At 70.3% G+C, this 56944-nt stretch carries 52 protein-coding genes and 1 tRNA gene (2 of these 53 only partly in view); 26 read left to right on the top strand and 27 right to left on the bottom strand.

Going from position 1 to position 56944, the window contains the following annotated elements:
• The 4 genes from ACFHYQ_RS04475 to hrpA all read right to left on the bottom strand — a co-directional run.
• Positions 1–1261, bottom strand: the 5' portion of a protein-coding gene (locus ACFHYQ_RS04475) for a sensor histidine kinase (RefSeq protein ID WP_394299777.1). The gene continues 377 nt to the left of window position 1, outside the view; the window shows 1261 of its 1638 coding nt (coding positions 1–1261); it begins with the start codon at positions 1259–1261; its stop codon lies beyond the left edge, outside the window.
• Positions 1258–2547 (bottom strand): PP2C family protein-serine/threonine phosphatase, encoded by a 1290-nt coding sequence (locus ACFHYQ_RS04470; RefSeq protein ID WP_394299776.1) that lies wholly within the window; start codon positions 2545–2547, stop codon positions 1258–1260. The genes ACFHYQ_RS04475 and ACFHYQ_RS04470 overlap by 4 nt, the downstream gene beginning before the upstream one ends.
• 106 nt (positions 2548–2653) lie before the next feature.
• Positions 2654–3331: an HAD family hydrolase gene (locus tag ACFHYQ_RS04465; RefSeq protein ID WP_394299775.1), complete on the bottom strand. Its 678-nt coding sequence runs from the start codon at positions 3329–3331 to the stop codon at positions 2654–2656.
• A gap of 16 nt (positions 3332–3347) precedes the next feature.
• On the bottom strand, positions 3348–7319 hold the full coding sequence (gene hrpA, locus ACFHYQ_RS04460) for an ATP-dependent RNA helicase HrpA (protein WP_394299774.1): 3972 nt from the start codon (positions 7317–7319) through the stop codon (positions 3348–3350).
• Positions 7320–7467: 148 nt separating this feature from the next.
• On the opposite strand from hrpA, the gene ACFHYQ_RS04455 reads away from it, so the two are divergent.
• A complete protein-coding gene (locus ACFHYQ_RS04455) occupies positions 7468–7758 on the top strand; it encodes a hypothetical protein (protein WP_204017378.1) in 291 nt (96 codons plus the stop codon).
• A 308-nt stretch (positions 7759–8066) separates the two neighbouring features.
• Here ACFHYQ_RS04455 and ACFHYQ_RS04450 read toward each other — a convergent pair whose 3' ends face one another.
• Positions 8067–8969 (bottom strand): universal stress protein, encoded by a 903-nt coding sequence (locus tag ACFHYQ_RS04450; protein WP_394299773.1) that lies wholly within the window; start codon positions 8967–8969, stop codon positions 8067–8069.
• Positions 8970–9247: 278 nt separating this feature from the next.
• On the opposite strand from ACFHYQ_RS04450, the gene ACFHYQ_RS04445 reads away from it, so the two are divergent.
• Complete coding sequence (locus ACFHYQ_RS04445) at positions 9248–9517, top strand: DUF1876 domain-containing protein (RefSeq protein WP_204017376.1); 270 nt, start codon at positions 9248–9250, stop codon at positions 9515–9517.
• 79 nt (positions 9518–9596) lie between these two features.
• Here the strand turns inward: ACFHYQ_RS04445 and ligD are convergent, their stop codons facing one another.
• The 4 genes from ligD to ACFHYQ_RS04425 all read right to left on the bottom strand — a co-directional run bounded on the left by ligD (position 9597) and on the right by ACFHYQ_RS04425 (position 14439).
• A complete protein-coding gene (gene ligD, locus ACFHYQ_RS04440; RefSeq protein WP_394299772.1) occupies positions 9597–10568 on the bottom strand; it encodes a non-homologous end-joining DNA ligase in 972 nt (323 codons plus the stop codon).
• 33 nt (positions 10569–10601) lie between these two features.
• A complete protein-coding gene (locus tag ACFHYQ_RS04435) occupies positions 10602–13028 on the bottom strand; it encodes a S8 family serine peptidase (RefSeq protein WP_394299771.1) in 2427 nt (808 codons plus the stop codon).
• Positions 13029–13214: 186 nt separating this feature from the next.
• On the bottom strand, positions 13215–13625 hold the full coding sequence (locus tag ACFHYQ_RS04430) for a hypothetical protein (protein WP_394299770.1): 411 nt from the start codon (positions 13623–13625) through the stop codon (positions 13215–13217).
• Between the two features lie 22 nt (positions 13626–13647).
• The gene (locus tag ACFHYQ_RS04425; protein ID WP_394299769.1) at positions 13648–14439 is read right to left on the bottom strand and encodes a hypothetical protein; all 792 of its coding nucleotides are present in this window, start codon (positions 14437–14439) and stop codon (positions 13648–13650) included.
• A gap of 139 nt (positions 14440–14578) precedes the next feature.
• Between ACFHYQ_RS04425 and ACFHYQ_RS04420 the strand changes: the two genes are divergently transcribed.
• From ACFHYQ_RS04420 to ACFHYQ_RS04405, 4 genes are all read left to right on the top strand, one after another.
• Positions 14579–15220: an ArsR/SmtB family transcription factor gene (locus ACFHYQ_RS04420; protein WP_394299768.1), complete on the top strand. Its 642-nt coding sequence runs from the start codon at positions 14579–14581 to the stop codon at positions 15218–15220.
• A gap of 2 nt (positions 15221–15222) precedes the next feature.
• Positions 15223–15981, top strand: a complete 759-nt coding sequence (locus ACFHYQ_RS04415) for an SRPBCC family protein (protein ID WP_394299767.1) — start codon at positions 15223–15225, stop codon at positions 15979–15981.
• Positions 15982–16260: 279 nt separating this feature from the next.
• Entirely contained in the window at positions 16261–19917 is a 3657-nt protein-coding gene (locus ACFHYQ_RS04410) for an ATP-binding protein (protein ID WP_394299766.1), read from the top strand.
• Between the two features lie 118 nt (positions 19918–20035).
• Positions 20036–21148, top strand: coding sequence for a cation diffusion facilitator family transporter (locus ACFHYQ_RS04405; RefSeq protein ID WP_394299765.1), 1113 nt, complete (start codon positions 20036–20038; stop codon positions 21146–21148).
• Between the two features lie 16 nt (positions 21149–21164).
• On the opposite strand, the gene ACFHYQ_RS04400 is transcribed toward ACFHYQ_RS04405, so the two are convergent.
• Positions 21165–22037 (bottom strand): NAD-dependent protein deacetylase, encoded by an 873-nt coding sequence (locus ACFHYQ_RS04400; protein ID WP_394299796.1) that lies wholly within the window; start codon positions 22035–22037, stop codon positions 21165–21167.
• A 460-nt stretch (positions 22038–22497) separates the two neighbouring features.
• Between ACFHYQ_RS04400 and ACFHYQ_RS04395 the strand changes: the two genes are divergently transcribed.
• The 3 genes from ACFHYQ_RS04395 to ACFHYQ_RS04385 all read left to right on the top strand — a co-directional run bounded on the left by ACFHYQ_RS04395 (position 22498) and on the right by ACFHYQ_RS04385 (position 24592).
• The gene (locus ACFHYQ_RS04395) at positions 22498–22833 is read left to right on the top strand and encodes a hypothetical protein (RefSeq protein WP_204017368.1); all 336 of its coding nucleotides are present in this window, start codon (positions 22498–22500) and stop codon (positions 22831–22833) included.
• Positions 22834–23147: 314 nt separating this feature from the next.
• The gene (locus ACFHYQ_RS04390) at positions 23148–23480 is read left to right on the top strand and encodes a hypothetical protein (protein ID WP_394299764.1); all 333 of its coding nucleotides are present in this window, start codon (positions 23148–23150) and stop codon (positions 23478–23480) included.
• Between the two features lie 284 nt (positions 23481–23764).
• Positions 23765–24592 (top strand): PIG-L family deacetylase, encoded by an 828-nt coding sequence (locus ACFHYQ_RS04385; protein WP_394299763.1) that lies wholly within the window; start codon positions 23765–23767, stop codon positions 24590–24592.
• 55 nt (positions 24593–24647) lie between these two features.
• Here ACFHYQ_RS04385 and ACFHYQ_RS04380 read toward each other — a convergent pair whose 3' ends face one another.
• Both ACFHYQ_RS04380 and ACFHYQ_RS04375 read right to left on the bottom strand, forming a co-directional pair.
• On the bottom strand, positions 24648–24848 hold the full coding sequence (locus ACFHYQ_RS04380) for a hypothetical protein (RefSeq protein ID WP_394299762.1): 201 nt from the start codon (positions 24846–24848) through the stop codon (positions 24648–24650).
• Positions 24849–24890: 42 nt separating this feature from the next.
• Positions 24891–26144 (bottom strand): mannosyltransferase family protein, encoded by a 1254-nt coding sequence (locus tag ACFHYQ_RS04375; protein ID WP_394299761.1) that lies wholly within the window; start codon positions 26142–26144, stop codon positions 24891–24893.
• A gap of 382 nt (positions 26145–26526) precedes the next feature.
• Between ACFHYQ_RS04375 and ACFHYQ_RS04370 the strand changes: the two genes are divergently transcribed.
• Positions 26527–27105: a maltokinase N-terminal cap-like domain-containing protein gene (locus tag ACFHYQ_RS04370; RefSeq protein WP_394299760.1), complete on the top strand. Its 579-nt coding sequence runs from the start codon at positions 26527–26529 to the stop codon at positions 27103–27105.
• 312 nt (positions 27106–27417) lie between these two features.
• Here ACFHYQ_RS04370 and ACFHYQ_RS04365 read toward each other — a convergent pair whose 3' ends face one another.
• Both ACFHYQ_RS04365 and ACFHYQ_RS04360 read right to left on the bottom strand, forming a co-directional pair.
• Positions 27418–27684: a type II toxin-antitoxin system VapC family toxin gene (locus tag ACFHYQ_RS04365; protein ID WP_394299759.1), complete on the bottom strand. Its 267-nt coding sequence runs from the start codon at positions 27682–27684 to the stop codon at positions 27418–27420.
• 22 nt (positions 27685–27706) lie between these two features.
• Positions 27707–27913 (bottom strand): hypothetical protein, encoded by a 207-nt coding sequence (locus ACFHYQ_RS04360; protein ID WP_394299758.1) that lies wholly within the window; start codon positions 27911–27913, stop codon positions 27707–27709.
• A gap of 429 nt (positions 27914–28342) precedes the next feature.
• Between ACFHYQ_RS04360 and ACFHYQ_RS04355 the strand changes: the two genes are divergently transcribed.
• The gene (locus ACFHYQ_RS04355) at positions 28343–28786 is read left to right on the top strand and encodes a hypothetical protein (RefSeq protein ID WP_394299757.1); all 444 of its coding nucleotides are present in this window, start codon (positions 28343–28345) and stop codon (positions 28784–28786) included.
• A gap of 207 nt (positions 28787–28993) precedes the next feature.
• Here ACFHYQ_RS04355 and ACFHYQ_RS04350 read toward each other — a convergent pair.
• From ACFHYQ_RS04350 to ACFHYQ_RS04320, 7 genes are all read right to left on the bottom strand, one after another.
• A tRNA-Val gene (locus ACFHYQ_RS04350) sits at positions 28994–29068 on the bottom strand.
• A 15-nt stretch (positions 29069–29083) separates the two neighbouring features.
• On the bottom strand, positions 29084–30085 hold the full coding sequence (locus ACFHYQ_RS04345; RefSeq protein ID WP_394299756.1) for an ROK family protein: 1002 nt from the start codon (positions 30083–30085) through the stop codon (positions 29084–29086).
• Positions 30082–30435, bottom strand: coding sequence for a hypothetical protein (locus ACFHYQ_RS04340; RefSeq protein ID WP_394299755.1), 354 nt, complete (start codon positions 30433–30435; stop codon positions 30082–30084). Before ACFHYQ_RS04340 ends, ACFHYQ_RS04345 begins: the two co-directional genes overlap by 4 nt.
• A 72-nt stretch (positions 30436–30507) precedes the next feature.
• On the bottom strand, positions 30508–30990 hold the full coding sequence (locus ACFHYQ_RS04335) for a peroxiredoxin (protein ID WP_394299754.1): 483 nt from the start codon (positions 30988–30990) through the stop codon (positions 30508–30510).
• 123 nt (positions 30991–31113) lie between these two features.
• Positions 31114–31542, bottom strand: coding sequence for a DUF3052 domain-containing protein (locus ACFHYQ_RS04330; RefSeq protein ID WP_204017362.1), 429 nt, complete (start codon positions 31540–31542; stop codon positions 31114–31116).
• 138 nt (positions 31543–31680) lie between these two features.
• Positions 31681–32088 carry a secondary thiamine-phosphate synthase enzyme YjbQ gene (locus ACFHYQ_RS04325; protein WP_394299753.1) on the bottom strand — a complete coding sequence of 136 codons (408 nt, stop codon included), beginning with the start codon at positions 32086–32088 and terminating at the stop codon, positions 31681–31683.
• A gap of 9 nt (positions 32089–32097) precedes the next feature.
• Positions 32098–32292 carry a DUF1918 domain-containing protein gene (locus tag ACFHYQ_RS04320; RefSeq protein WP_204017360.1) on the bottom strand — a complete coding sequence of 65 codons (195 nt, stop codon included), beginning with the start codon at positions 32290–32292 and terminating at the stop codon, positions 32098–32100.
• 452 nt (positions 32293–32744) lie between these two features.
• Between ACFHYQ_RS04320 and aceE the strand changes: the two genes are divergently transcribed.
• Both aceE and ACFHYQ_RS04310 read left to right on the top strand, forming a co-directional pair.
• Positions 32745–35507, top strand: a complete 2763-nt coding sequence (gene aceE / locus ACFHYQ_RS04315) for a pyruvate dehydrogenase (acetyl-transferring), homodimeric type (RefSeq protein ID WP_394299752.1) — start codon at positions 32745–32747, stop codon at positions 35505–35507.
• 153 nt (positions 35508–35660) lie between these two features.
• Positions 35661–37487: a S1 family peptidase gene (locus ACFHYQ_RS04310; RefSeq protein WP_394299751.1), complete on the top strand. Its 1827-nt coding sequence runs from the start codon at positions 35661–35663 to the stop codon at positions 37485–37487.
• A 73-nt stretch (positions 37488–37560) separates the two neighbouring features.
• Here ACFHYQ_RS04310 and ACFHYQ_RS04305 read toward each other — a convergent pair whose 3' ends face one another.
• Positions 37561–38019 (bottom strand): helix-turn-helix transcriptional regulator, encoded by a 459-nt coding sequence (locus ACFHYQ_RS04305; protein WP_394299750.1) that lies wholly within the window; start codon positions 38017–38019, stop codon positions 37561–37563.
• Between the two features lie 268 nt (positions 38020–38287).
• On the opposite strand from ACFHYQ_RS04305, the gene ACFHYQ_RS04300 reads away from it, so the two are divergent.
• The 9 genes from ACFHYQ_RS04300 (at position 38288) to ACFHYQ_RS04260 (ending at position 46638) form a co-directional block, all read left to right on the top strand.
• The gene (locus tag ACFHYQ_RS04300; RefSeq protein WP_394299749.1) at positions 38288–38620 is read left to right on the top strand and encodes a hypothetical protein; all 333 of its coding nucleotides are present in this window, start codon (positions 38288–38290) and stop codon (positions 38618–38620) included.
• Positions 38621–38623: 3 nt separating this feature from the next.
• Entirely contained in the window at positions 38624–39787 is a 1164-nt protein-coding gene (locus tag ACFHYQ_RS04295) for a glutathionylspermidine synthase family protein (RefSeq protein ID WP_394299748.1), read from the top strand.
• Between the two features lie 8 nt (positions 39788–39795).
• On the top strand, positions 39796–40269 hold the full coding sequence (locus ACFHYQ_RS04290) for a DUF350 domain-containing protein (protein WP_394299747.1): 474 nt from the start codon (positions 39796–39798) through the stop codon (positions 40267–40269).
• A gap of 111 nt (positions 40270–40380) precedes the next feature.
• Positions 40381–41553 carry a PucR family transcriptional regulator gene (locus ACFHYQ_RS04285; protein WP_394299746.1) on the top strand — a complete coding sequence of 391 codons (1173 nt, stop codon included), beginning with the start codon at positions 40381–40383 and terminating at the stop codon, positions 41551–41553.
• 135 nt (positions 41554–41688) lie between these two features.
• Positions 41689–42585 (top strand): ACP S-malonyltransferase, encoded by an 897-nt coding sequence (locus tag ACFHYQ_RS04280; protein WP_394299745.1) that lies wholly within the window; start codon positions 41689–41691, stop codon positions 42583–42585.
• Complete coding sequence (locus ACFHYQ_RS04275; protein WP_394299744.1) at positions 42582–43538, top strand: beta-ketoacyl-ACP synthase III; 957 nt, start codon at positions 42582–42584, stop codon at positions 43536–43538. The genes ACFHYQ_RS04280 and ACFHYQ_RS04275 overlap by 4 nt, the downstream gene beginning before the upstream one ends.
• A gap of 132 nt (positions 43539–43670) precedes the next feature.
• Positions 43671–43910, top strand: a complete 240-nt coding sequence (locus ACFHYQ_RS04270; RefSeq protein WP_055481378.1) for an acyl carrier protein — start codon at positions 43671–43673, stop codon at positions 43908–43910.
• A 61-nt stretch (positions 43911–43971) separates the two neighbouring features.
• Entirely contained in the window at positions 43972–45204 is a 1233-nt protein-coding gene (gene fabF / locus ACFHYQ_RS04265) for a beta-ketoacyl-ACP synthase II (RefSeq protein WP_394299743.1), read from the top strand.
• A gap of 12 nt (positions 45205–45216) precedes the next feature.
• Positions 45217–46638, top strand: coding sequence for an acyl-CoA carboxylase subunit beta (locus ACFHYQ_RS04260; RefSeq protein WP_394299742.1), 1422 nt, complete (start codon positions 45217–45219; stop codon positions 46636–46638).
• A 109-nt stretch (positions 46639–46747) separates the two neighbouring features.
• Here the strand turns inward: ACFHYQ_RS04260 and ACFHYQ_RS04255 are convergent, their stop codons facing one another.
• On the bottom strand, positions 46748–47245 hold the full coding sequence (locus ACFHYQ_RS04255; protein WP_394299741.1) for a DUF3145 domain-containing protein: 498 nt from the start codon (positions 47243–47245) through the stop codon (positions 46748–46750).
• A gap of 195 nt (positions 47246–47440) precedes the next feature.
• Here ACFHYQ_RS04255 and ACFHYQ_RS04250 point away from each other — a divergent pair, with 195 nt between their 5' ends.
• Genes ACFHYQ_RS04250 through ACFHYQ_RS04235 form a run of 4 tightly spaced genes read left to right on the top strand, consistent with a single transcriptional unit; the run spans position 47441 to position 52158 of the window.
• Positions 47441–48478 (top strand): S8 family peptidase, encoded by a 1038-nt coding sequence (locus tag ACFHYQ_RS04250; protein WP_394299740.1) that lies wholly within the window; start codon positions 47441–47443, stop codon positions 48476–48478.
• 56 nt (positions 48479–48534) lie between these two features.
• Positions 48535–49119 (top strand): RNA polymerase sigma factor, encoded by a 585-nt coding sequence (locus tag ACFHYQ_RS04245; protein ID WP_394299739.1) that lies wholly within the window; start codon positions 48535–48537, stop codon positions 49117–49119.
• Positions 49103–49600 carry a hypothetical protein gene (locus ACFHYQ_RS04240; RefSeq protein ID WP_394299738.1) on the top strand — a complete coding sequence of 166 codons (498 nt, stop codon included), beginning with the start codon at positions 49103–49105 and terminating at the stop codon, positions 49598–49600. The genes ACFHYQ_RS04245 and ACFHYQ_RS04240 overlap by 17 nt, the downstream gene beginning before the upstream one ends.
• The gene (locus tag ACFHYQ_RS04235) at positions 49597–52158 is read left to right on the top strand and encodes a CHAT domain-containing protein (protein ID WP_394299737.1); all 2562 of its coding nucleotides are present in this window, start codon (positions 49597–49599) and stop codon (positions 52156–52158) included. Before ACFHYQ_RS04240 ends, ACFHYQ_RS04235 begins: the two co-directional genes overlap by 4 nt.
• 6 nt (positions 52159–52164) lie before the next feature.
• On the opposite strand, the gene ACFHYQ_RS04230 is transcribed toward ACFHYQ_RS04235, so the two are convergent.
• From ACFHYQ_RS04230 to ACFHYQ_RS04215, 4 genes are all read right to left on the bottom strand, one after another.
• Positions 52165–52998 (bottom strand): sulfurtransferase, encoded by an 834-nt coding sequence (locus tag ACFHYQ_RS04230; protein WP_394299736.1) that lies wholly within the window; start codon positions 52996–52998, stop codon positions 52165–52167.
• A 37-nt stretch (positions 52999–53035) separates the two neighbouring features.
• A complete protein-coding gene (locus ACFHYQ_RS04225) occupies positions 53036–54178 on the bottom strand; it encodes an alkaline phosphatase family protein (RefSeq protein WP_394299795.1) in 1143 nt (380 codons plus the stop codon).
• A 61-nt stretch (positions 54179–54239) separates the two neighbouring features.
• On the bottom strand, positions 54240–54830 hold the full coding sequence (locus tag ACFHYQ_RS04220; RefSeq protein WP_394299735.1) for a DUF5998 family protein: 591 nt from the start codon (positions 54828–54830) through the stop codon (positions 54240–54242).
• A 120-nt stretch (positions 54831–54950) separates the two neighbouring features.
• Positions 54951–56944 carry the 3' portion of a bifunctional acetate--CoA ligase family protein/GNAT family N-acetyltransferase gene (locus ACFHYQ_RS04215; RefSeq protein ID WP_394299734.1) on the bottom strand. 634 nt of this gene lie beyond the right edge of the window, so 1994 of the gene's 2628 nt are visible here — the last part of the coding sequence; the start codon falls outside the window, past its right edge; the stop codon is at positions 54951–54953.

Below are 56944 nucleotides of genomic sequence, written 5' to 3'. Positions count from 1 at the left end.
GGACCGGGTCTCCCGTCACCCGGGGCAGCTCATCGGGCCGATCGACGTATACGCCGGACTCCTCGACGGCCGCGGCGAGGTTGGTCAGGGCCTTGTCCACAGCCTGGTCGAGCGGCACGTCCGTCCGGGCGTCGTTGAGCCGTCCAACCCGGGAGAAGGTGAGCAGGTCGGTGATGAGGACCTGCATCCGCTTGGCGCCGTCGACGGCGAAGTCGATGTACTGGACGCCTCGGTCGTCGAGCTTGTCACGGTAGCGGCGCTCGAGCATCTGGCAGAAGGAGGCGACCTTGCGCAGCGGCTCCTGCAGGTCGTGGGAGGCGACGTAGGCGAACTGCTCCAGTTCGGCGTTGGACCGGCGCAGCTCGACGGCCTGAACATCCAGATCCACCGCCAGCCTGGCCAGCCGTTCCCGCTGAGCCTGTGAGGACTGCAGCGCGGCGACGATGCGCATTCGCATGTTTTCCACGTCATCGGCCACGGCCCGAAGATCGGCCGGTCCCCTGGGGGTGATGCGGTGGGTGAACTCGCCGTCGGCGACACGCCGGGACGCGGCGCGCAGACCCTGCAGGGGCCTGGCGACCAGCAAGTTGATCAGGACGGCCAGCACCGCGGCGGCGAGAAAGAAGAGCGCGACCAGCCCGGCCATCACAAAACCGCGCACATCTCGCATCTGTTCCAGCCGGCGTAGCCCCTCATCCCGGACCTCGTCCAGTTGGGCGGTCTGGGTCTCCAACAGGGCACGCAGATGATCGAAGGCTTCCTTGCCCTGATCCGGGCTCGTGTTGTCGCTCGCCTGGGGCCTGCCCACCACGACCTTCGCGATCAGCGGATCGGCGTAGGACTGCCGCCATCGGACCGCCGCCGACTCGATCTCGTCCAGAGTGGCCAGCAGCGCCGGTCGACTCTCCAGCAGCGCACGCAGACGGTCCGCCGACTGGGCCTCGACCTGCTTGCCCTCCGTGTACGGCATCAGGAAGGACGGCTGGGCCGCCATCGCATACCCCCGTGCTCCGCTCTCCTGGTTGAGCAGGGCGGTCTGCAGCCGATATGCCTCGATCCTGGCCGGTGTGATCGTCGAGGTCATGTACTCGGAGAAGTCCGTGGTCCCCTGCAGCAGCCGGGAGCCGACCACGGCGCCGACGATGACCAGCAGCACCATCAGACCCAGGACCAGGTGAAACCAGCCCCGCACGGTGATGCGGAGATACAGCTGGAGCCTGCCGAGCCCCGAGGTGGCGGACTGCCCTGTGGATGTGGTCATGGGATGCTCACGTCCCTGCTCCACTGCAGGTGTACCAGGGCCACATCGTCGGCCAATCCGCCATAATTCTCCGACATGGCCTCGGCCCGGCTGAGCAGGCTGTCGACGAACGCCGCCGGCGCCAGATCGGCCGACTGCCGGGCCAGGACCAGCAGGCCGTCCTCACCGAGCCGCTCGCGTGAGCCGATGCGTCCCTCGTACAAGCCGTCGGTGAACAGCACGATCTCCGCCTCTGGCACCAGGTCCATCCGGTGAGCCGGGAAGTCGTCGACCCCGGGCAGCATCCCCAGAGCCGGGCCCCCGGGAGGCACGAGCAGTTCCACTCCCGCCGGGGAGCGTACGAGCATGCCCGGATGACCGGCTCGCATGACCGTGGCACCCCGCCGGTCGGGGGAGAGCACCAGGCTCGTCATCGTGGCGTAGATCTGCCCGCTCGACCGTTCAGCGATCAGCAACTCCTGCAGTTTCCGAAGCTGCCGGGGCCCGAATGTTCCGTTGAGCACCAGCGTGCGCCAGGCGATGCGCAATCCCACTCCGAGCGCCGCCTCATCGGGACCGTGACCGGACACATCTCCGATCATGGCGTGCACACTGCCGTCGGCCAGTTGCACGACGTCGTAGAAGTCCCCGCCCAGCAGCGTCTGGGCTCGGCCCGGCCGGTAGCGCGCCACCACGTCCACGTCGCCGGCGCCCCGCAGCAGCGGTACCGGCAGCAGACCACGCTCGAGGCGGGCGTTCTCCCGCGCGTGAATCCGGCCCGCCTGCAAGGCAGCGGCATCCTGCTCGGCCTGCTTGCGCTGCATCGCGTAACGCACCGCACGGCCGAACAGATCCGGTTCGACTTTGCCCTTGACCAGATAGTCCTGTGCACCGGCGGCCACCGCGCTCAGTCCCACGGACTCCTCAGCCAGCCCGGTGAGCACGACGATCGCGATGTGTTCCCCGTGCTGCCGCAGGTCGCTCAGCGACTGGAGACCATGCGCGTCGGGCAGGTGCAGATCCAGCAGGATGCACCCGGGCTGCCGGTCGGCCAACCACTCCAGCGCCTGCTCCAGGCTGCTCACCCACTGCAGCCGCATCTCCAGCCCGCTGTCGGCCAGGAGCTCCTCCACCAGCAGCGCGTCACCTGCATCGTCCTCGACGAGCAGTAACGGCGGCTGCTCGTCCGCCTCGGCCCGCTCCGGCCCGTCCCCGACCGACCCGGACAGGCGGAGGTCCGGCGATGTCTGTGCAGGCCCGGCGGCAGGCTGCTGCTCAGTGCGCGAACGCCCCACCGCACGAGGCACTTGTCCCCCTCACTATCCACTTGTCTCATTGGTTACGGAGACATTACCGGCACGGCGCCGGCAATCGGCACCACGGGTGTGCAGGAGGTCACCCACGACTGTCAGGTCACCTCATCACACCGAGCCGGGGGACGAGGCGGGGCAGGTCGGTGAGGGCGTCGGCGACCAGATCGGCCTCGGCGGCCCCGGGGCTCGCGGCGTGCAGATATCCCCACGGGCCGCGGCGCAGCAGAGCCGTACGCATCCCGGCCCGCCTGGCCGGCCGCACGTCGTTGTCGAGCCGGTCGCCCACATAGAGGATCTCCCGCGGGGCCCGGCCGGCGACGGCCGCGACCTTGGCGAAGAAGCCCGGCTCCGGCTTCTCCACGCCCCAGGCCGCCGACGTGTGGATCGCGTCGACCGGCAGGTCCATCGCGGCGAGCGCGTCGTAGGCCTGCGGCGGCTGGTTGCCCGCGACGATCACCTGGTAGCCGGCCTCGCGCAGCGCCGCCAGCCCGGGCCGCACGTCGGGGTAGAGGTCGCCGGCGTCGAAGTTCTCCCGCAGGCCGCCCGGGTCGTCGCGCCGCCACGCCTCGATCTCGGCCTCCAGATCGAGCCCCGGCCGGATCACCTGGAAAGCCTCCTGGTGTCCCCGATCGAGCGCGGCCATGCCGCCGAGCACGCCCATGAAGGTCAGGCGCGGCACGCCGAGCCGGTCGGCCCAGCGCGACCAGATCCGCGTCTCGTCGATCAGCGTCTCCCCCACGTCGAACACGAGCGCGCGAATCACCATCGTCTCCCCCATCTGCTTCACAACCTACTCAGATCCGCTCGATCGCCTTGCGGATGCGCTTCTCCGACACCGGCGCCGGGGTGCCGAGCTGCTGGGCGAAGAAGCTCACCCGCAGTTCCTCGATCATCCACCGGATGTCCCGTACGGCGGGCGCCTCGCGCTCTTCGGGCTTGAGGCTGTCGAGCAGGTCGCGGTAGTCGTCCTCGGCGTCGTGGACGCGGTGCATCCACTCCCGGTCGCGGTGCGGGTCGTCCGGCAGCTTCTCCAGGCGGCGTTGTACGGCACGCAGATAGCGGTGCACGTCCGGCAGGCGGCCGTAACCGGTCCCCGTGACGAACCCCGGGTGGACGAGCCCTTCCAACTGCTCCCTGAGGTCGTCCACGATGTCGGCGGGCCCGGCGAGAGAGCTCTGCACGGCATGCCAGACCGTGAGGATCCGCTCGACCCGGGCGACGACCTCCTCGGTGGTGTCGAACAGCGACGCGCGCACGTGGTCGTGCAGGCGGCGGAATCCCGCCTCGTCCCACGCCGGTCCCCCGGCCTCGGCGATCAGCCTGTCGGCCGCGCACGCCGTACAGTCGTCGAACAGCGCGGCCGCGCCGCCGTGCGGGCTGCGGCTGAGCGCGAGCTTGGCCGGCGTGCCCAGCCCGCGCAGGATCGCCTTCGCCGGGTTCACCACGTTGAGCAGCAGCAGCCTGCGGGTCCCGGCCCACATGGCCCGGCGCTGCTCGGCCTCGGTCTCGAACATGCGGACCGCGACGCTGCCGGTCTGGTCGACCAGCGCCGGGTAGGCGCGCATCCGGCCCTGCTCGAAGAGCTTGGGCAGCGCGCCGATGTCCCAGTCGCGCAGCCCGGTGCGCTCCAGGTCATCGGCGGCGCGGGACAGCGTGGCGCGCAGGCGGGGCGCGAGGCGGCGTTTCAGCTCCTCCAGGTCCTTGCCCTCGGCGATCGTCCGCTTGCGGTCGTCGACCACCCGGTAACTGATCCGCAGATGCTCGGGCACCTGGTCCGGCGCCCACGCCTCCCGGGGGATGTCCACCGCGGTCATGCGGTGCAGTTCCCGTTCCAGCGCGTCGAGGATCGGCTCGCTGCCGGGCCGTACCCGCTCCAGTACGGCCTTGGCGTAGTTGGGCGCGGGCACGAAGTTGCGCCGCAGCTGCTTGGGCAGCGACCTGATGAGCGCGGTGACGAGCTCCTCACGCAGCCCGGGGATCTGCCAGTCGAAGCCGACCGGTTCGACCTGGTTGAGCACGGCGAGCGGGACGTGCACGGTCACGCCGTCGGCGGTCGCCTCCTCAGCGGGCTTGTCCTCGGCCCTGCCCCCGGCGGGCGCCGACCCCGGATCGAACCGGTAGGTGAGGCGCATCCGCTGGCCGTTCTGCCGCCACGCGTCCGGGTAGTCGCCGGCGCTGACCCCGGCGCCCTCGTTGACCAGCATCTCCGGTGAGAAGGTCAGCAGATCGGGGGTCTCGCGGGCGGTCTTCTTCCACCAGCTGTCGAAGTGCCGTCCGGAGACGACGTCGCCGGGGATTCGCTGGTCGTAGAAGTCGAACAGCGTCTCGTCGTCCACCAGGATGTCGCGCCGACGGGCCTTCTCCTCCAGCCGTTCGACCTCCTGCAGCAACTTGCGGTTGTCATGGAAGAACCTGTGGTGGGTCCGCCAGTCGCCTTCGACGAGGGCGTTGCGGATGAACAGCTCGCGGGACAGCTCGGGGTCGATCCGGCCATAGTTGACCTTGCGCTCGGTCACGATCGGCACGCCGTACAACGTGACCTTCTCGAGCGCGATGACGGCGGCCTGGTCCTTCTCCCAGTGCGGCTCGCTGTAGGTGCGTTTGACCAGGTGCTGGGCGAGCGGCTCGATCCACTGCGGCTCGATCTTGGCGTTGACCCGCGCCCACAGCCGGGACGTCTCGACGAGCTCGGCCGACATCACCCAGGCCGGCTGCGCCTTGGCGAGCGCCGATCCCGGAAAGATCGCGAAGCGCGCCCCCCTGGCGCCGATGTACTCGGTGATCGGCCTGCGGCCGTCCTGCCTGCGCTTTTCTACGACGTCCTTGACCCCGACGTGCGACAGCAGGCCGGCGAGCAGCGACTGGTGGATCCGCTGGGGGTCGGCGTCGACGCTGTTCGGCACGATGCCGAGCGTCTTGGCCACCTGCCGCAGCTGGCTGTCGATGTCCTGCCATTCCCGGACCCGCAGGTAATTGAGGTACTCCGACTTGCACAGCCGCCGGAACGCGCTCGACGACAGCTCCCGCTGCCGCTCCTGAAGATATCGCCACAGATTGAGATAGGTGAGGAAGTCCGATTCCTTGTCGGCGAATCGCCGGTGTTTCTCGTCGGCCGCCTGCTGTTTTTCCGCGGGCCGCTCGCGCGGATCCTGGATCGACAGGGCCGCCGCGACGACCATGACCTCCCGGGCGCAGCCGTTGTGATGGGCCTCCAGCACCATCCGCCCCAGCCGGGGGTCCACCGGGAGCTGGGCGAGCTTCCGCCCGACCGGGGTGAGCTGCGGGCCGGGACCTTTCTGCCGGCCTTTCTGCAGGGCCTGGGACGGCCCGGCGGAGGCGGCCGGGGCCAGTGCGCCGAGTTCGTGCAGCAGGTTGACCCCGTCCTTGATCTGCCGGCTGTCCGGCGGCTCGACGAACGGGAACGCCGCGATGTCTCCCAGGCCCAGGGAGGCCATCTGCAGGATGACGCTGGCCAGGTTGGTACGGAGGATCTCCGGGTCGGTGAACTCCGGCCGGGAGGCGAAGTCCTCCTCGGAGTAGAGCCGGATGCAGATGCCGTCGGACGTACGGCCGCAGCGGCCCTTGCGCTGGTTGGCCGAGGCCTGCGAGATCGGCTCGATCGGCAGCCGCTGCACCTTCAGCCGGTTGCTGTAGCGGGAGATGCGAGCCGTGCCGGGGTCGATGACGTATTTGATGCCCGGGACGGTCAGCGAGGTCTCGGCGACGTTGGTCGCCAGCACGATCCGGCGCCCCCCGCGCCCATGAGAAACACTGCGGGACTGGAAGACCCGGTGCTGCTCGGCCGCCGACAATCGCGCGTACAGCGGCAGGACCTCCTCCGGGCGGCCCTTCAGCGCGTCCGCCGTGTCGCGGATCTCCCGCTCCCCGCTCAGGAAGACCAGGATGTCGCCCGAGCCCTCACCGCACAGCTCGTCGACCGCGTCGACGATCGCCTGGGTCTGGTCGTCGTCCTCGCCGACCGGGCGGTACCGGACCTCGACGGGGTAGGTGCGGCCGGACACCTCGACGATCGGCGCGCTTTCCCGCCCCGGTTCGGAGAAATGCCGGGCGAACCGCTCGGGGTCGATCGTGGCCGAGGTGATGATCACCTTGAGGTCGGGCCGCTTCGGCAGCAGTTGCTTGACGTATCCGAGGATGAAGTCGATGTTGAGGCTGCGCTCGTGGGCCTCGTCGATGATCAGCGTGTCGTACTGCAGGAGAAGCGGGTCGGTCTGCATCTCGGCGAGCAGGATGCCGTCGGTCATCAGCTTGACGAGCGTGCCGTCACTGGAGTGGTCGGTGAACCGCACCTTGTAGCCGACCGCCTCGCCCAGCGGGATGGACAGCTCCTCGGCGATGCGCTCGGCCACGGTCCGCGCGGCGATCCGCCGGGGCTGGGTGTGCCCGATGGCCCCGTGGACGCCCCGGCCGAGCTCCAGGCAGATCTTCGGCAGCTGGGTCGTCTTCCCCGAGCCGGTCTCGCCCGCCACGATCACGACCTGATGATCGCGGATGGCCTCGAGCAGGTCGTCCCTGCGCCGGCTTACCGGCAGCTCCGCCGGATAACTGATCTTCGGTACGGCGGCACGCCGTACCGAGACGCGCCGCTCGGCGGCCTCGATGTCTCCGGCGATCTCGCCGGCCACGGCCCGGCGTACCGCGCCGTCGCGGACCTTGCGCATGCCGTCGAGGCGGCGGCGCAGCCTGCGCTGATCGCGCAGCATGAGGTCGGGAAGGCGGCCCTGAAGGTCGGCGAGCGTGTTCATTCCATGCTCAAGGATAGGCAACCACCCCCGTGGCCCTGCCATCCGTTTTCCGCGCACCGGGGGTGGTGGGGTGCGAGGCCATCAGGTGATTGGGACATTTGGGGACGGGTAGCAATAAAAAGGATGAACATCCACAAAGGGGGACCGGATGATCAGGATGCTCCACCAGATGGGGCTGCGCTCCAACATGATGTACGGGGCCGGCCTCCTGTCGATCGGTGCTTCGATCGCCTCGTGGTTCGTTTCGAAGCAGTACGAGCGCGCGGGCATGGACCGGGCCGACCGCTGGGGGCTGTTCATCGGCGAGTGGGCCCCGACGTGCTTCGCGCTCGGCATCGCCCTGCGCATGGAGGAGCTGAGCGAGGAGATGGGTCACGAGACTCCCGAGTTCCACGAAGAGGGCGCGGAGATCCGGCAGCCCGCCCGGACCGGAATGTGACACCGGACCGGAATGTGCCACCGGCCAACACCACCCCGCCCCACCACCAAACCCCGTGATCTTGCGAATACTCGCACATCGAGCCAGGAGCAGGGACTTCACATTCATGATCTTGCGGTTTCTCGCAGACATAGGTCCCGACCAGCGGAGACATCTTCCGTGATCTTGCACTCGCTACTGCAAGATCACGGAGTTGATTCGCGCAGGTCAGGAAGGTAGTTTGCAAGAAACTGCAAGATCACGGGCCGGGTGTGGCCACGGGCCTGGCCGGACCTGGTCGGACGCCTTCTCGGGGTTTCTCGGGCTTCTCAGGATTTCTCGGGCTTCTCGGTCTTCTCGGTCTTCTCGGTGCGGACGACGGCGATCGGGCAGTGTGCCCGATGGAGGACGCCATGGCTCACCGAACCGAGCAGCGCCCCCTTGACCTCGCCGACTCCGCGGGTGCCGACGACCACCAGGTCCGCGGTCCGGGAGGCCTCGGCGAGAGCCGAGATGGGGTGCCCGCACACGGCGGACTCCACCAGTGGGACATCGGGGTGCTCCTCCCGCCACGGCGCCAGCCGACGGCGGAACGACTCCGCCTCCGCGTCGAAGATCTCACCCATCACCGCGCCGTATCCGCTGGCCACCGGACTGAACATGGGCGACTGCCAGGCGTTCACGGCACGCACTCGAGCCCCGCGCAGCCGGGCCTCCTCGAACGCGAACGCGACCGCCGACTCACTGTGCGGGGATCCGTCGAAGCCCACCACGACCTCGTCGTACGGCTCGTGCCGGACGTCCCTCACCACGACGAGCGGGGCGGCCGCCCGGGCGGCGAGGCCTAGCCCGACGGACCCGAGCACGAGCCCGGCGAATCCCCCCATCCCCCTGCTGCCGATCACGAGGAGGTCGGCCCGCTCCGACTCATCCGTCAGCCGCTCGACCACGGTGCCCGTGGCGAGATCGGTGGTCACGGTGAGACCGGGTGCCCGCCCTCCGGCGCGCTCGTCCGCTCGCTCCCGGGCGTGGGCGAGCACGCCCTCGCAGTAGTCCGACACCGATTCGCTGAAGCCTTCCACCGCGTGGAAGGGATACTCGTTGGCCCACGGCTCGCGAACATGCACGATCTTCAGCGCGGCGTCGTGCCGCAGTGCGTCGTCCACCGCCCAGTCCACCGCCGCCAGTGCCTGTTCGGAGCCGTCGACGGCCACCACGATCAAACCGGACATGTTCGCGACCTCCCGGGTAGTTCCGACAACTCCATCACACCGTCTTGACCGCGGCGCGGCCAGCGGCCGAACGGCCCGGCCGAAAAGGACCTCCGGCCTCTGCGCCGTCTCTGCCGGACAGGAGTTCGATGGAGGGGGCGAGGAGCCCGGAAGACAACGGACCGCGTCATCCACATCCCGCAAAGGAAGATCTCCGCGATCCGGGGCCGGTCTGTGCGGACGGGCCCTGTTAGGAGCGGGGAACGGCGGAGAGATGCTTGACAGAGGAGGTGGACCTCATGGAATCCAAGAGATGGAACGTCGAGATCTTCGTCGACGAAGACGACAGTGACGACCTCACCACCGCGACCGCCGTGCTGTACACCAACGCCGGCAGAAGGCACGAAAGCGTCGCGCACGCCCGACGCAACCCGGTAGACCGGCCCGTTCCAGACATCGGTGACGAGCTGGCGGCGGGACGCGCACTGTCGGACCTGGCCGCGAAACTGCTCGGGGACGGCGCGGACGACGTCGCGCGGCTCGCGGGGCCGGCCTACGAGACGCACTGACGGCTCGGGCTCAAGGCGCGGGCGGACAGATCACCGGAGGACGCGGCGGACGGGCGACGTCACGTGCCGCGGAGTAGTGTCATTCCTCTCTAACGACGTCCTCCGGGTTCTTGTCCTCCCGCATGCCTCGCCAGGAGGGATGCCGCAGCCGGCCGTCGCCCGTCCACTCGCCGAACCGCACCTCGCCGACCAGCACGGGATGCACCCAGTAAGCACCCCGCGTGTCCTCGCGTGGCAGTTCCTCGTCGAAAGGCGAGGTCTCCCGCTTCAGTCGCGCCAGCCGGACGGCGAGCTCGCGCAAGGTGGCCTCGGTGAATCCGGTGCCCACGCTCCCCGCGTAGCGGAGGCGGCCGCCCTCGTCGTGAACGCCGAGCAGCAGTGACCCGATCATGCCGGCGCGGCGACCGGCGCCGGGCCGCCAGCCGCACACGACGACATCCTGGGTGCGGAAGTTCTTCACCTTCACCCAGTCAGGCGACCGTCTTCCCGGCCGGTACGGCGAGGCCAGCCGCTTGGCCATCACCCCTTCCAGGCCCAGCCTGCGCGACTCGGCGAGCACGTGCGCGCCGTCGTCGCGGAAGCACGGCGGCACGTCCCAGTGGTCACCGGGCGTGACCAGCTCTTCGAGCAACTCCCGGCGGGCTGTGTACGGCATGGAGATCACAGGCTCGGCGTCGACGTGCAGCACGTCGAACAGCAGGTACGCCACCGGCACGGCGACCGCCAATCGAGCGATCTTGGCGGCCTGCCGCTGGTGCATCCTCGGTTGCAACGCCTCGAACGACGGCCTGCCGCGCCGGTCGAACGCGACGATCTCCCCGTCCAGGACCAGGTCGTGTCCGCCCACCGCCTCGGCGAGCCCGTACGTCTCCGGGTACGCCACCGTGATGTCCCTGGCGTTCCGGGAGATCAGCCGGAGCCGGCCGCCCTCGATGTAGGCGAGCGCCCGCACTCCGTCCCACTTCATCTCGAAGGCGTAGTTCTCACCCGGCTCGGGGAGCCGCCCGGCGGCCTGCCCCGTCATCGGCGGGTACGCCGGCAGCCCCCTCATGCCACCCGGACTTCACTCATACAGATCTTCGCTTCAGCCGAACAGACGGGTCACCTGCCCGGTGAGCAGCCCGGCGGCTCGCATCTCCTCGGTCAGCCAGGAGAACGCGGGCAGCACCACACTCCCGCCGCCGTTCACAGGAGCGAAGCCTCCCGGCGCTCCCACCACGAAAACAGGCGGCACTGGACCCGCTCCGGGCACCGGACCGGCGGGCGGCGCTCCGGCGGCCACCGGGCGGTTGAGCGCGCTCTGACCTGGGGTGGTCCCGTTGGTGTGCACGGGATCGCCCCCGGCGTCCCCGGCGCCCGCCCCCCGCGCCTTGACCGCGCGGCCCTTGCCCGTCATCCCGCGACCGCGTCCGCCGGGCTGAGCCACCCCGCCCGGGACCACATCACCCTGGGTGACACCGGGCTGGGCGACCGTGCCGGGCTGACCGGTCAGCCCCGTTTCGGCGGCGGCCGGTTCGCCGGCGATCCCGGCGGCGACGGCCGCGCCGTCGGCGAATTCCAGTCCGCCCGGCATCGCCGGTCCCACACCGCCGACCTCCATGCCCCCTGGCATCGGGACCCCTGGCATGGGACCCCCTGGCGCCGCGCCGACGGCGTCCGGATCCACCGGACCCGGCACGAGCAGGCCGGCCCAGGCCATCTCGGTGGTGAGCCGGTCGAGCAGCACGCGGATGTCGGCGGCCGGGATATCGGTGAATTCCGGTGCTATGAGCGCGAGGGCCGGGCTCAGGGCGAGCAGCGCGTTGGGCAGGCCCGCTCCGGTACGGCCCGGGTCGCCGAGGTCGAGAGGCAGGCAACTCGACTTGATGATCTGGAAGAGGCGCTCGACCCGCCGGGCGTCACGCGTGCCGTACCCGTCGCAGAGGTCCGGATGGTGGGCCAGCACGAGAGCCGCCAGGCCGGTGACGTGCGGCACGGCCATCGAGGTCCCGTCCCAGGCGGCGTAGTCGCCCGACGGGACGGCCGACAGCACGGCCACGCCCGGCGCGCAGACGTCGACCTCCGGCCCGTGACAGGTGAATCTCGGCGAGAAATATCCCTCCGCCGTGCACGGATCAGTGATCTCGGCGGCGTGTGCGGTGCCCGAGGGGAAGGTGCCGGCCCGCCCGATCGCGGCGACGGTCAGCACGGTGGGCAAGTTGCCGGGGAAGCCGACGGGTCCTCCGTCGTTGCCCGCCGCGACCACGCACGCCACGCCGGCCTCGCGGGCCTGCGCGATCTTGGCGGCCACGAGCTGGGACGGCTGCCTGCTGCCGAGGCTCAGGTTCACCACGTCGATCCGCTGCTTAATGCAGTAGTCGAGTGCCTCGATGAGCTCGCTGAACCGTCCCCCCGGGAAGATTTTGCAGGCGTGCACCTCGGCCTCGACGGCGAAGCCGACGACGCCCTGGCCGTCGTCCGCCCCAGCGATGATCCCCGCGCAGTGGGAGCCGTGGTAGGCGGTGTCCACCGCCCAGCCGTCCGGCTTACGCTCGGTGAGGTCGACACCTCCACTGATGCGATTGAGCAGGTCGGGATGGTCGATGGCCGCGCCGGAGTCGATGATCGCGACCTTCACGCCGGCGCCGCGGAACGTCGGCGGCAGCCGGTCGAGATTCATCGCCTGCTGCCCCCAGCCGAAGAGCCGGTGCCCCGGGAAGTCCTCGAAGGTATCCGACAGCCTCACCAGTTCGATCAGGTTCTCCCTGCTTGTGGACAGGGACGGACGGTCGAGGTGGAAGCTCCAGTGGCCGGAGCGAGGCTTGACCACCACACTGACGACGGATTCGGGCGTCTCGCCGGCGAGGGTCACCGATGCCCGGCCGTCCGCGCCCGTCACGGCCTGCGCCGGCCAGCCGTACCCGGTGACGAAGACGGTGGCTCCCGGCACCGGCTTGCACCCGACGTCGCGCACCAGGAACGTGAAAGTACTCTCGACGCCCGACGGCACCACCGCGGCAGCCGTACGGCGCCTGCGAGGCGGCCCGGGCACCTCGGTGTAGGTCAACAGCCGGTCGCGCTCGATGAGCACCTGCGGATACTTCATGTGCAGTTCGAGGGCGTGCTCGGCGGTCATGTCCACGATCAGGATCTCGGGGAACGGCGCGGCCGTCACCATCCCCTGAGGCACCATCCCCTGAGGCACCATCCCCTGAGGGGCGGTCCTCACGGAGACCGGCCCCTGCCGGTGCCCCGGCGGCTCGGTATGCCCCGGCGATCCGGGGTGACCCGGCAGTCGGCGACGCACGGTCACGTCGGGGTCGTTCTCGAGCAGCTCGCACAGGCTGTCGGCGTCGAGGGGCGTCGCGCTCACCCCCATCGCCGACAGGTACGGCTGCCGCAGCGCGGCCACCATGTAGCGCATGGGACGCGGCTCCACCACATGCGGCACCTGCCGCGTCGGCTGTCTGCCCCTGCTCGACGCCGGTGAGCGCGACTCGCTTCCGTCCTTGGGCTTGTCGTTACTGGTCACAACGTCTCGACTCTCCCCAGCTCAGGCTGGTCTCGCCGCACCTATGGGCTCGACGGGAACTAAGTCGTGTCTCAAAAGTCATGTCCTGCTGCGCGCGGCCCAGCCCGCGACGGACGGCACTTTTGCAACACTCCCAGGGGCCCGGACCGGTCGATCGACCGGTCCGGGCCGTTCATACGGACTCCGTCACAGGAGTGGAACCGTGGGCTGGCCGCTGTTGACGAAGCCGAGGACCGCCTGGAGCTGCGCCAGGCACGCCTCGAACTGTCCGGCCCGGTACAGCTGCACCGCCTGCACCAGCAGCGGGATGATTCCCGCGACCTGGGGTGCCTGCGGGAGCGACACCTGCAGCCAGGCGTAAAGCCGCTGCAGGGTCACCGCGCACTGTACCTGCGTTGGGACGAGCGCCGGCGGATGGCCCGGGATCGGCCCCATCGCCGTCCCCGTGACACCGCCGACCACCATGCCCATCGCCGGACCGGTCGTCATGGCCATCGCCGGGTTCACCACCGGATGTATGGCCTGGTTCATGGCCGGATTGGGCACCATGCCGGCTCCGCCCGAGACGGCGCCGGGCCAGGTAGCTCCTCCGCCCATCGAGTCCACCATGTGCCTCCGCTCAGAATCCGACACCGGCTGCGACCGGCACCTGCTGTGCGGCCTGCTGGTGCTGCTGGCTGACGTACTGCGGGGACACCTGCTGGCCGTACTGCGCCTGGTGCACCGCGCTGAGCGGGTTCACCGCGCCGAGCGTGCTCAGCGCGCTCAGCGGGGTGGGCGTGATCTGCGGAACGACCCGCAGACCGAGCGCCTGGGCGTACGGGGACTGGCCGTACTGGGTCTGTCCGTACTGGGCGGTCGGAACGTACTGCTGGGCGAGCTGCTGCTGGATCGCCTGCTCCTGGATCTGCTGCTCGACCTGGTGCTGGGTCTGCAGGACGTCCAGGATCTGGCGGGCAACCTCAACGCCGTGCCGGACGGCCATGCGGGCGACCTTGGTCCAGAAGGTCTGCGGGCTCACCAGGTGCTCCTGCGGGTGGACCTGCTCCTCCTGCTGGATCGCCCCGTTGAGCACCGATACCTGCTGGCCGGCGAGGTGCGGCATCGCCATGCCGAGCTGCGAGAGCTGCGGCGCGGCAATCTGCTGCTGGATGACCTGCTGGTACAGGACCGTCTCCAGAACCTGCCTGGCGACGGGAGCGCCGCGCCGGATGCCGATCCGGGCGATCCTGGCCCAGAAGGTCTGCGGGCTCACCAGGTGCTCCTGCGGGTGGATCTGCTCCTCCTGCCGGGTCGATTCGCTGATCGAGAGTGCCTGCTGCTGACCGAGCTGCAGCGGCGAGACCGGCTGCTGGGTCGTGTAACCCAGAGCGGCGGTCATGTACGAGGGTTGCATCGCTGTGAACGTCATAGTCACTCCTTCGAACCAGGTAGGTCTGGCTCATCGCCCTCTGTGATTACACAGCGTGACACGTTCACCGCACAACGTTGCTCGCGTAATGCTCCTCTAAGATCAACTTTGCGCTTCGCGGCCGACTATTCTCACTGTCTTGACGATTTTTATTTTCGGTGGCATCTTTGGCGACATGATGGACGTGGCGGTGATCGAGGACCCGGCCGCTGCCGAGGTCTCACTTGATCCGGTACGGGCACGGCTGCTGGCCGAGCTGACCGAGCCCGCATCGGCGACCATGCTGGCCGCCCGGGTCGGCCTGCCTCGGCAGAAGGTGAACTACCACCTCAAAGCGCTGGAACGCCACGGCCTGGTGGAACTGGTCGAGGAGCGCAGGAAAGGCAACGTCACCGAGAGGGTGATGCGAGCGGTGGCGTCATCGTTCGTGATCTCTCCGGTGGCGCTCGCCTCGGTGGCACCGGACCCCGCACGCTCACCGGACCACCTGTCAGCCCGCTGGCTGCTGGCCCTGGCCGCCCAGTTGGTGAGGGACGTGGGCTCACTGATCACCGGAGCGGCCAAGGCCCGCCAGAGGGTGGCCACGTTCGCGATCGACGGGCAGGTGCGCTTCGCCTCCGCCGCCGACCGGGCCGCCTTCGCCGGCGAGCTCGCCGAGGCGGTCACCGCCCTGGTGAGCAAGTACCACGACGAGACGGCCGAGGGCGGACGCGAGCACCGCGTCGTCGTGGCCGTGCACCCCGCCGTGAAACAGTCCGCACCCCCGACTCAGGAGACCTGACAATGCCACACGAGTTCGAGCTGGCCAAGGAGATCGAGCTGGACGCCACCCCCGAACAGGTGTGGGAGGCCATCGCCACCGGCCCGGGGATCGACTCCTGGTTCATGGGACGTACCGAGATCGAGCCGCACGAGGGCAGCAGAAGCCGGTTCACCATGATGGGCGGCGTCGACGAGTCCACGGTGACCGCTTGGGAGCCGGGCAAGCGCTTCGGGTACCGGAGCGACGAGAACCCGGACGGCATCTTCATGGCCTTCGAGTACCTCATCGAGGGCCGCGACGGCGGCAGCACCGTCCTGCGCCTCGTGCAGAGCGGCTTCCTGGGCGACGACTGGGAGACCGAATACGAGGCCATGCGGGCGGGCTGGGACATGTACCTCCACAAGCTGGCCCAGTACCTCGCGCATTTCCCCGGCCGGACCGCGAGGGCCGTCATCTCGGCCGCCCGCCCGAACACCGGCGACCCGGTCCGGGTATGGGCGGCGCTGACCGCGGCGATCGGGCTCTCCGGCCCGGTCACCGAGGGTGCGCCGGTACGGCTGGCCGTCGACGGGCTTCCCCCGATCGAGGGCGTCGTGGACTACGCCGGCCTCCCGTCCTACCTGGGCGTTCGCACCGGCGATGGCCTGTATCGGTTCGTTCACTCCGGCCCGTCGCGGCGCAACGTGCTGGTGCTCGGGCACCACATCTTCTCCGACGACGTGGACGAGCGTACGGCCGAACACGCCTGGAACTCCTGGCTTGACCGAGTGCTCGCCTGAGCGCTCGCATGGGGGTCTCCCCGTACCGCGAGATGACGGGGAACAGTGGACTCGGCGTTCATTGAAAGGCGGCCGGGCACGAAGCGAAGCGGAGTTGAATCGGGATACACAACGGACGCAAGCCGATTCCAAGCGGCTTTCAAGGTGGACGGCGACTGGATATGCGGGCTGCTGGAACACGCCGGTTTCGCCGTGGAAAGCGGACCGACCGGAACATACCACTATGATGACCCGCAAATCCGGCCAGAAGCGGCCGTATGGCTCGTTCGGGAGTTGTGAATGCGGGCGGGCGCCAGGCAGACCACGACGGGCGACACGGCCACGCGAAGCGGATCGAACGGCGGAGGCGTCTCCGGTCTCGACTTCCGGGTGCTGGGCTCCCTGGAGGTCGTGGACGCCAGAGGGAACATCCTGGACGTCGGATCGCGCAAGCAGCGGGCGGTGCTGGCCCTGCTGGTGCTGAACGCGCCGCACATCGTCCCGCTCGACCAGCTGATCGACCGGCTCTGGGCCGACGAACCGCCCTCGAGCGCCACGGGGACGCTCCAGGCCTACATCTCGCACCTGCGTAAGGTCCTCGAACCCCGGCGCAGCCCGCGCGCCCCCGCCCGGGTCCTGCGCACCCGCGAACCCGGCTACCTGCTCGACATCACCCCCGACCAGGTCGACGCCAACCGGTTCATCAGGGCCGCCGAGACCGCGCGTGCCGCCCTCGCCGAGGGCAGACCCGAGGACGTCGAGCGGATCCTCGATCCCGCGCTCGCGGCCTGGCGGGGAACGCCCCTCGCCGACTTCCCGGATGAGCCCTTCGCCCGGCCCACCGTCTCCCGGCTGACCGACCTCCGCGCGTCGGCCCTCGCCGTACGGGCCGAGGCCTGGCTGACCCTGGGGCGGCATGCCGAGGCGACCCTCGAGGTCGAACGCCTGCTGGAGCAGGACCCCTACCGTGAGGGGTTATGGGCGCTGCTCATGCGGGCCCTCTACCGTGATCGCAGGCAGGCCGAGGCGCTGGCCGCGTATCAGCGCTGCCGTTCCCTCCTCGGCCAGGAACTGGGCATCGATCCCAGCCCGGAGCTGCGCCGGCTGGAGCAGGCCATCCTCCGCCAGGACGACTCGCTCGCGGGCCGGTGGCCCGCCGCCGGCCCGGGGATCACGGGTGCCGTGCTCCCTGTGAACGTGCTCCCTGTGAACGCGGAGGGCCCGGGGAACGCGAGCACCTCGGGAAGCGCGGACGCGATCGCGGAACCCGTCCGGCCGCCCTGCGCGGGGCTGCCCCGGCTCGTCGGGCGCGAGCCGCATCTGCGACGGATCCGGGAGCGGCTCGACGACCTGGCCCGCGGCGCCGGTGGAGTGTTCCTGGTGAGCGGCGAATCCGGCATCGGCAAGACCCGTCTGGCTGAGGCCGCGGCGACCATGGCGGCCGAGCGCGGCGTCGCGGTCGCGTGGAGCCGCTGCTCGGAAGGGAGCGGCGCTCCCGCGTTCTGGCCCTGGGTACAGGCGCTCCAGGCCCTGCCGGATGAGCTTCCCGAGATCGCCGGCCACCTGTCCGGCGGCCACTCGGGCCACCCGGACGAGCAGGGTCACTCCGGAGACCAGAGCGACCCGGACACCGCTCGCTTCCTGCTGTACGACGCGGTGGCGCGGGCACTTGGACGGCGGGCCGCGGTTTCACCGGTGCTCATCGTCATGGACGATCTCCACTGGGCCGACGCGGCGTCCCTGCGCCTGCTCGCGTTCATCGGCGCGGACCTGCACCGTGTGCCGCTGCTCGTGCTCGTCACCGTACGGCCCGAGGCCGCCGTACGGCCCGGCCCCGCGGCGACAGACGGGCAGGCACTCACGGAGACGCTCGCGGAGACGCGCCCCGAAGGGTGTGCGGAGGCCCTCGCCGAGGCGCTCGGCGATCTCACCCGGCAACGCGGCACCGAGCGGATGAGCATCGCGCCCCTCAGCCCCGGCGAGATCGCCGACTACCTCACGGACCACCGCATCGCCCATCAGGGCGACCCGGCCGGCGGCCTCTGCGGGTCGGCCGCCGCCTGGGACGCCGAACTCGCCCGCGCGCTGCACGACCGGACCGGCGGCAACCCGTTCTTCCTGGGCGAGTTGCTCCGGCTGCTGTCCAGCGTGCACACGCTCGGTCCGGTGACTGCGGCCGACGTGGCCTCGCTCGCGGTGCCGGACGGCGTGCGCGACGTCATCAAGCAGCGGGTGTCGCGGCTGCCCGAGGACTCCCAGACCGTGCTGCGGGCCGCCGCGGTGATCGGCCGGGACGTGGACGCCGACCTGCTGGAGACCGCGACCGGGATCAGCGGCGCGCGCCTGATGATGCTGCTCGAGCCGGCGGTGGCCACAGGGCTGCTGACAGAGGTGGACGGCGGATGGGACTACCGCTTCTCGCACGCGCTCGTGCAGGAGGCGCTGTACTTGGGGCTCAACCGCAGGCAGCGCGCACAGCTGCACGGCCGTGTCGGTACGGCCGTCGAGGCGCTGGCCAGGGGCGACCTCGTCTCGCGGCTGCCGGTGCTGGCCCATCATTTCGGGCTGGCCGCCCGGGTCGGTTACGCCGGCAAGGCGACGTCGTACGCCACCCAGGCGGCCCGGCAGGCCGCCGCCCGGCTCGCCTACGACGAGGCGGTCGGCTACTGGGAGCGGGCGCTTGACGCCTCGGCGGCCGAGCGGATGTCCGGCCATGCCTCCGAAAGATGCGCGCTGCTGATAGAGCTGGGCCGGGCCCGGCGGTTGACCGGCGACGTGGACGGGGCGCGGGCCGCGCTCGACGAGGCCGTGACGCTCGCGGCCGCTCTGGGAGACGACGACGCGGTGATCGAGGCCGCGGCGGTCTTCGGCGGCGTCGCTCTGTGGCAGTGGCGCCCCTACGGCGTGGTCGACGAGCGGATGGTGGGGGTGCTGGAAGACCAGCTCCACCGGCTTGACCTGCGGGAGGACGTCAGGCGCGCCGAACTGCTCGGCACGCTCGGTGTCGAGCTGTACTACGGGGAACGCCGGCCCGAGGGGCGGCTGTACGCGCTGGAGGCGGTCGAGCTGGCCCGGAACACGGGCGACCCGCGGCTGCTGGCCCGCACGCTGAACAACCTGGTCATGGCCGCCTGGACTCCGGAGCATGAGGAGGAGCGCTATCGGGCGGCCGAGGAGATCCTCACCATCCCCGGCCTGCCGCGGGCCACCGAGGTCATCGCGCGAATGCACCGGATGCCCGGGCTGCTCAAGTCGGGGCGGCTGACCGAATACGACGACGAGCTCGCCCGCTGCCTGCGACTGACCCGCGAGGTCCGCATGCCGGAGATCGAGACGCAGGTGACGTTCGCGGCCGCCGGGCGGGCGATGCTCGATGGCGACTGGACGGAGGCCGAACGGCTGGCCGCTCTCGCCGCGGGCAGCCACCGCCGCACCAGCCTGTGGGGACCGGACGCGCTCAGGCTGATCGCGGAGTTCTTCTGCGATCGCGGCCGGGGCCGGCACGGCGAACTGCTACCCGAGCTGGTCGAGGTGGCGGCCGACGAATCCCACCTGCTGGTACGGCCCACGGCCGTACTCGCCGCCGTGGACGCCGGGGAGGAGGCCCTGGCGCACCGCCTGATGGACTGCTGGGGCGTCCACTTCAAGCGGGACTGGACCTGGCAGTTCGTCACCTGGCAGTGGGGCCTGGTCGCGGCCCGGCTCGGCAGGCCCGACCCGCACGGCCTGCTCGCGGAACTGCGGCCGATCGCCGGCCAACTGGTGACACTCGGCACCGGCGGCGTCGCCTGGGGCGCTCTGCACGACATCGTCGCCATGCTCCTGCACCGCGTGGGCGACGGTGCCGGGGCCCTCGAACACGCCGCCGCCGGGCGTGACCTGCACCGCCGCCTCGGCCTGCGGCATTTCGAGGGGCGCAGCGCGGCCCTGCTGCGCGCGCTCGCCGAAGCCGCCTGAGAAGCGCTGGGACTTCCGTCCCTGACCCGATCCCTTGCCTTTCGCGGGAATGACGCAACGGCGACCGCTACGTTGTTGTCGAGGTGCTGCGGCGCGTTTCCTCGGGCATGGTGATTCCATGAGCGAGGAAGAGTCCGGTCCTGGCCGCCCGCACACCGACCAGGGCGACGGTCCCGACCACCCGCACGAACACGGGCACACTCACGGGGGGCGTGGACACGGTCCCGGGCGGAGACCTCTGGGCGGCCGAATCCGTCATGTGCTGCGGCCGCACTCCCATGAGACGGCGGACAAGGTCGACGCGGCGATGGAGACCTCGGCCCGGGGAATGCGGGCGCTGTGGATCTCCTTCGCCGGGCTGGGCGCGACCACGGTGATCCAGGCTGTGGTGGTGGCGGTCTCGGGATCGGTGGCGCTGCTTGGCGACACGCTGCACAACGCCGCCGACGCGCTGACCGCGGTCCCGCTGGGCATCGCGTTCCTGCTCGGCCGGCGCCCGCCGACCCGGCGCTACACCTACGGGTTCGGGCGGGCCGAGGATCTGGCCGGAGTCGTGATCGTGCTGACGATCGCGGTCTCCGCGGTGTTCGCGGCCACGGCGGCGTTCGACCGGCTGCTCGACCCGCGGGAGGTGAACGAACTGGGGGCGGTCGCGGGCGCGGCGCTGGTGGGGTTCGCCGGCAACGAACTGGTGGCCCGCTACCGCATCCGCGTCGGCAGGCAGATCGGGTCGGCCGCGCTGGTCGCCGACGGGCTACACGCGCGTACCGACGGGTTCACCTCGCTGGCCGTGCTGGCGAGCGCGGGCGGGACCGCACTGGGCTGGGATCGGGCCGACCCGGTCGTCGGCCTGCTCATCACCGTCGCCATCCTCGCCGTGCTCCGCCAGGCCGCCCGCGAGGTGTACCGCAGGCTGATGGACGCGGTGGACCCCGCCATCGTGGACCGGGCCGAGGCGACGCTGCGCGGGACGCCCGGAGTGCTCGACCTCGGGCAGGTGCGGCTACGCTGGATCGGCCATCACCTGCGGGCCGAATGCGAGGTGATCGTCGACCCGGCCTGCACCGTGGTGGAGGCGCACCGGATCGCCGTCGAGGCCGAGCACGGCCTGATCCACACCGTCCCCCGGCTGACCGCCGCGATCGTGCACGCCGATCCCCTCCCGCACGACGGCGTCGACCACCACGCCCTCCTCACCGGTCACCGGCACGACCCGCGTGGCGGCGACTGACCCGCGAGCATTCGCCTCACGTGCTGACGGAAGAGTCCGATGACCTGCCATGAGGCGGCTCCAGCCGCGAGACAAGCCTGGTGAGGGTCGAGCCGAGAGGAGCGTCAACGGTCAGCGAGGCCTGGGTGTCGCCCCGGGTCGGACCCCGGTTGATGATCGCGACGGGGATGCCGCGCTCGGCGGCGTGCCGTACGAACCGGTAGCCGGACATCACCGTCAGCGAAGACCCGAGGACCAGCAGCATCCCGGCGCGTTCCACCAGCGCGTAACACTCCTCGACCCGAGGTCGCGGCACGTTCTCCCCGAAGAACACCACATCGGGCTTGAGCACGCCGCCGCAGCCGTCGGCGTCACAGCTCACGACGTTGAAACCCTCGACCTGGTCGTCGGCGAGCACGGCGTCGCCGTCGGGATTGATCACGTCGATCCGAGCGTGCCAGCGCGGGTTGGCTGCGCGCAGCCGCTGGTCGAGCCACTGCCGTGAGGTGCGTTCGCCGCAGGAAAGGCAGCGAACGCGGTCGAGAGCGCCGTGCAGTTCGATCACCTGCCGGGCCCCGGCCGCCTGATGCAACCCGTCGACGTTCTGGGTGATGATCCCGGCGACCAGCCCACCGGCCTCCAGCTCCGCGACGGCGCGGTGCCCGGCGTTGGGACGGGCACGATCGATCTCCCGCCAGCCCAGGTGGCTGCGTGCCCAGTAGCGTCTCCGCGCCGCCGCGCTGCCGACGAACGTCTGGTACGTCATCGGCTCGGCCCGCCGCTTGCGGCCGGTCTCCCCTCGATAGTCCGGAATTCCGGACTCGGTCGACAGCCCGGCCCCGCTGAGGATCACCACGTCGCCGTCCGCGACGAGATCGACCAGCACGCGGAACCGAGGACCGGTGAACATCCCCGGCGAGCCGGTCGGTGCATCGATCACGCTTCCGGCCCCCTCATCCACCGCCCCAATCACCCATCCATCCTGCCCGACCGTCGTATCCGCCCCAGGTCCCCGGCCAGCCCAAGGAGTTTTCCACAGCCCAGTTGCAAAGAGTGAGACCTAAGGCACCCAATGTGACAGAGTTGCCGTGGACGGCCTGGGCGGGGGCAGGGCCGCAACGTACACTCCAGCCAACGACGGGTAGTCAAGTGGTCAGACCGCGACACCAGGTCAAAGAACTCGAAGAGGTGCTTGCTCAGGCCGAACGCCAGGGATGGGTAGTGGACAAGGGGAAGAAGTATTTCATGATGAAGTGCCCCTGTGGGATCCACCGGAAGACCGTGCACCTGACACCATCGGGAAACAACTACAAGAGGAATCTGCTCGGCCAGTTGCGCCGAGCGACCTGTTGGGATGACGAGGAGGCGGGATGAAGTACCTGACAATCCAGGAGGTGCTTTGCGTCGGGGATCTTTCGGGGTTTGAGGCTCGGCTCGACGAGCTCATGAACTCGCTGCTGGACCTCGCGGAGCAGGACACATACATCGAAGATCCCGATCTGGCCGCCACCCTCACCATCGGGCGCGTCGATGTCCAGATGACCGTGGAAGCCGAGGACCCCGCAGAGGCGATGGTGAAGGCGCTGTGCGCGCTACGGACCGCCATCCACGCGATCGGGGACGCGACGCCCGGTTGGGAGACCGACCGCGCAGTGATGCATGTCGCTCCGCTGGAGGATGCCGACCGGCTGTTCGCCGACGCCTGACCGCAGCGGGTCGGGTCGATACGTCAAGGGATGGGGATCCCCTTGCCTGGTTGGCGCGCGCCTCGATGACCTGGTGTGCCTTGGCCACTGCCGGAGCTGTGGGCCACGAGCCGTCCACCCGGCACGAGCGAGCGCAGCAACGGAGTGAGCAGGCCGCCGCCGACGGCTTCCAGTGCGATGTCGCGCGGCCCCCCACACACACATACGACGGGGTCGAGTTCGTGGCCTACCTCTCTACATCGTCGACGCAGAAGAGGGCCGCCACCGCCTCGGTGGCGCGTACGAGGAGTAGGCGTAGCCTCGCGGGAACGGACATGATGATGACAGATGTGAGCAGCGAGGCGGAGCACCCCTGGGACGATCTGGGCATCCCCGTAGCCATGATCGTTGAACGGCCCAGGGAAATCCACGTGATCTATCGGCGATCCGGCAACGGCTGGCGGGCCACGTCTCCTGACATCCGCAGGATGAACGATTATGGCGACGCGCTGAAATCGCTCGCTCTCGGCATTCGAGAACGACTAGCCCGCAGATACCCGGCAGATGTGCGGATCATTCATAAAGTGGATACCGCTCAGCAGCCAAGCACGATCCATCCGAGCCTGATCAACGTCCGGGGCGCAGGCCCATTGAGCCCTTCCGCGTAACGAATCGTGACGACCTGTGATCTTCGGTCAGGAGTGCCGGCCGTATTCGAGACGGAGCAGCACGTGGGCGGCCTTGACGATCGCCGAGGGCGTCCGGGCATGGACGCTGCCGCCGTTCGCCATCACGCCGGCTCTCCTGCAGTTACCCCTCTGGCGGCTGGTGGCCGCACGCATGACCCCGACCACCGCTACGGCCACAAGTCCGCGCTCGTTCCGCTCAGGGGAGCAAGAGGCGATATAGGGTCGTTCGAAAAGTATTCGTAAACCAGAGTACGGGGGATCGAATGGACCGAGAGCTCACCGTCATGGCCGTGCACGCCCACCCGGACGACGAGGTGATCGGCACCGGCGGCATCCTGGCAAAGCATGCCGCGGAGGGCATCCGTACGGTCCTGGTGACGTGCACCAACGGCGAGCAGGGGGACGGGCCCGGCGGGGTCAAGCCGGGCGAGCCCGGCCATGACGACGCGGCCGTCGCCGAGCGCCGGCTGGCCGAGCTCCGGGAGTCCGCCGCCCATCTCGGCATCGATCACCTGGAGCTGCTCGGCTACCGTGACTCCGGCATGGACGGCTGGACAGGCAACGGTCACCCCGACGCGTTCGCCAACATCCCGGTCGAGCGTGCCGCCGCCCGGCTGGCCGAGCTCATGGAGCGCTACCGGCCGCAGGTGGTCGTGACGTACGACGAGATCGGCGGCTACGGCCACCCCGACCACATCCAGGCCCACCGCATCGCGCTGGCGGCGACCGAGACGACCGGGATCCCGGACAAGCTGTACTACACGGCCGTGCCGCGGGAGCGGATCCGGCAGATGTTCGAGTTCATGCGGTCGAGCGGCATGGCGCCGGAGGAGGTGGAGCTGCCTGACGACTTCGGCACCCCGGACGAGCTGATCACCACCGGCGTCGACGTCTCACCGTACGTCGAACACAAGATCAAGGCGCTGCGGGCCCACGAGAGCCAGGGCGAGAACATCTTCCTGCTGCGGATGCCCGCCGAGGCACAGCACGAGGCCTTCGCGACCGAGTTCTTCGTCCGCCGCATCTCCCGCGTGACCGCCCCCGATCAGGAGGACGACCTGTTCGCCGGCCTGCGCGACGTTCAGTCCTGATCCGCCAGCTGGCCTCTGCCGCGAAGGCCCCCGCCGCCCGGTCCGCGCTTCCCCCTCAAAGGTGGAACCAATGGATGCGCCGGCAGGCGGTGCACACGAAACAGACCGCGTCGCGGTTGGCCCAGTCGAGATTCATGAACGTCATCCCTGTGGTCTGCAGCTTCCAGTTGTGCTGTTCGAAAATCTGGTGCCCACAGGTGTCGCAGCTCAGTTCCTGCCCGTTGGGCAGCGTAACCGGAAAAGATTCTCTCTCCATCACTTCACGCTAGCCCGTGATTCACGGATTCGCGTTGATGGCTCAGCCGGTCCAGGAACTGTTGAGGAAGGACATCAGCATCGGCACGGTGAGCGGCCCGATCACCGTGGCGTAGAGGATTATCACCCACCGACGGCGGGCGCCCGTCCTGCCGATGAGCACCCACAGCGGCCACCACAGCAGCACCGCCCGGGGGACCGACATATAGAACGTCGACGTGAGCAGGGTGCCCAGCTGCAGCCCGACGTAGACGAACTCGGCCCAGCGACGGGCGACCAGCAGCCAGACGAGCAGCAGCGCCCCCACGATCGCCGCCGCGATCTCGAGGCGGAACATCGGCCCGTACCCGCTGGCGTCGGCGGTCATGTCCCATGTGGCGCCGAACGCCTCCCAGGGCCAGACCAGTCTCCGCCCCCAGCCGACCTCCTGAGCGTGGTTCCAGGCCAGCCAGTTGCCGGTACGGGAGTGCTGGTAGGCGGCGTACGCGAAGATCGACGCGAACGGCAGCACCAACCAGGCCCCCCGCCGCCAGCCCGCCCAGCCGTCCCTGCGGATCCGGCTCACGACGAACTCGATGATCAGAGCGATGGCCAGGAACAGGCCGGTGATCCGTACACAGGACGCCCCCGCGGCCAGGGCGCAGGCCAGCGGCCAGACACGGCGCCGGGCGGCCAGCCAGGCGGGCAGCGCGAAGGCGAGGAAGAGCGCCTCAGAGTAGCCGGCGAAGAGGAAGACCGCCGGGGGGCATAACAGCAGGGCCAGTACGGCCCAGCGGCCCGAGCCGACGGGTCCTTCCAGGTCGGCGAGCCGGGCCAGAGCCACCACGGCCACCGCGCCGGCGACGAACGAGATGATCAGTCCGGCCAGGGTCCAGTCGCCGACGACCGAATGGACCAGGCGCAGCGCCAGCGGCAGGCCGGGGAAGAAGGCGGGCAGCCCGGGATCGGGATCCAGGCTCGGGTCGCCGTCGTATCCGAACTCGGCGATCTTCCGGAACAGGTCGGCGTCCCAGGATTTCCAGCGCTCCAGCAGCGGTGCCCGGTTCTGGCCGGAGACGATCAGGACTCCGTAGACCGCCACGAGGAGCATGCCGGCCCTGGTGCCGACCCACAGCAGCAGCGCGTCCCGGGTGGCGGCGCCCCGTCCCACCGGTTCGGCGGTGGTCTCGCCGGGCGGAGGACTCATATCCCCGCGCTCGACGGCCTCCTCTGTGGTCTCCCCGGTGGCCTCCTGGTCCGGCCCGGTCGACTCCTCGCGTTCCGGGTCGCGCTCAGCTTCCCGAACGAAAGCCGTCACGTGCCGCTCTCCTCTCGCATCTGTCGGCCCCCCGTACGGGGTACGCCGCCTCCGTACGTCCTCCCGGCAGGGCCGATCCGTCGGACTGGTCCCCCCTCCGCGGACCCGTGCGGACGAGCCGCGACCACACCCATGATGAGAGATCATGACAGGCGCTCGATGCCGAACGCCAGTCCGATCCGACACGGCACCCGCTCCGGATCCTCCGGCGTACGCGATGACATCGAGGTTTCCGCCATCAAGAGCCGGAGCGACCGATGCCGCGCCTGAAACATGCAGCGAATTCGGGAACGGCGCGCAGGCGGCCTGGGAAGCATCGCCGGCCCCTATTGGTTCAAGCTCCTCAGGAGACCGACCCAGTCCCGCTTGTAAGGGAGTTCACATGGCCTATGTCCACCACACCACCCTGACGCCCACGAAGCTGGAGCTGCTCACCGAGTGGCTGCCGAAGCAGAGCTGGTACGTGGGCGAGGCGGGAACGCCCGAATTGGTCAAGGCCGGCGGGTTCCGGCTGGACGATCCGGAGGGCGAGGTCGGGATCGAGTTCATGGTCGTGGTGGACACCACCGCGCAGGAGCCGGTGGCGTACCTGGCGCCGATGAGCTACCGCGGCGCGGCACTTGAGGGCGTCCCCGGCGAGGCGCTGATCGGCACCTCTGAGCATGGGGTCCTCGGCCCCCGGTGGATCTATGACGGTGTCCACGACCCGGTGGTGACGGCACAGTTGCGCGCACTCCTGCGCGGCGAGGCAGTGCCGCAGCACCAGAGCAAGAGCGACACCCCGGACCCGACCGTCACCGTGCACGGAATCGGCCCTGCCGATGGGCTCGACGTGCAGGTCAACCGTGTCCTGCGGCCGGCTGAGGCCGCGGAGGGGTCATCCGGACGCCTCGTCGCCGGCTGGACCTGGCCGGACGGAACGGCCGCACGGGGCGTATTCGCCACCGTCGCGCGGCGGTAAGTGAGTCGCAGACGCCCCGTTTCCTTGAGCGGAGACGGGGCGTTCTGGCCGGTGGGCGGTACTGGTTCGAACCAGTGACCCCTCGTTATCGCGTGTCGCGTAGCTTGAGGATGTATGCCGCGGTAAGCGCGACGGCACGGTCCTCGTCATGTGACAGATCTGCGAGGGCACGTGACGCCGTGATCCCCGGGATGTCCGCGAGCGCCTGCGTCAGCCGCCGGCGCGCAGACGATTCGATGGTGCCGCGGGCGAGACAGTCAACGAGCCTGTCGGCGATCTGATCCGCCAACACGGCATCACTCGCCAGCGCGCTCAGCGCGTCGGCCGCATCGGCGAGGTCCTGACGAGTTCTTTCACGCGGGGCAAGTCCCCCGGCTCCAACTCGACGACACGAAAGCCGTTGCCTCCGAACGACTCGATGAACTTCAGCTCCGCCTCCGGCCCCACCCGCCCGCTCAGGAAGTGCCCGACCTCTCCCAGCACCGGAGACGGCACCAGAAGCGGCCCCTTCGCGTGACGTAGTAGCTCGACGCATGGCCGGTAGTGCTTGTCATGCCGGTCGCCGGCCGCGATGAGCACCCTGGAATCGCATAGAACCACGTCAGCGGCCACACTCGTTGCGGAGGATCTCCTCGTGTCGCTCAGACAGATCCGGACCCATCGCGAACGAGCCGAAGAACGGCAGGTCCCGTTCAACCTCCTCCTCGGACTCCTCCAAGCTCCCCTGGATGAGCTCCAAAGCCGGACCCAGCTTCGCCTCGGGCAGCCGGTCCACCAGGTGGTGCAGCTCCTCACGCATGACACTCATGCCTTCGAGGGCAGGCACGACGACGGGAAAGTACCCCCTCTACGCCGCCTCGCCTCCAAGAGCGAGCGTTAGCAAGGCCCTCCCTGTGATCCCTTCAACGCCGGTGCAGCGTGGCAGGCACAATCAGCGGGTGCCATCGAGTGCCGTCACGTGCGCGCACCGTACCGGCTTGGTGATCTCCATAGCGGTCTCGTGTCAGCGGTCTCGCTGACTTTCGCTGACTCCGGTTGGCGCCGCCTCCCCCTCACGATCTTCGTCAGATAGACCAGTGCGCTGCATGGCCGCAGCGGTCAGACTGGGCACATGCGAAGTCGTTTAGTCGTGATCGCAATACTGACTGGTGTCAGTGTCACCGCTGCGTGCACGTCCGACGCTTCGCCGACAAGGGAAGAAGCCGCGTCCTCGCTCTCTCCCGTAGCAGCTTCGGCGGTGCGGTGCGGCGACGCGATCGGCGAGTACCACTCTCCCGACGATAATCTGCAGGTCATCGTCGATGCCGTGGCCCTGCCGACGAGTAAGAGCAGTGCACAGGCCCTGCAGGTAGGCGAGGACAGCACGCCCGACGGAGGTACGGGGTTCTTCGCCAAACAGGGCCTGCTCGTACGGCGTGGAAGACATGTCGAGCTGATCGTGCCGGAGAGGCTGACCGGCCGGTTCTGGATGGTGTGGGGCCGCCCGGGGTCACCAGGTGCTCGTATCGTCGTGAACCGTTGCGAAGCGCGGGACGAGTGGATCGCCTTCCCCGGAGGGTACATCGTCCGCGAGACCGGTTGCCTTCCGGTACAGGTCCGAGTTGACGGCGGTGCCGCCCACGAGGTGCTCATCGGTGTCGGTGAGCCGTGCCCAGGGCAGCGGCCCGCTCCCCAGATCTGATGGCGCGGATGGGCCACGACAGTGTGCGGGCCGCGATGATCTACCAGCATCGTACGGCGGAAGCAGATCAACAAGATCGCCGATGTCATGAACGGCAAGATCACACAAGCTCGACCGACTGAGGCGAGTGCTCACTGAGCAAGAACACTCACGGTCGCTAATGGCACGAGCCCCGTTTTCCCAGGCGGGAAGCGGGGCTCTTTTCGCTGGTGGGCGGTACTGGGTTCGAACCAGTGACCCCTCGCTTGTAAGGCGAGTGCTCTACCGCTGAGCTAACCGCCCGGACGGGACTACACCTTACGGCACAGCGCCCCTTCTCAGCACATCGAGCGGCCATTCGCGCCCCACGTCGGGCACTCCGGCGGCCTGCCACCCCAGCAGGGCGGCGCCGAGCATGCCGGCTCGCATGCCGAGAGCCGCCGGGAGCAGCGGGGGCCGCTCGCGGAAGGTCAGCCTGGCCGACAGCCGCTCCTCCAAGGGCAGGAACAGCGTCTGGCCCGCCTCGGCGAGGCCGCCGCCGATCACGATCGCCGCGGGGTCGAGCAGCATCACGTACGACACCAGCGAGATCGCCAGGGCCTCGACCGCGTCGTCGAACACCTCACCGGCCACCGGGTCCCCGGCGACGGCGAGCGACACGACGTCCTTGGCGGTGGCCGCCGTACGGCTCGGCGACCTGGCCTCGTACCGCCGCACCAGGGCGGAGGCCGAGGCATAGGTCTCCAGGCAGCCGATCTGGCCGCAGGCGCACTTCTCCCCGGCGGGCCACACGGGCGCGTGGCCGATCTCGCCGCCGGAGCCCTCGGCGCCGCCGTACGGCTCGCCGCCGATCACGACCGCGCCGGCGATGCCGGTGCCGATGGCCAGGAACAGGAAGTCCGCCACGCCGCGCCCGGCGCCGAGCACGCTCTCCGCCAGGCCGCCGGTCCGTACGTCGTGCCCGAGCCTGGCCGGGATCCCCGACGGCACGAACGCGGAGACGGGCACGTCGTACCAGCCGATGTTCGCCGAGTAGACGGCCGTGGAGGTGGTTACGATGCCCGGCACGGCGAGGCCGATCCCGTCGGGCGGCGCGCCGTACCGGGAGGAGCCGAGATCCACCAGTTCATCGACGTAGGCGCGGATGGCCGACACCACCGTCTCGGGGCCGTTCTCCCGGCCGGTGGGGCGACCTTCCAGAGCGGTCACCTCACCGCCCCGGGTGACCAGGCCGCCCTTCATCGAAGTCCCGCCCACGTCGAGCGCGACCACGTACCGCGGATGCGCGCTCTCGAGCGGCCCAGGACGACGCGCGCTCATGAGCGGCCCAGGACACGGTTGAGCGCGGCCTCCACCTCGGCCGCCAGGCCGGGCGAGTTCGTCTGGCCGGAAGCGCCCGGCCGGCCGGCCGGATCGGGCCGGCCCGCCGGGACCAGCGGGTCATTGGACCGGGCGAGCCGTACGGCTCCGCAGGAGCGGCACTCGACCTCGCCGAGGCGGCAGATCAGCGCCACGGAGCCGCAGGATGCGCAGGTGTCCAGATCGAGATCGTGCACGCGTTGGCAGTCCGGGCAGACCAGGACCTGCGCCTCGTGGCGCACCCCGCGTTTCCACGGGCTGGCGCCGCGGACGGGGTCGGTCTGCCGGGCCCCGCATCGGTAGCAGGGCATCTCCCCTCCCCTGAAGGCAGATCGGGATGGACAGGTAGGGATATGTCAGCGCCCAGCCAGTGGGCGGAAACATCAGAGCTGCGCCAACGCCTTGCGGTATTCGTCGACGTCCCGCGCCGACCCGATCTCGTTGACGACCTTCCACCGTACGACGCCCTCGCCGTCGATGATGAACGTGCCCCGGAGGGCGACGCCCTTCTCCTCGTCGAACACGCCGTACGCCCGGGCGACCTCGCCGTGCGGCCAGAAGTCCGCCAGCATCGGGAACGTGAAGCCCTCCTGATCGGACCAGGCGCGCTGGCCGAACATCGAGTCGACCGAGACCACCAGCACCTGGACGTCCTCGGGCGCCGAAGGGACGAACTCGTCACGGATGGCGCTCAACTCGCCGTGGCAGACACGGCTGAACGCCAGGGGATAGAAGACGAGCACGACCTTCCTCCCCCGGTGATCGGCGAGCCTGACCGGAGTGCCGTGCTGGTCCTTGAGCTCGAAGTCGGGAGCCGGCCGGTCGATCCGCGCCGCTTCCATCGCCTCCACCGTCTCCGCCGCCATGAGCAGTCAAGTCCTTCCCGATTCGGGTCCGCGCACCATCCTGCCGTACGGCACGGCCGAGCCGTACGGCAGGGGAACGGATCAGCGGATCAGACCTGGACAGCGCCCAGAGGCCCCGGATGTTCAGCGACGGGCCTTGGGTGCGACGAGCCGCGTCCCCGACCAGTCCCTGGCGGCGCTGATGCTGCTCGTCTGAGACAGCCCCGCGGTGGTCGCGTCCTCTCCGATGTCACTGGGCTCGACATGGCCGTCACGCCCCGCCTTGGGCGTCAGCAGCCAGATCTGGCCTCCATCGGCGAGCGCGGTCATCGCGTCGCTGAGCGCGTCGAACAGGTCCCCGTCCCCGTCACGCCACCACAGCAGGACCACGTCGACCACCTCGTCGTAGTCCTCATCCACCAGCTCGTTGCCGGTCAGCTCTTCGATGGACTCGCGCAGCGCCTCGTCGCAGTCCTCGTCCCAGCCGACTTCCTGCACCACCTGACCAGCCTTGAGGCCGAGTCGTTCGGCCAGGCCGCGCTCACCTTGCGCCTGGCCCGCGGTCGCGCTCACGTTCATCCCTCCTGCTCGGGTGACCCCGCCAATATTCGCGGTTGTCGGGCTCCGGAGAGCCATGTTTCGGCACAGTCCACACGCTGCGACCCACCGCCGTCAACGGTCGCCACGACCAGGGACCCGCACCGTTATCTGCTAATCGGACAAAAATGACAAACGCACGCGCCTGTCCGGGTTGTCGACGTTCAGATCGATCAACGCGACCGACTGCCACGTCCCCAGCGCGAGCCTTCCGTCGAGCACCGGCACCGTGGCGGACGGGGGGATCAGAGCGGGCATGACGTGTGCTCTGCCATGGCCGCGCGACCCGTGCGCGTGCCGCCACCGGTCGTCCGCCGGGAGCAGTTCCCCCAGGGCCGCGAGCAGGTCGTCGTCGCTGCCGGAGCCGAGCTCGATCAGCGCGATGCCCGCTGTGGCGTGCGGCACGAACACGTGCAGCAGGCCGTCTCCCTCGCATTCCCGCACGAAATCGGCGCACTCCTGGGTCAGGTCGTGCACCCGCTCGCGTGAGCCGGTGCGCACCTCGATCTCCCTCGATTTCACAGCGCGATACTACGAGCCTCCGCGAGCGGGGATGACGACCGCGTCGGGGCCCGGGTACACCAGCGCCTGGTGTCCATCCTCGAAGCGGACCATGAACGGCGGCTCACCGCCGGGCCCGCGCACCTCGATGATCTCGCCCTGCTTGTCGTGCTCCCCCACGACGGTCCCGTGCACCACGAGCCGGTCGCCTACCGCAGCGTGCATCTCGATCCCTCCTCTCAGAGCCTGGTACGGCTATCGCCCGATGAGGGGAGGAGAAACCCCTCTCCCGGCAGAGGAAGGGACAACTCATACCAAAACGTTACCGGCGGATCAGGCGGGATCACCGGTGCTCGGATGGTTACCGGGTCCGTCGGGGAGGGCATGCCTTACCAGGCCATACGGGCAGAGCCGGCTGCCGCACCCCCTGGTATGAACAAGGAGATCCCAGTCGTCCTATGATTGGAGGTCTACTCCTGAGAAAATCCGCTGCCAGCGGAGACCCGCTGGTTACCGAGGAGTAGAGATGCACTTTGCGGTGCGAAGAGACAGGATGGAAGACGACCAGAACACCCGACAGGACACTCGACGAGACACCGCGTTCCGGCAGGACGCAGCCCACAGGCAAGACCCATCAGACCGACGTGACCATGTCCAAACTCGGAAGGCGAGACCCAGTGGCTTCCGGACGCCAGCGTTTTTCGATCATCAGTGACGGCCTACCCAGCCAGTTGCCTGATGTCGATCCGAGCGAGACCCAGGAATGGCTCGAATCGCTCGACAACGTCATCAAGACCGAGGGGCGCACCCGCGCCCGCTATCTGATGCTCAGACTGCTCGAACGCGCCCGGGAACGACAGGTCGGAGTTCCGGGCCTGCGCAGTACCGACTACATCAACACGATCCCGCCCGAGCGCGAGCCCTGGTTCCCCGGGGACGAGTACGTCGAGCGCCGCATCCGGGCCTACATCCGGTGGAACGCGGCGGTCATGGTGCACCGGGCCAACGCGCGGACCAACGTCGGCGGCCACATCGCCACCTACGCCTCCGCAGCGTCGCTCTACGAGGTCGGCTTCAACCACTTCTTCCGCGGCAAGGACCACGGGGAATCGGGCGACCAGGTCTTCATCCAGGGCCATGCGTCCCCCGGCATCTACGCCCGCGCGTTCCTCGAGGGCCGGCTGTCCACCGCCGACCTCGACGCGTTCCGCCAGGAACTGTCGCACGGGTTCAAGGGCCTGCCCTCCTATCCCCACCCGCGCCTCATGCCGGACTTCTGGGAGTTCCCGACGGTCTCCATGGGTCTCGGCCCGATCTCCGCGATCTATCAGGCGCGGTTCAACCGCTACCTGCTCAGCCGCAAGATCAAGGACACCAGCCGAAGCCACGTGTGGTGCTTCCTGGGCGACGGGGAAATGGACGAGCCCGAGTCGCTCGGCGCGATCGGCGTGGCCGCCCGCGAGGAGCTCGACAATCTCACCTTTGTGATCAACTGCAACCTGCAGCGGCTCGACGGGCCGGTACGCGGCAACGGCAAGATCATCCAGGAACTGGAGTCGTTCTTCCGCGGAGCCGGCTGGAACGTCATCAAGGTCGTCTGGGGCCGCGACTGGGACCCGTTGCTCGCCGCCGACGTGGACAGCGCGCTGGTCAACCAGATGAACACCACCCCCGACGGGCAGTTCCAGACCTACTCGGTGGAGTCCGGCGCCTACATCCGCGAGCACTTCTTCGGCGGCGACCCCCGGCTGCGCAAGATGGTCGAGCACCTGTCGGACGACGAGATCCGCAGGCTGTCGCGCGGCGGCCACGACTACCGGAAGGTCTACGCCGCGTTCAAGGCGGCCCGCGAGCACGTCGGCCAGCCGACCGTCATCCTCGCTCAGACGATCAAGGGCTGGACGCTGGGCAAGGACTTCGAGGCCCGCAACGCCACCCACCAGATGAAGAAGCTGAGCAAGGCCGAGCTCAAGGAGTTCCGCGACCGGCTCTATCTTCCGATTCCGGACAAGGACCTCGAGGCCGATCTCCCGCCGTACTTCCACCCCGGCGAGGACAACGAGGAGGTCGCCTACATGAAGGAGCGCCGGGCGGCGCTCGGTGGCTACCTCCCCAGACGGGTGGTGCGCGCCAAGCCGCTCAAGCTCCCCGGCGACCCGGTCTACGCCGGGCTGCGCAAGGGCTCCGGCAAGCAGAACGTGGCGACCACGATGGCGTTCGTCCGCCTGCTCAAGGACCTCGCGCGGGACCCGGAGATCGGTGCCCGGTTCGTGCCGGTCATCCCGGACGAGGCCCGCACGTTCGGCGTGGACGCGATGTTCCCGACCGCCAAGATCTACTCTCCGCACGGGCAGACCTACGAGGCGGTCGACCGCGAGCTGCTGCTGTCCTACAAGGAGTCGGCCGAGGGGCAGATCCTGCACGAGGGCATCACCGAGGCGGGTTCGGTGGCCTCGGTCACCGCCGTCGGCTCCTCGTACGCCACGCACGGCGAGCACATGATCCCGGTCTACATCTTCTACTCGATGTTCGGGTTCCAGCGGACCGGCGACCAGATGTGGCAGCTCGGCGACCAGATGGGCCGCGGCTTCCTGCTCGGCGCCACCGCCGGTCGCACCACGCTGAACGGCGAGGGCCTGCAGCACGAGGACGGCCAGAGCCCGCTGCTCGCCTCGGCCAACCCGGCCTGCGTGGTCTACGACCCGACCTGGGCGTTCGAGATCGCGCACATCGTCAAGGACGGCCTGCGCAGGATGTACGGGGAGGACTCGGAGAACGTCTTCTACTACCTGACCGTCTACAACGAGCCCTACCAGCAGCCGGCCGAACCCGAGGGCGTCGACGTCGAGGGCATCCTCAAGGGCCTGTACCTCTACGCCCCCGCCGCCGACACCGCCGGCGGCGGGCCGAAGGCGAACATCCTGGCCTCCGGTGTGGCCGGCCTGTGGGCGCTGGAGGCGCAGCGGCTGCTCGCCGAGGACTGGGGGGTGTCGGCCGCCGTCTGGTCGGCCACCTCCTGGTCGGAGCTGCGCAGGGACGCGCTCGCCGCCGAGGAGCACAACCTGCTCAACCCCGACGCCGAGCCGCGCCTGCCGTACGTCGCGGCGAAGCTGTCCGGGGCCCACGGACCGTTCGTCGGCGTCAGCGACTTCATGCGGGCCGTGCCGGACCAGATCGCCCAATGGGTGCCGGGTGACTGGACCTCGCTGGGCACCGACGGGTTCGGCCTGTCCGACACCCGCTCGGCGCTGCGCCGCCACTTCCACGTGGACGCTGCCTCGATCACCCTGGCGGTGCTCACCCAGCTCGTGAAGCGGGGCGAGCTCAGGTCCGAGGTGCTTCACGAGGCCGTCTCCCGCTACCACCTGAAGAACGGCGTGACCGAGGTCGCCGGACGGGCCACGCCCGAGACCAACGACACCCAGTCGATGGGCGTCTGATCGACCCGATCGGAAGGGGCGGTGCCGGGATCCGGCGCCGCCCCTTCCGCGCATGTGGCCCGTACGGCACGGCGTACCGCCTGATCAGGCGGCATGGAACGGTTCAAGTCAGTCCCAAGTAACAGACAAGACCGCAAGCGCACTATTGCGTACGTGAATGGAAGATTTAGGAAATACCGCATACGCGGGACGCTGACCGCCGCCGCGGTCGCCTTGGCGGCACTCGCCGCGTCTCCCGCCTCCCCCGCGTCGGCCGAACCCGGCGACGACGTCTCCGTCGGAACCCGCCTGGCCGCGCGCACCCATCCGGCCGTACAGCTCACCAGCCTGACCTACGCGGGCCAGGTCGTCGTCCCGACCGGCACGATCAAGGAGGGGCCGTTCAACGAGCTCGTCCAGCAGGCGACCGCGGCCGTGCTCGACGGCAAGATCTCCTCCGACGAGCGGAGCATCGCCAAGTACCTGTTCCAGCGGATGGCCGCCGACGTCGACCGCTACCTCAAGCCGACCGGCCCGGAACGCAAGGTCAAGGCCGAGGTCGGCGGACTGTGCACCGGCTGGTGGGTGACCCCGGACGGCTACATGGTCACCGGCGCGCACTGCGTCCAGATGAGCGACCAGGAGCTCACCGAAGTGTTCGCCCAGCAGGCCCTGGCAAAGCTCAACAAGCAGGACGCCAAAGAGATCATCAAGGGGCTGCGCGGCATCGAGGCGGACACCGAGCTGATCCAGCTCGCCCAGCAGGTGTACGTGAACTTCAACAGCGGCCACCTGCGGATCCGGGGCCTGAACAAGAGCCTTTCGGTGGTGCAGAGCCTGCCGGGCGGCGGCGTGGACAAGACGGCCAAGCCGGTCCCGGCCGAGTTGGTGTCGGTGGGCGAGAACTACCCGGGCAAGGACTTCGCACTGCTCAAGGTCAACGGCCAGCAGAACCTTCCGACGGTCCCGCTCGGCGACGACTCCGACGTCCAGACCGGCAGCACGCTCTACATCAGCGGGTTCCCCGGCCTGGTGACGAACACCCCGTTCTTCAGCCTCGAGTCCAAGCTCGAGCCCGCGCTGACCGAGGGTCCGTACAACGCGAAGCGGACCACGCAGGAGGGCGTGCCGTACATCCAGACGCAGGCGCCGTCGTACCACGGCAACTCGGGCGGGCCGGTGTTCGGCAAGGACGGCAAGGTGATCGGCATGCTGATCGCCGGGACCGTCAGCGAGGGCGGTGAGGCGTCGGAGAGCGAGAGCTTCGTGCTGCCGGTCTCGATCATCAAGGAGAAGCTGAACGAGAAGAACATCAAGCCGGCGCAGTCACTGACCACCACCAAGTACGACGAGGCGCTGAACGACTTCTTCCTGCGGCACTACAAGAACGCGCTGCCCAAGTTCCGCGAGGTCCAGGCGCTGCACCCGAACCACCCGTACGTCGCGAAGTACATCACCGACTCCCAGCAGGCCATCTCGTCGGGCAAGGACGAGACCCCGCAGCCGCTTTGGGTGTGGATCGCGATCGGCGCGGGCGGTCTCGTCGTGGTCGCGGGCGTCGTGGTGGCGGTGCTGATGCTACGTCGCCGCAAGTCCGGGCCGCAGGCGGCAGCCGTCCAGGCACCCTCGCAGGCGACCGCTCAGGGCTGGCAGCAGACGAACGCTCCCGCCCAGGACTGGCAGCAGGGGAACCAGGCGTGGCAGCAGCAGACCACCCAGGGATCGCAGCAGCAACCGCAGCAGCCCCAGCACGTGGAGACCGGTTTCCAGCCCGTCAATCCGCAGCCGGGGAACCCGCAGGCATCTCCCACGATGCCCCAGCCCGGCTACCCGCAGCCGCTCAATCCCCAGCCGCTCAACTCGCAGGCCGGCTATCCGCAGCCCGTCAATCCGCAGCCAGGGGCTCAGCCCGTCGGGGCTCAGCCCCCGTCGGTGGCGGCGCTCGAACAGGAGATCGCCGAACTGCGCCGCCGGCTGGAGGAGCGCCCGCCGGGTGCGTGACACTCCTGTCGACATCGCCCTGTCGACACCGGCCCGTCGACACCGGCCCGTCGACATGGGCCCGGCCTGACCGTCAGCCTTCCGCGATCCCGGCGAGCATCTCCAGGGGGCCCTGTTCCGGCTCCGGGTGGCGCTCGTCGGTGATGGCGGCCGACACGATCCGATCGAGCCGGAAGACCCGTACGTCGTCGCGCAGCCGACACCAGGCGACCAGGTACCAGCGACCGCCCCGGCCCCCCAGGCAGATGCTCGGCTCGACGTCCCTGGAGGTCGAGGCGCCATCGGGGCCCCGGTACTCGATCCGCAGCACCCGCCGGTCGAGCAGCGCGCGGTCGATCTCCCGCCGCACCGCCTCGGGTCCGTCCAGCGCATACCCGGCCCGGCCGAGCCGGATGGGCACGCCCGCCTCTTGGAGCTTCGCCACGTCGCGCAGGATGGTGCTCTTGCTGACCCCGAGCCGGAACGCCAGCTGCCGGGCGGACAGGCGTCCGCCGTTCCGGATCTCCTCCACCAGCGCGTCACGGCGTTCCATGATTCGAAACTACGCCGAAGCTCCAGGGATGAAATCCCTACATCCCCTAACTCACCCGACACACCGTCATCACCGCAAGGTAACCTTTAGCCGGACATCGTCGATCGGACTGTCGGCTGCACCCTTGCCCGAACTCGACATCAGGAGCCCGATGGCTGACCCCCCGATGGCTGACCCCCCGATGGCTGACCCACAGCGCACCCCGTCGCCACCGGCACCGGCACCGGCACCGGCACCGGCACCGAGACAGGGCCCGAAGTCGTCCACCGTGGTCAAGCTGGGCGCTCTGGGGGTGCTCTCGGTCCTGGTCGTCGGGTTCTGCGCGGCGCAGGAAAGCGAGGAGGTCGACGCCGACTGCGTCGACATGTCCAACACCCAGCCGGACGGGTCCTACGCAGTCGTCGACGACGACTATTGCGATGACGACAGTCACTACCATGGGTCACACGGCGCCTACCGCTGGTATTACGGCGGGAACCGCGTCGGAGACCGGGTCCGGAGCGGCACCACGGCCCGGCCGCCCGACTCGCGGATCACGAGCAGGTCCGGCCGGGTGATCCAGCGCGGCGGGTTCGGCTTCCACTCCGGCGGCGGGAGCTGACGGATGCGCAGGGAGATGTCTCAGCCTCGCGAAGGCTGGCCCGCCATCGTGGAGTCGCAGGGACTCGCCTTCCACCACTCCGCCCACCCGGAGGGCCTGGCCAGGCCGTACTGGGACGAGAGCGTCCACTACGTGTTCACGATGGACGAGGTGCTGGGGCTGGAGGCCCAGGTCGAGGAGCTGCACCGGATGTGCCTGACGGCGGCCGACCACATCGTGGCCGAGAACCGCTTCGCCGACCTCGCCATCTCGCCGGCCTGCCGTACGGCCGTCGCCGAGTCGTGGCGGCGGCGCGACCCGCACATGTACGGAAGGTTCGATCTGCACTACGACGGGACCGGCCCGGTCAAGCTGCTGGAGTACAACGCCGACACCCCGACGAGCCTGGTCGAGAGCTCGGTCGTGCAGTGGTTCTGGCTGCAGGACGTCCATCCCGGCGGCGACCAGTGGAACTCCCTGCACGAGCGGCTGATCGACCACTGGAAGTCGTTCACGCTGCCGACCGGCCCGGTCCATTTCGGCTGGACCAGCGCCGACGAGACGGGTGAGGAGGCGATGACGATCGGATACCTGCAGGAGACCGCGGAGCAGTCCGGTCTGGCCACGGTCGCCGTCGCGATGGAGGACATCGGCTGGGACGTGCTCAACCGGCGCTTCGTGGACATGGAGCAGCGGGTCGTCAGGACGCTGTGCAAGTTGTATCCGTGGGAGTGGATCGTCGCCGAGCCGTTCGGGCGGCACGCCCTCGCCCAGCAGGTGTCGATGGCCTGGATCGAACCCCTGTGGAAGATGCTGCTGTCCAACAAGGCGTTGCTGGCGATCCTGTGGGAGCTGTATCCGGGGCATCCGAACCTGCTTCCCGCCTACCTCGACGGCCCGCGCGAGTTGGCCGACGGTCCCGGCTACATCAGCAAGCCGCTGCTCGGCCGCGAGGGGGCGTCCATGCGCATCGTCGCGCCCGGTGTCGAGGTGAGCACCGAGGGCGGGTACGGCGCGGAGGGCTACGTCCACCAGGAGTTCGCCCCGCTCCCCGACTTCGACGGCTGGCATCCGGTGCTCGGCGCCTGGATGGTCGGCGACGAGTCCGCCGGGCTCGGCATCCGCGAGACCTCCGGTCTCATCACCGACGACACCTCCTCGTTCGTCCCCCACCGAATCCACGATTGAAGGTCCCTGTGAACACCGGCATGAACACCGGCATGAACACCGCTGACACCCTCACCCTCGCCGAGGTGCTCGGCAACGGCGCACTGGCGATCATGGCTTATGCGATCTTGGGAGTGCTGCTGCTCGTCGCCGGGTTCTACGTGGTCGACCTCGCCACACCCGGGCGGCTCAGCAAGGTGATCCGCACCGACCGCAATCCGAACGCGACCGTGGTCGCCGCCTCGGGCGTGGCGGGCGTCGGCCTCATCGTCGCGGCGTCCATCTGGTCCTCCGGCGGGGTGTTGCGCGAGGGACTGCTCGTCACGCTGGTGTTCGGCCTGGTCGGCATCGCCGCGCAGACGCTCTGCATGTTCGCCTTCGACAAGGTCACCGGGTTCTCCGTCCGAGAGCTCGTCCGCGAGCCCACCCTGCAGCCCGCGGCGATCCTGCTGTCGGTCACCCGTTTCGTGATCGGCCTCATCACCGCCGTCGCGGTCATCTGACCTCCGTACGGCTCAGCCGTACGGAGGCCATGCCGCGCCGCGGGGACGCACATTCGGGAAAGCGCGGTGCGGAAAGCGCGACCATAACGATGACCTGGCACGCTAGAGGGCGTGAGTGAGCGGGGCACAGATCGGATCGGCGACAAGATCCGGGAGGACACGGCGCGGCGGCTGGATCGCGCGATGGGCAGCCTTGGCACAGCGGCGATGACCCGCATGGAGGAGCGGCTCGCCTGGTATCGCGCACTGTCCGCGGAGGACAGGTCATGGGTCGGCCTGGTCGCCCAGGCGGGCATAGCGGCGTTCGTGGAGTGGTTCGGGCACGCCGGCGCGGGGCGGCCGACGCCGAGCATCGAGTTCTTCGGAACCGCCCCGCGGGAGCTCAAGCGCAGCGTGTCGCTCCAGCAGACCGTCGACCTGGTCCGCATCGTGGTCGAGGTGGTGGAGGCACAGGTGGACGATCTGGCCGCGCCCGGTGGCGCGGACCTGCTCCGCAACGCGATGCTCCGCTACACCCGGGACGTGGCGTTCGCCGCCGCCCAGGTGTACGCCAGAGAGGCCGAGGCGCGGGGATCCTGGGACGCCCGGCTGGAGGCGCTCATCGTGGACGCGCTCGTCCGCGGCCAGGTCGACGACGGCCTGCACTCGTGGGCGGCGGCGCTCGGCTGGACGTCCGCGCCCGTCGTGGTCTTCGCGGGCCACACCTCCGACGATGACCCGCAGAGCATCATCGACGGGCTGCGCGACAAGGGCCGCCGCGTCGGGCACGAGTTGCTCGCCGGTGTGCAGGGCGACCGGCTGATCGTGATCGTGGGAGGAGCCGACAGCATCAAGGACGCCGCCCGGCTCGTCGTGCCGCGCTTCGGACCCGGACCGATCGTCATCGGCCCCGAGGTCCCCGATCTGCACGCGGCGGCCAGCTCGGCCCGCGCCGCCATCGCGGGTCTGCGGGCCGCCTCGGCCTGGCCGGACGCGCCGCGGCCGGTGCTCGCCGAGGACCTGCTGGCCGAGCGGGCCCTGGACGGGGACGACGACGCGAGGGCCCAGCTCGTGGAGAACGTCTACAAGCCGCTCGCCGGGACGCCGCTGCTCGACACGCTGGCCACCTACCTGGAGCAGGGGACCTCTCTCGAGGCCACCGCGCGGCTGCTGTTCGTTCACCCCAACACGGTCAGATACCGGCTACGGAAGATCACCGAACTCACCGGGTACCAGCCCACCGAGGGACGCTCGGCGTTCACCCTCCAGGTGGGGCTCATCCTCGGCCGCCTGTCGGTCGGCTAACGAGTGTCCGCGAGTCCTTCCGGGCTGCCGTAACCTCGGCGACACCAAAACTGTAGGGACCACACAAACTCTCAGCGGCAAAGTTCGTTCGGATCACCATCAGTGTGGCGAACTCCTACAGGGCAGGGTGGACTCGTGCTCGTCATCGTCGCTCCGGGCCAAGGCGCCCAGACCCCAGGTTTCCTGACTCCGTGGCTCGAACTTCCCGGATTCCGCGACCGGCTGTCCGCCTGGTCCGACATAGTGGAGCTCGACCTCGTCGCGTACGGGACGACCGCCGACACCGACGAGATCCGGGACACGGCCGTCGCGCAGCCCCTGCTGGTGGCGTCCGCCCTGGCGTCCTACGAGGCGCTGGGCATGCGGCCCGACCTCGTCGCCGGACACAGCGTGGGAGAGCTGGCCGCGGCGGCGATCGCCGGAGTGCTGACCCCGGAGGAGGCCCTCGGGCTGGTGCGGGAGCGCGGCCGGGCGATGGCCAAGGCCGCCTCGGTGACCGAGACCGGGATGCTCGCGGTGCTGGGCGGGACCGAGGACGAGGTCCTCGCCGCGATCGACGCGCAGGGGCTCACCCCCGCGAACATCAACGGCGCCGGCCAGATCGTGGCGGGCGGCACACTGGAACAGATCGAGGCCTTCAAAGCGGCGCCGCCGCCCGGGGCGCGCCTGCGCCCGCTGTCGGTCGCGGGGGCCTTCCACACCGTGCACATGGCCCCGGCCGTCGACCATCTGCGGGACGAGGCCGCCGGCCTCACACCCCGCGACCCGGAGATCACGGTGCTGTCCAACGCGGACGGCGTGGCCGTCGCCACGGGCGCCGAGTTCGTCGACCGGCTCGTCGGTCAGGTCGCCAACCCGGTACGGTGGGACGCCTGCATGGCGACCATGGCCGAGCGCGGCGTGACCGCGATGGTCGAACTGCTGCCCGGTGGCACGCTGACCGGCCTGGCCCGGCGTGGCCTGCCCGGCGTGAAGACCGTGGCCCTGAAGACCCCGGACCATCTGGAAACCGCCCGAGAGGTGCTCAAGTGAGGCTCAGCCAAGGCTCTCCGGGCGCGAAGGTGCTCGCGTTCGGCGGCTACCAGCCCGCCGAGGTCGTGACCAACGACGACCTGTCCAAGCGGATGGACACGAACGACGAGTGGATCCGAAGCCGCGTCGGCATCCAGGAACGCCGCATCGCGGGGCCGCACGAGTCGGAGATCGATATCGCTGTCCAGGCGGGCGGCAAGGCCCTGGCCGCGAGCGGCCTGTCCAGCGCCGACATCGACCTGGTCATCGTGGCCACGTGCACGATGGAGGCGCCGATCCCCAACGCGGCGGGCCGGGTCGCCCACCGGCTCGGCATCCAGGCCCCCGGCGCGTTCGACGTGAACGCGGCATGCGCCGGGTTCTGCTACGCGCTGGCCGCGGCCAGTGACGCCGTCCGGGCCGGTTCGGCGACGCACGTGCTGGTCGTCGGCTCCGAGAAGCTCAGCCAGTGGATCGACTGGGACGACCGGGCCACCGCCGTCATCTTCGCCGACGGTGCGGGCGCCGCCGTCGTCGGCCCGTCCGACACGCCCGGCATCGGGCCCGTCGTGTGGGGCAGCGCCGGCGACAAGGCCGACGTGATCGCCATCGAGAACCGGAACTCCTTCCTGTATCAGGAGGGCCAATCCGTGTTCCGCTGGGCCACCACCGCGCTTCACCCGGTGGCCGCCCTGGCGTGCGAGCGGGCCGGTGTCGACCCCGCCGAGTTGACGGCCTTCGTCCCGCATCAGGCGAACCTGCGGATCATCGAGGCGATCGCCCGCAGGATCGGCGCGGTCAACGCGGTCATCGCCCGGGACATCGTCCTCGCCGGCAACACCTCGGCCGCGTCGATCCCGCTCGCGCTGTCGCGGATGATCGAGCGCGGTGAGGTGCCCTCGGGCGGCCTCGCGCTGCTGCTCGGCTTCGGTGCCGGTCTCACCTACGCCTCTCAGGTGATCGAGATCCCCTAGTTCGCGTCCGTGGGTGTTCGCCATGACGGGGAATCCACGGGGCACTACCCACACTTGTACGGCTTACCGCACAAGGCCGGATGAATGATCCGGAGCATTGGTAAATCAGAGAAACCAAGGAGAAGTCGCGACATGGCTATGACCGAGCAGGAGATCCTCGCCGGCCTCGGCAAGATCGTCAATGAGATCACCGGTGTCCCGGCCGCGGAGGTCACCCCAGAGAAGAGCTTCGTGGACGACCTTGACATCGACTCGCTTTCCATGGTCGAGATCGCCGTCGCCGCGCAGGACGAGTTCGGCGTCGAGATTCCCGACGACCAGCTCAAGCACCTCAAGACCGTGAAGGACGTCATCAACTTCATCCAGGCCTGAGCGGCCCTGGGTTCCCGGACCACTGCGGGTCACTGAGAACAACCAAGAGGAGTGCGGACAAGTGAGTAAGGACCGGGTACGTGTCGTCGTCACCGGGCTCGGCGCGACGACGCCCCTCGGTGGAGATGTCGCATCCACCTGGTCGGCGCTCCTCGACGGGCGGTCGGGCATCCGGACGCTCACCGAGGACTGGGTCGACACCGTACCGGTGAAGTTCGCCGGCGTGGCGGCCGTCGACCCCGGCGAGGTGATCCCCCGGCCCGAGGCCAGGAGGCTCGACCGCGCCGAGCAGTTCGCCCTGATCGCCGCCAGGCAGGCCTGGCAGGACGCGGGCACTCCCGAGATCGACGGCGAGCGTCTCGGCGTGGCGGTCGGCAGCGGCATCGGCGGCATCGGGACGATCCTGTCCGCCTATGACCTCTACCGGTCGAGGGGCTGGAACCGGGTCTCGCCCTTCACCGTGCCCATGCTCATGCCGAACGGCTCCGCCGGCTGGATCAGCATCGAGTTGGGCGCCAAGGCCGGGGCGCACGCCGCGGTCAGCGCCTGCGCGACCGGCGCTGAGTGCATCGGCTACGGCATCGACATGATCCGATCCGGCCGGGCCGACATGGTGGTGGCGGGCGGCACCGAGGCGGCGATCCACGGCCTCAACGTGGCGTCGTTCGCTGCGGCGCGCGCCATGTCGACGCGCAACGACGAGCCTGAACGGGCCTCTCGCCCATTCGACAAGGGCCGTGACGGTTTCGTGCTCGGCGAGGGCGCCGGCATCGTGGTCCTGGAGTCGGAGGAGCACGCCCGGGCGCGCGGCGCCCGGATCTACGCCGTCGCGGCCGGTGTCGGCTACTCCAGCGACGCCTACCACATCACCGGCATCGATCCGGAGGGCTCGGGCGGCCGGCAGGCCATGCTGCGGGCCATCGGCGACGCCGGCCTGAGCCCATCGGACATCGTCCACGTCAACGCCCACGCCACCTCGACCCCGCTCGGCGACGAGATCGAGGCGCGCGCGATCAAGGCGGCCATCGGGGGCCACGCGATCGTCACCGCGACCAAGTCGATGACCGGCCACCTCCTCGGCGGCGCGGGCGGCATCGAGTCGATCTTCACCATTCTCGCGCTGCACGAGCGGATCGTGCCGGCCATCGCCAATCTCGACGATCCCGCTGACGGCATCGAGGTCGACCTCGTGCGCGGCGAACCCCGGAAGCTCGACGGCGACCAGCTCGCCGCGATCAACAATTCGTTCGGGTTCGGCGGACACAACGTCGCCGTGGCCTTCACCACTGTGTGACAGGAGTCTCACATGACCGTGCTTGACAACCGGGTGGTGAACGACGCCTCCGACGCGGAGGCCGTCGATCCCAGGGACCCTCGGGTACGCCTGGGGCATCTCCTCGACGAGGGCTCGATCCGACCGATCACCCCTGAGGACAAGAGCGGCGTGCTGGCCGTGACCGGCCGCGTCGAGGGCGTGCCGGTCGTGGCGTTCTGCAGCGACGCCCGCGTCCAGGGCGGCGCGATGGGCGGCGAGGGCTGCGAGCACATCGTCCACGCCTACGACGTCGCCGTCCGCGAGCGTGTCCCCGTCATCGGCGTCTGGCACTCGGGCGGCGCCCGCCTGGCCGAAGGCGTGGAGTCCCTGCACGCGGTGGGCCGGGTGTTCGCCGCCATGACCAAGGCCTCCGGCGTGGTGCCGCAGATCTCCGTCGTGGTCGGCCCGGTGGCCGGCGGCGGCGCCTACGGCCCGGCCCTGACCGACATCGTGATCCTCGCCGACAACGGCCGCATCTTCGTCACCGGGCCTGACGTCGTGCGCAGCGTGACCGGCGAGGAGACCGACATGGCCTCTCTCGGCGGGCCCGAGCCGCACAGCAAGCGCAGTGGCGTCGTCCACATCGCCACCAAGAACGAGGGCGAGGCCCTGCTCAGGGCCCGTCAGCTCGCCGTCCTGCTCGGCCACCAGGGCCGGATGCGCGGCGACGTCGACGAGGTCGACTTCGGCAGTCTGCTCCCCGACAACCCGCGCCGCGCCTACGACGTGCACCCGCTGGTGAACGGCCTGCTGGACGAGCCCGGTGTGGAGCTCCATGCCAAGTGGGCGCCGAACATCGTCACCACGCTGGGCCGTCTCGGCGGCCGCACGGTCGGGGTCATCGCCAACAATCCGCTACGCCTCGGCGGCTGCCTCGACTCCGCCTCGGCGGAGAAGGCCGCCCGGTTCGTCCGGATGTGTGACGCCTTCGGGGTGCCGCTGGTGGTCCTGGTCGACGTCCCCGGCTACCTTCCCGGGGTCGGCCAGGAACACGACGGCATCGTACGGCGCGGCGCGAAGCTGCTGCACGCGTTCGCCGAGGCCTCGGTGCCGAGGGTGACGCTGATGACCCGCAAGGCGTACGGCGGCGCCTACATCGCGATGAACTCCCGGTCGCTGGGCGCGACCCGGGTGTTCGCCTGGCCGACCACGGTGGTGGCCGTGATGGGCGCGGTCGCGGCCGTCCGTATCCTCAAGCGGCGCGAGCTGGCGGCCGCCCCCGAGGAGGAACGCTCGGCGCTCGAGGCCCGGCTGGCCGAGGAGCACGAGAAGGTCGCCGGCGGGCTCGACAGAGCCGTCGACCTCGGGGTCATCGACGAGGTGATCGAACCGGCGAAGACCCGCGGCGCGATCGCCAGGGTCATCGCCCAGGCGACGCCGGCCCGCGGCGCCCACGGCAACATCCCGCTCTGACGGTTCGCCCACGAGTCGCCGAAGATTCGCTGAAGAAGCGCCGGTCCCCGGGGACCGGCGCTTTTCGCGTTCGCGGTGACAGACGGGCCGGCGCCCGGAAGGCCGCGGCTCAGACGGCGGCGTGCAGCCAGCGGACCGGCGCGCCCTCCCCCGCATACCGGAACGACTCCAGTTCCTCGTCCCACTGCTTGCCGAGGAGGCGGTCGAGCTCCTCCTCCAGGACGACCCGGCCCTGCGCGGCCATCAGCATCACATTGCGCAGCCGATCCTCGGGGACCTGGATGTCCCCGTTCGCGCCCACGACGGCGGTGAACGCGCCCAGCGTGGGCGTGTAGGCATGCCGGGACCCGTCGACGCCGGGCGAGGCGTCTTCAGTGATCTCGAAGCGGATGCGCTGCCAGCCCATGAAAGAAGACGTGACCGCCGCCGCCGTACCGGGACGGCCCTCCCACTCGGCCTGGGCCCGCAGGGTCCCGGGCGCGGCGGGCTGAGGGGTCCACGTCAGATCGACGGGTACGCCAAGAACGCCTGCGACGGCCCACTCGATGTGCGGGCACAGCGCAGGCTGAGCCGAGTGGACGTACAGGACGCCACGAGCAGCAGCCACCGGACCTCCCAAATCGCATGAGGTGCGCCTTCCCCAACGGCCTCATGTAGGGATGATCACGGTTGCATGACTAGTAGGAGAGACTACCGTCCGTCGTAACGCGACACCAGAGCAGGGTCATACCGATTGACGCATGGCAACATACTGCATCGGGAAAGATACGGTCCGTAAATAAAAGATCGGAAGGGCGTCGTGATGCGCGCACGCTTGGTGGAGTCTCTCCCGGACAGGCCCGCCCTCATACGGCCCGGCGAGTTGCTCACCACCGCCCCTGCCGCGGTCGCCCGATGGACACTCTCCGTCTCCCCCGTGCACCACCCGACCCAGCACACCCGCCCGACCCAGCACCTGCGCACAGTCCATCATGTCCGGCTCTCGCCCGGCGTGGACGTGCTCGACCTGGTCACCACGCTGCGCGACCGCGGCCATCCGGCCTCGCCCAACCATGTGCTCACCGGGCAGCCGCTGTACTTCGGCGGCCCGCACGGCGCGCCGTCCCCCGCTCCGGCAGTGCCGTACGAGCCGGGCCCGCCCTCCGGGGTGACGATCGCAGTGCTGGACACCGGGGTCGTCCCCCATCCGTGGCTGATGCCCTGGTATCGGGACGACGCGGCCGACACCCCCGACGCGGACGGCGACGGCGGCCTCGACACCCAGGCGGGGCACGGCACGTTCGTCTGTGGGCTGATCCTGCGGCGCGACCCCGGGGTGCGGCTGCGTGCCGTGCGACTCCTGGACAGCGACGGCGTCGCCGACGAGGCCGCGCTGCTGCGCGCGCTAGCCCGGCTCTGCGCCGAACGCGTCGGCGTCCTCAACCTGTCCTTCGGGGGTTACACCTTCGACGACCGGCCGCCGCTGGGGCTGGCCGAGGCGCTGGCCGGCTTTCCCGCCGTGGTGGCGTGCGCCGGCAACACCGGGCACTCTCGCCCGTTCTGGCCGGCGGCCCTTCCCGGCGTCGTCGCCGTGGGCGCGCTCGACGGGGACGTCAGGGCGTCCTTTTCGGCATACGGCCCATGGGTCGACGCCTGCGCCCAGGGGGTCGGTCTGGCGAGCAGCTTCGTCGAGTTCGGGGCGTTCCACGGTTACGCCACCTGGAGCGGCAGCTCTTTCGCCTGCGCCACGGTGGTGGGAGCCCTCGCCCGGCTGTGCCGCGAACTACCCCCCGCGCAGGCCGTACGGCGCCTGCTCTCCGAGGGCCGGCGAATCCCCGATCTCGGGGTGGCCATCGCGTGAGATCGATAGAGTGTCGATCACTTAAAGTAATTTTACAGAAACTCTCGGTAATCGACATGTTGGATGACACCTCACCCGGGCCGCCGTTGGGCCCCACCCGTCTCGAGCGGCCGACGCCTCTCGACCAGGCCGCATGGGACGATCTCGTCGCGCGGTTCGACGGCCGGATGTGGGCGGTCGCCCGTGCGTTCGGGCTGGGCCCGGCCGACGCGGCCGACGCCGTCCAGGGTGCCTGGCTGCGACTGGTCGAAAGTCTCGACGCCATCCGGGACCCCGATCGGATCGGATCCTGGCTCATCACCACGACGAAGAACGAGGCGGCCCGGCTGAGCCGGTCCCGGAGAGGATCGGGATCCGCGGTTTCCGACATCCCCGACGACATCCCGGACCTCGGTGCGCCGGACCCGGCCGCCGCGGTGGTCGACGCCGACTACGGCCGACACGTGTGGCGACGGCTCGACATCCTCGGTGAGCCGTGCCGGTCGCTACTGCGCCTCTACGCGCTCCATCCGGACGCCCGATATACCCAGATCGCCCTGCGCCTGGACCTGCCCGTGGGCAGCATCGGCCCCACCCGCGCCCGCTGCGTGTCCCGGCTCAGAGCCCTGCTGGAGGAAAACGTCCATGACAGCCCCCGCTGACGAGTACCTGCTGGCCGCGCTGCGGATCGCAGCCGGAGCCGACCCCGTGCCCGGGCGCGTCTCGGCCGACGCGAGGGCCGCGTTCGCGCTCCGCCTGCCCGGCGGGATCGCCGCCGCCCCAATGGAGACGACCGCCGCGGAGACGACCGCGATGGAGAAAGCCACCGCAGCGGGCGTCCGGTCGGCGGCACGCGAGGAGCACGGCGAGCCCGTGGCGCACCGCTACGCGGCCGCGGGCCTCACGATCCACGTCGAGCCCGTCGTCATGGCCGGCCGGGTGGACGTGGCCGGCCAGGTCTCTCCCGCCCCCGGCACCGAATCGCTGGTCGAGGTGCGGACGCCGCACATCACCGCCGGTCGCGTGCCTGCCGAGGACGGCCGCTTCGTCGTCACCGGACTGCCCCTCGGATGGATCAGCGTGGTCTGCCATCGGCCCGGCCACCCGCCTGTGTTCACCCGCTGGCTGCACGTGCGCCCTTGATCTCGCCCTCGACCCCGCCCTCGACCCCGCGACCGCCCGCCGTCCTCGTCACCCGGGCCGAGGCGGCCGTGCGACTGTCGGGGGCCGATCCCCGCCTGGCGCTCGCCCGGGCCCGGGCCGTACTGGCCGAGGCCAGAGCCGGGATGGAAACCGCCGGTCGGGAGGGCGAGCCGTACGGCGAGGCGCTTTCCGTCGCACTGCGTGCGTCCGCCCTGGCCGCACGCGAACTCGGCGACCTGCACCTGGCCGATGAGAGGCTGCGTGAGGCCGTCGAGACCGGATCCCGGTTTCCGCTACGGGTGGCGCAGGCGAGGATGTCCCTGGTCGCCGTCCGGACACAGCTCGGCGACCCCGAAGGCGCCCTGCGCCTCGCCGAACTGGCCGAACGACATCTCACTGGCACCGATCTGGCCCGGCTGGACGTGCAGCGCTCGGTCGCGCTGAACGTGCTCGGCCGGCATCGGGACGCGGTACGCCACTGCGACCGGGCCGTCGACCGCCTCGGCGACGACCCCCGGTTCCAGGCCGGCGGCCTGCTCAACCGCGGGGTCGCCCGGACCTACCTGGAAGAGTACGGCGCGGCCGAGGCGGACCTGTCGGAGTGCGCGAGGATGGCCCGGGCGGCCGGTCTCGATCACGTCGCCATGCTCGCCGAGGGCAACCTGCCGTTCGTGGCGGCCCGGCGCGGCGACATCGCGACCGCCTTCGCGAGCTACGAGGTGGCGGAGGCGGGCATGGCCGGCTATCCGGAGCGGCTGGCCGCGATGCGGGCGGACTTCGCCGAGGCGCTGGTGGCCGCCCGCCTGCCGGGAGAGGCCCGGGCGATGCTGGAACAGGCACTGCCCGATCTGGCGGCCGGCGGAGCCCACGCGGCGATCCCCGACGCGCGGCTGCTGCTCGCCCAGGCCCAACTGCTCGCCGGCGACGCCGGGCAGGCCGCGGCGACGGCGCAGACCGCGCTGACGGAACTGCTGGAGCAGGGCAGGGCGACCTCGGCTCCGCCGGCCACCGAGGTGATGTTGCGTGCCCGGCTCGCCAAGACCTCACCGACGCCGAGCGCCGCCGAAGTCGCGGCCCTGCTGCCCCACCTGCTGTCCTGTGCGGCAGACCTGGACGGGCACGGCCGACCGGGCGCCGCGGCCGAGCTGCGGCTCACGACCGCCCGCGCCGCCCTGCTGGCCGGGCATCGCACCGTCGCACGAGCACAGCTGGAAATCCTGGCCGAGACCCTCACCCGGCCGCTGGTCAGGCAGCACGCCCTGGCGATGATCCAGCGGCTGGACGGAGACCTGCCCAGCGCCCTCGAATCGGCCCGTGAGGGTGTGGAAACGCTCGCCGCCACGCCGGCGGAGCGCAACGCGGAGCTCAGGGCGTACACCGTCCGTCCGGCCGAGGACCTCGCCGCGTTCGGCCTGGAGCTCGCGCTGGAGACCGGGGACGGCTGGATGGTCCTGGACTGGGCCGAGCGCCGGCGGGCACTGGCGCGGGGCAGGCCGGCCCCCGTCCGCGTCCGCCCCGCCCCCTTCGACCCCCGCAACTCCTGCGACTCCCGGAACTCGGCGGGAGGCATCCCGGGAAACGGGCCGGGCACGCTGATCGAGCTGGTGCGCAGCGGGGACGAGCTGTGGGGCGTCCTCGTCACCCCGGCACGCACCGGCGGCGTGCGGTGCCTGCTCCGACCGCTCGGCTCCTACCGGGCGGCGGCCGAGGCGACGGTGCGTATACGGTACGGCCTGCGCCGGCGGAACCTGCGAGATCTCGTCGACCGCGGTGGGGGCGCCGCCCCGGAGATGATGGACGCTGAGCTCGCCGCGCTCGGCGAACAACTGCTCGGTCCGTTCGATCTGGGGTGGCCCTGCGGATCGGGCCGCCTCGAAGACGGCCCAGTGGTGATCGTGCCCACGGGCGCGCTGTACACGCTTCCCTGGCCGCTGTTGCCCGCATTGGCCGGCCGACCGGTGTCCGTCGCCCCCGACGCCACTTCCTGGGCGCTATCGGAACGGGCTCCGACAGGGGCCGGACAGGTGGGCTGGCCGGTGGTCCTCGCGGTTGCCGGACCGGGGCTGCGGCACGCCCGCGATGAGGTCGGCATGGTCGTCATGACCCACCCAGAAGCCGAGCGGATCGGCGCCACGCGGCAGGAGGTGCTCGCCGCGCTCGACCGCGCCGACGTGCTGCACATCGCGGCCCACGGCATGTCCTCCCCGCGCAGCCCGATGCTGTCCCGCCTCACGCTGGAAGACGGACCGCTCATGGCCTACGACCTGCTGCGAGCCGAACGGATGCCACGGCTCGTCGTGCTGTCCGCGTGCGACGCCGGAATGGCCCATGCCCCCGTGGACGGCGCGGCGCTCGGGCTGGCCGGGACCTTCCTCGACCGGGGTGCCGCCTGCGTGATCGCCGGGGTGGTACCGGTGCGGGACGACGAGGCCCTGTCGCTCATGGCGGTCTTCCACGCCGTGCTGGCCGAGGGCCGCTCCCCCGCCGAGGCCCTCGCCACCGCGGCCGCCAAGACCGCCGCCAGCGGCTTCGTCTGCTTCGGCGACCCGTACGGGTGACAGTCCCTAGCCGGTGGCGACCGGCCGGTCGGGGTCGGCCACCCAGTTGGACCACGAGCCGACGTAGAGCGCGGCGGGCAGCCCGGCGATCTCCAGGGCGAGCACCTCGTGGGCGGCGGTCACCCCGGAACCGCAGTAGGCGCCGACCGGGACGCCCTCGACCGCGCCCAGCGCGTCGAACCGCTCCCGTAGGAACTCCCTGCTGTGGAACCGGCCGCCGGGCTCGACGTTCTGTGTGGTGGGGGCGTTGACGGCCCCCGGAATGTGACCGGCGACCGGGTCGACGGGCTCGACCTCACCGCGGTATCGCTCCGGGGCCCGGGCGTCGAGAAGCACTCCGCGGGCGGCCAGCTCCGCCGCCCGGTCGGCGTCCAGCATCGGCATGCCGCCGGGCTCGGCCGTGAAGTCGCCCGGCTCCCCGGCCTGCGTGTCGTCCCTCGCCACGGGGAGGCCGGCCCGGGTCCAGGCGCGCATCCCGCCGTCGAGCACCCGCACGTCGCGGTGGCCGAAGTAGCGCAGCGTCCACCAGGCCCTGGCCGCCGAGGTCGAGTCCGCGTCGTCGTAGACGACCACCGGACGGGCGTCCGACACGCCGAGGCGGCGCATCGCGGACTCGAACGCGGCGGCGGGCGGCAGCGGATGCCGCCCGTCCGGTCCCGGCGGGGCGGCGAGATCGGCGTTGAGATCGCAGAAGACGGCGCCCGGGATGTGCCCCTCCCGGTAGGACTCGATGCCCGGAGGGCCGGCGAGGCGCCATCGCACGTCGAGGATGGTGACATCGCCGCCGATCGCGGCCAGTTCCTCCGGCTGGATCAGCGGGCTCGAAGAATGCGGGCTCATCGACACCTCCGTGAAGTCGTCATGCCGGCCGCGCCCGTCACGGGCGGATCTCCAGCAAGGGCACGTTCTGTTCCGCCGGGGTGAGCGAGCCGTGGCAGCCGATCAGGGAGGCCTCCAGCGGCTCCGCCTCGGAGGCGACGATCACGCAGTCGCCGTACGGCACGGCCAGCACGTCGCCGATCCGCCCGAGCCATTCACGACGGACGGCGCGGCCGAACCAGCCCTCGTCGACCGCCTCCTCCCGGGTGACCACCCAGGCCCGGCCGCGCAACCCCTCGCGCCAGGTCTCGAGTACGGCGTCCGCCGCACCCGGCGCGGTGTAGAGATGCCGGGCCCGGCCGTCGCCGCCGAGCATGACCACGCCTTCCCGGAGGTCGGGTCTGCGGTCGAAGTCGACCTTGTCCCCGGCGTTGATCATGCCGTGGTCCGCGGTCACGTAGAGCGCCGACCCCGGCGGCAGCGCCTCGGCGATGGCCTCGGCCATCCGGTCGACGACCGCGAGCCGGTCCAGCCACTCGGGACTGCCCCAGCCCTTCATGTGGCCCATGTGGTCGACATCGCCGTAATACACGGTGACGTACGAGCTTTCCCGAAGCGCGTGCCGTGCCGCCTCGATCCGCTCGTCCGCCGTCTCCGCCGACCAGTAGCGCATGCCCCGGTAGACCGCACGGGTGAGCCCGCTGCCGTCGAACAAGGCGGGCGCCACGTAGACGGGATCAACGCCGAGAGCCGCCATCCGTTCGTAGACGGTCTCGGCCGGCTGCCACACGTCGGGGTCGATGGCCAGTCCGGGCGCGGTCCAGCGCAGGCAGTTGAACAATCTGCCCTCACCTGGCACGGCCATCTGGATGCCCACCATGCCGTGCTCCCCGGGAGGCGCTCCGGTGCCGAGCGTGGCAAGACTCGTCGGCGTCGAGGACGGGAAGCCCGCGGTGAGCGTCCGCCGCGAATGCGCGGACAGAAACGGCGCCACGTCCGGATGGGCGGCCAGCAGATCCGCGCCCAGGCCGTCGACGAGGAAGAGACACACCCGCCGCGCCGGGTCGAGGCCGAGCGTGTTGCCCGTCGGCACGCCGAGCGAGGCGAGCAGCGATCCCGGGAGATCCGCCAGCGACGCCTCGCCGTACGCGGGCACGAACGGCACGGCGTCGGGCAGGGTTTCGGCCAGCGCTTCCGGCATGGTTTCCGGCACGGCCGGCCCGGCGGGGTCGGGGTCGATCACATCGCCTCCGGCTGGGAATTCAGGACGCGGCGCGGGCGGTCGCCTCGGACAGCGCCTTGGCGAAGGTCAGGACGTGACCGACCGCCTCGGGGCCGTCGGCCGCCTCGCTCACCCGGAGAGACAGATCGTCGGCGGTGATCGCACCGGTGTAGCCGTGATCGGCTTCGCAGCTCTCGTCGCCGCACGTGGCGGGTTCGAGGTCGACATGGGAGATCGCACCCCAGCCGATCGTGAGCGTCGCCTCGACCGGAGGAACCCCGGGCACGTACGCCGCCGGGTCGGGAACCACCCTCGTGACGGCGATCGACTGGATGCGGTTCAGCCGTACGGCCTCGGTCGTGGTGGAGGCGTGCGAAGCCGGCATGCCCTCGGCGGGCGGGTGCTCGTCGGTGTGACAGACGATCAGCCGGGTGGGCGACAGCACCAGCACCGTAACGTGCCTGCGCACCTCCATCGCGGGGTCGAACGTGGCCTCGTGATGCACGACGTACGCCATGACCTGCTCACTGCCGAGCGCGGTGTCGACGGCGTCGGCGACCAGGTCCGGGTAGTAGCCGCTGCGGTCAATGGCCTCGCGCATGCCCGCGGCCGAGACTCGGGTTTCCCTCATGGGTCCATCCTGCCCTGTAAGGGACACCTGTTTCACATCCGGACCGGATGGTTTTCCACATCGGCGGCCGACCGGCCCATCCCGACCGGCACGTCCCGGCCTGCGCTCCCGACTGTGCGGTCAGCGCAGGCGGCGGGGCCCGACGTCCGGACGCGGCCCGGTGACGGGCCGCAGGGCCACGCGTGCGCCCAGCACCACCACGCCGGACGCGCCGACCAGCACCGGGTCCAGTTCCATCCTGACCACCTCGGGCAGCGCGTCCGCCAGCAGCCCGACCCGGACGAGAAGATCCTCCAGCGCCTCGACCGCCACCGGCTGGTAGCCGTACCGCCCGAGCAGCAGCGGCGCCGCGCGTACCGACCGCACGAGGGTCGACGCGTCCTCGGCGGTGAGCGGGGCGAGCCGATATGCCTGATCTCCGAGGAGGCGGGCCGCGACCTCGCCGAGCCCGAACGACACGACGCCGCCGAAGTGCCGGTCCTGCACGACGCCGACGATGGTCGGCACCGCCGGTTGCGGGGCCATGCGCTGGACGGCGAGCCGCGCGCCCGGCCCGAGGAGAGCGGCCAGGTCCGCGTACGCCTGCCGGATCGCGACCGGTTCGGTGAGCCCCATGCGCACCGTGCCGGCCCGGCTGGAGTCCACGGGGTCGGCGGACTTGAGCACCACGGGCGGCCCGAGGCCGCTCGCGGCGGCCACCGCCTCATCGGCCGAGGCCACCGGCTGCGCCGGCCACACCTCGATCCCGTAGCGCGCGAGCAACTCGGTGGCGTCGATCTCCAGGTCCCGCTCGCCGTGCTCGTTCTTCCGCAGGGCGTCGGCCACGAACTGGCGGGCTCCGGCGACGTCCACTCCCGGGGGCGAGGGGATGGGGCCCGCCGGCTCCCGGCTCCGGCAGGCGTAGCGGACGACGTGAGCGAGCGCCCGGACCGCCTCCTCGGGCGCGGGGTAGGACGGGATGGAGCCGCGCCCCGGCGAGGCGTCGCCGTCGACGCGGAGCTCCGGCGGCATGCCCATCTCCCCCTGGAAGGTGGCCAGCACGGGCTTGCCGCAGTCGCGCGCCACCCGCACCAGCTCGGCCGCCACCCGCCGGGCGTCGCCCGGGATCGGCGGCATGTAGACGACGACGGCCGCGTCCACTTCGGGGAGCGTGTCCGCCAGCGCCGCTGCGAACTCGGCCGCCCCCGCCCGGGCGCCCAGGTTCACCGGCGAACGCGGCTCCAGGCCCGCGCCGGCGCAGGCGTCCACCGCCAGCAGCGCGAGCGCGTCGGAGTTGCTCACGACGCCCACCGTGGGCCCCGACGGCAGCGGCTGGTGGGCGAGGAGCTGGGCCACGTCGAAGAGCTGGGTGAGGTCGTCGACCCGGATGACCCCCGCCTGCTCGAAGAGTGAGCGCTGCGCGGTCTCGGGCAGGCCGAGCACAGGGGCGGCGTGGCCGTCGGGTGCTCCACGGCTCTTGACGACGACGATCGGCTTGCGCCGCGAGATCCGGCGGGCCAGCCGGGTGAACTTGCGCGGGTTTCCGATGGATTCCAGATAGAGCAGGATGACGTCGGTCGCCTGATCCTCCTCCCAGTACTGGAGGAGGTCGTTGCCGGACACATCGGCCCGGTTGCCGGCCGAGACGAACGTCGAGATGCCCATGCCCCGCTGGGCGACGCGCTGCAGCAGCGCGGTGCCGAGCGCGCCCGACTGGCTGAAGAAGCCGACCCGCCCCCGCCCGGGCAGGGTCGCGGCGAGGGTGGCGTTGAGCCGTACGGCGGGGTCGGTGTTGGCGACGCCCAGGCAGTTGGGGCCCACCACGCGCATGCCGTACGCCCGGGCGATCCGGACGAGTTCCTCCTGGCGGCCGCGGCCCTCGATGCCGGTCTCGCCGAACCCGGAGGAGACCACGACCAGGCCCTTGACGCCCTTCTCCGCGCACTCCTCGACGAGTTCGAGCACGCCCTCGGCGGGGACGGCCAGCACCGCCAGGTCCACCTCCCCGTCGATCGCGGAGACGCTCCGGTACGCCCGGACTCCCGCGACGGCCCGCACCTGCCGGTGGACGGGATAGACCGGCCCGGTGAAGTCGGCGGCGAGCAGGTTGCGCAGCACGGTCTGCCCGATCCCGC

The organism is Sphaerimonospora cavernae, from assembly GCF_042435035.1.
In the GTDB taxonomy this organism is placed as follows: domain Bacteria; phylum Actinomycetota; class Actinomycetes; order Streptosporangiales; family Streptosporangiaceae; genus Sphaerimonospora; species Sphaerimonospora cavernae.
The sequence above is the reverse complement of the archived record's forward strand: the minus strand, read 5'-3'. Positions and strand labels throughout refer to the sequence as shown.

What these genes read in the sequence shown, in the direction of transcription:
- ACFHYQ_RS04455 (WP_204017378.1), top strand. Translation starts at nt 7,468, where the DNA reads ATGATCAGGATGCTCCACCAGATGGGGCTGCGCTCCAACATGATGTAC.
- ACFHYQ_RS04430 (WP_394299770.1), bottom strand. Translation starts at nt 13,625, where the DNA reads ATGGGCGGAGGAGCTACCTGGCCCGGCGCCGTCTCGGGCGGAGCCGGC.
- ACFHYQ_RS04380 (WP_394299762.1), bottom strand. Translation starts at nt 24,848, where the DNA reads ATGGAGAGAGAATCTTTTCCGGTTACGCTGCCCAACGGGCAGGAACTG.
- ACFHYQ_RS04465 (WP_394299775.1), bottom strand. Translation starts at nt 3,331, where the DNA reads ATGGGGGAGACGATGGTGATTCGCGCGCTCGTGTTCGACGTGGGGGAG.
- ACFHYQ_RS04260 (WP_394299742.1), top strand. Translation starts at nt 45,217, where the DNA reads ATGACCGTGCTTGACAACCGGGTGGTGAACGACGCCTCCGACGCGGAG.
- ACFHYQ_RS04225 (WP_394299795.1), bottom strand. Translation starts at nt 54,178, where the DNA reads ATGCCGGAAGCGCTGGCCGAAACCCTGCCCGACGCCGTGCCGTTCGTG.
- ACFHYQ_RS04360 (WP_394299758.1), bottom strand. Translation starts at nt 27,913, where the DNA reads ATGAGTGTCATGCGTGAGGAGCTGCACCACCTGGTGGACCGGCTGCCC.
- ACFHYQ_RS04320 (WP_204017360.1), bottom strand. Translation starts at nt 32,292, where the DNA reads ATGCACGCTGCGGTAGGCGACCGGCTCGTGGTGCACGGGACCGTCGTG.
- ACFHYQ_RS04395 (WP_204017368.1), top strand. Translation starts at nt 22,498, where the DNA reads ATGAAGTACCTGACAATCCAGGAGGTGCTTTGCGTCGGGGATCTTTCG.
- ACFHYQ_RS04410 (WP_394299766.1), top strand. Translation starts at nt 16,261, where the DNA reads ATGCGGGCGGGCGCCAGGCAGACCACGACGGGCGACACGGCCACGCGA.
- ACFHYQ_RS04245 (WP_394299739.1), top strand. Translation starts at nt 48,535, where the DNA reads ATGTTGGATGACACCTCACCCGGGCCGCCGTTGGGCCCCACCCGTCTC.
- ACFHYQ_RS04415 (WP_394299767.1), top strand. Translation starts at nt 15,223, where the DNA reads ATGCCACACGAGTTCGAGCTGGCCAAGGAGATCGAGCTGGACGCCACC.
- ACFHYQ_RS04385 (WP_394299763.1), top strand. Translation starts at nt 23,765, where the DNA reads ATGGACCGAGAGCTCACCGTCATGGCCGTGCACGCCCACCCGGACGAC.
- ligD (WP_394299772.1), bottom strand. Translation starts at nt 10,568, where the DNA reads ATGAGGGGGCTGCCGGCGTACCCGCCGATGACGGGGCAGGCCGCCGGG.
- ACFHYQ_RS04305 (WP_394299750.1), bottom strand. Translation starts at nt 38,019, where the DNA reads ATGGAACGCCGTGACGCGCTGGTGGAGGAGATCCGGAACGGCGGACGC.
- ACFHYQ_RS04335 (WP_394299754.1), bottom strand. Translation starts at nt 30,990, where the DNA reads ATGGCGGCGGAGACGGTGGAGGCGATGGAAGCGGCGCGGATCGACCGG.
- ACFHYQ_RS04370 (WP_394299760.1), top strand. Translation starts at nt 26,527, where the DNA reads ATGGCCTATGTCCACCACACCACCCTGACGCCCACGAAGCTGGAGCTG.
- ACFHYQ_RS04400 (WP_394299796.1), bottom strand. Translation starts at nt 22,037, where the DNA reads ATGTTCACCGGTCCTCGGTTCCGCGTGCTGGTCGATCTCGTCGCGGAC.
- ACFHYQ_RS04450 (WP_394299773.1), bottom strand. Translation starts at nt 8,969, where the DNA reads ATGTCCGGTTTGATCGTGGTGGCCGTCGACGGCTCCGAACAGGCACTG.
- ACFHYQ_RS04240 (WP_394299738.1), top strand. Translation starts at nt 49,103, where the DNA reads ATGACAGCCCCCGCTGACGAGTACCTGCTGGCCGCGCTGCGGATCGCA.
- ACFHYQ_RS04405 (WP_394299765.1), top strand. Translation starts at nt 20,036, where the DNA reads ATGAGCGAGGAAGAGTCCGGTCCTGGCCGCCCGCACACCGACCAGGGC.
- ACFHYQ_RS04220 (WP_394299735.1), bottom strand. Translation starts at nt 54,830, where the DNA reads ATGAGGGAAACCCGAGTCTCGGCCGCGGGCATGCGCGAGGCCATTGAC.
- ACFHYQ_RS04345 (WP_394299756.1), bottom strand. Translation starts at nt 30,085, where the DNA reads ATGAGCGCGCGTCGTCCTGGGCCGCTCGAGAGCGCGCATCCGCGGTAC.
- ACFHYQ_RS04250 (WP_394299740.1), top strand. Translation starts at nt 47,441, where the DNA reads ATGCGCGCACGCTTGGTGGAGTCTCTCCCGGACAGGCCCGCCCTCATA.
- ACFHYQ_RS04445 (WP_204017376.1), top strand. Translation starts at nt 9,248, where the DNA reads ATGGAATCCAAGAGATGGAACGTCGAGATCTTCGTCGACGAAGACGAC.
- ACFHYQ_RS04425 (WP_394299769.1), bottom strand. Translation starts at nt 14,439, where the DNA reads ATGACGTTCACAGCGATGCAACCCTCGTACATGACCGCCGCTCTGGGT.
- ACFHYQ_RS04230 (WP_394299736.1), bottom strand. Translation starts at nt 52,998, where the DNA reads ATGAGCCCGCATTCTTCGAGCCCGCTGATCCAGCCGGAGGAACTGGCC.
- ACFHYQ_RS04340 (WP_394299755.1), bottom strand. Translation starts at nt 30,435, where the DNA reads ATGCCCTGCTACCGATGCGGGGCCCGGCAGACCGACCCCGTCCGCGGC.
- ACFHYQ_RS04270 (WP_055481378.1), top strand. Translation starts at nt 43,671, where the DNA reads ATGGCTATGACCGAGCAGGAGATCCTCGCCGGCCTCGGCAAGATCGTC.
- ACFHYQ_RS04390 (WP_394299764.1), top strand. Translation starts at nt 23,148, where the DNA reads ATGATGATGACAGATGTGAGCAGCGAGGCGGAGCACCCCTGGGACGAT.
- hrpA (WP_394299774.1), bottom strand. Translation starts at nt 7,319, where the DNA reads ATGAACACGCTCGCCGACCTTCAGGGCCGCCTTCCCGACCTCATGCTG.
- ACFHYQ_RS04295 (WP_394299748.1), top strand. Translation starts at nt 38,624, where the DNA reads ATGCGCAGGGAGATGTCTCAGCCTCGCGAAGGCTGGCCCGCCATCGTG.